Annotated in this window: 58 protein-coding genes and 1 pseudogene (1 of these 59 cut by a window edge); 44 read left to right on the top strand and 15 right to left on the bottom strand. The window is 73.7% G+C overall.

The genetic code is table 11. The annotated features are described in order from the left end of the window. Positions 1-22: 22 nt before the first annotated feature. Positions 23-598: a TetR family transcriptional regulator gene (locus ACIBQ6_RS11960; protein WP_358286821.1), complete on the bottom strand. Its 576-nt coding sequence runs from the start codon at positions 596-598 to the stop codon at positions 23-25. Positions 599-663: 65 nt separating this feature from the next. Between ACIBQ6_RS11960 and ACIBQ6_RS11955 the strand changes: the two genes are divergently transcribed. Next, complete coding sequence (locus ACIBQ6_RS11955) at positions 664-1,617, top strand: SDR family NAD(P)-dependent oxidoreductase (RefSeq protein WP_397211506.1); 954 nt, start codon at positions 664-666, stop codon at positions 1,615-1,617. 155 nt (positions 1,618-1,772) lie between these two features. Continuing rightward, complete coding sequence (locus tag ACIBQ6_RS11950; RefSeq protein ID WP_358286817.1) at positions 1,773-2,171, top strand: hypothetical protein; 399 nt, start codon at positions 1,773-1,775, stop codon at positions 2,169-2,171. Here the strand turns inward: ACIBQ6_RS11950 and ACIBQ6_RS11945 are convergent. Beyond that, positions 2,168-2,539 (bottom strand): nuclear transport factor 2 family protein, encoded by a 372-nt coding sequence (locus tag ACIBQ6_RS11945; RefSeq protein ID WP_358286815.1) that lies wholly within the window; start codon positions 2,537-2,539, stop codon positions 2,168-2,170. The two genes, ACIBQ6_RS11950 and ACIBQ6_RS11945, sit on opposite strands and share 4 nt — an antisense overlap. A 70-nt stretch (positions 2,540-2,609) precedes the next feature. Here ACIBQ6_RS11945 and ACIBQ6_RS11940 point away from each other — a divergent pair, with 70 nt between their 5' ends. The 18 genes from ACIBQ6_RS11940 (at position 2,610) to ACIBQ6_RS11855 (ending at position 19,060) form a co-directional block, all read left to right on the top strand. Beyond that, on the top strand, positions 2,610-3,989 hold the full coding sequence (locus ACIBQ6_RS11940; protein WP_397211504.1) for a LysR substrate-binding domain-containing protein: 1,380 nt from the start codon (positions 2,610-2,612) through the stop codon (positions 3,987-3,989). A gap of 47 nt (positions 3,990-4,036) precedes the next feature. Then, a complete protein-coding gene (locus ACIBQ6_RS11935; protein WP_397211502.1) occupies positions 4,037-4,675 on the top strand; it encodes a TetR/AcrR family transcriptional regulator in 639 nt (212 codons plus the stop codon). Positions 4,676-4,687: 12 nt separating this feature from the next. After that, positions 4,688-4,972: a DUF6204 family protein gene (locus tag ACIBQ6_RS11930; protein ID WP_358286809.1), complete on the top strand. Its 285-nt coding sequence runs from the start codon at positions 4,688-4,690 to the stop codon at positions 4,970-4,972. Between the two features lie 27 nt (positions 4,973-4,999). Beyond that, the gene (locus ACIBQ6_RS11925) at positions 5,000-5,560 is read left to right on the top strand and encodes an XRE family transcriptional regulator (RefSeq protein ID WP_358286808.1); all 561 of its coding nucleotides are present in this window, start codon (positions 5,000-5,002) and stop codon (positions 5,558-5,560) included. A 20-nt stretch (positions 5,561-5,580) separates the two neighbouring features. Further along, positions 5,581-6,111, top strand: coding sequence for a GNAT family N-acetyltransferase (locus tag ACIBQ6_RS11920; protein WP_397211499.1), 531 nt, complete (start codon positions 5,581-5,583; stop codon positions 6,109-6,111). Positions 6,112-6,189: 78 nt separating this feature from the next. Then, positions 6,190-7,488 carry an alpha-amylase family protein gene (locus ACIBQ6_RS11915; protein WP_397211497.1) on the top strand — a complete coding sequence of 433 codons (1,299 nt, stop codon included), beginning with the start codon at positions 6,190-6,192 and terminating at the stop codon, positions 7,486-7,488. 175 nt (positions 7,489-7,663) lie between these two features. Further along, entirely contained in the window at positions 7,664-8,338 is a 675-nt protein-coding gene (locus tag ACIBQ6_RS11910; RefSeq protein ID WP_397211495.1) for a DNA/RNA non-specific endonuclease, read from the top strand. A gap of 61 nt (positions 8,339-8,399) precedes the next feature. Further along, positions 8,400-8,993 carry a biotin transporter BioY gene (locus ACIBQ6_RS11905; RefSeq protein ID WP_358286802.1) on the top strand — a complete coding sequence of 198 codons (594 nt, stop codon included), beginning with the start codon at positions 8,400-8,402 and terminating at the stop codon, positions 8,991-8,993. Further along, a complete protein-coding gene (locus ACIBQ6_RS11900) occupies positions 8,993-10,333 on the top strand; it encodes a class I adenylate-forming enzyme family protein (protein WP_397211493.1) in 1,341 nt (446 codons plus the stop codon). The genes ACIBQ6_RS11905 and ACIBQ6_RS11900 overlap by 1 nt, the downstream gene beginning before the upstream one ends. A 1-nt stretch (position 10,334) precedes the next feature. Further along, a complete protein-coding gene (locus ACIBQ6_RS11895; RefSeq protein ID WP_397211491.1) occupies positions 10,335-11,459 on the top strand; it encodes a thiolase family protein in 1,125 nt (374 codons plus the stop codon). After that, a complete protein-coding gene (locus ACIBQ6_RS11890; RefSeq protein ID WP_397211489.1) occupies positions 11,456-12,130 on the top strand; it encodes an energy-coupling factor ABC transporter ATP-binding protein in 675 nt (224 codons plus the stop codon). Before ACIBQ6_RS11895 ends, ACIBQ6_RS11890 begins: the two co-directional genes overlap by 4 nt. Then, on the top strand, positions 12,127-12,732 hold the full coding sequence (locus ACIBQ6_RS11885; protein ID WP_397211487.1) for an energy-coupling factor transporter transmembrane component T family protein: 606 nt from the start codon (positions 12,127-12,129) through the stop codon (positions 12,730-12,732). The genes ACIBQ6_RS11890 and ACIBQ6_RS11885 overlap by 4 nt, the downstream gene beginning before the upstream one ends. A 133-nt stretch (positions 12,733-12,865) precedes the next feature. Further along, the gene (locus ACIBQ6_RS11880) at positions 12,866-15,124 is read left to right on the top strand and encodes an exo-alpha-sialidase (RefSeq protein ID WP_397211485.1); all 2,259 of its coding nucleotides are present in this window, start codon (positions 12,866-12,868) and stop codon (positions 15,122-15,124) included. Positions 15,125-15,210: 86 nt separating this feature from the next. Continuing rightward, entirely contained in the window at positions 15,211-17,250 is a 2,040-nt protein-coding gene (locus ACIBQ6_RS11875; RefSeq protein WP_397211483.1) for a prolyl oligopeptidase family serine peptidase, read from the top strand. Between the two features lie 32 nt (positions 17,251-17,282). After that, positions 17,283-17,621, top strand: coding sequence for a metalloregulator ArsR/SmtB family transcription factor (locus ACIBQ6_RS11870; protein ID WP_352356418.1), 339 nt, complete (start codon positions 17,283-17,285; stop codon positions 17,619-17,621). Further along, complete coding sequence (locus tag ACIBQ6_RS11865) at positions 17,608-18,225, top strand: SRPBCC family protein (protein ID WP_387675066.1); 618 nt, start codon at positions 17,608-17,610, stop codon at positions 18,223-18,225. The genes ACIBQ6_RS11870 and ACIBQ6_RS11865 overlap by 14 nt, the downstream gene beginning before the upstream one ends. Further along, complete coding sequence (locus ACIBQ6_RS11860; protein ID WP_358004655.1) at positions 18,222-18,620, top strand: VOC family protein; 399 nt, start codon at positions 18,222-18,224, stop codon at positions 18,618-18,620. The genes ACIBQ6_RS11865 and ACIBQ6_RS11860 overlap by 4 nt, the downstream gene beginning before the upstream one ends. A 65-nt stretch (positions 18,621-18,685) precedes the next feature. After that, complete coding sequence (locus ACIBQ6_RS11855) at positions 18,686-19,060, top strand: NAD(P)-dependent oxidoreductase (RefSeq protein WP_397211481.1); 375 nt, start codon at positions 18,686-18,688, stop codon at positions 19,058-19,060. Between the two features lie 65 nt (positions 19,061-19,125). On the opposite strand, the gene ACIBQ6_RS11850 is transcribed toward ACIBQ6_RS11855, so the two are convergent. After that, positions 19,126-22,008, bottom strand: coding sequence for a hypothetical protein (locus ACIBQ6_RS11850; protein WP_397211479.1), 2,883 nt, complete (start codon positions 22,006-22,008; stop codon positions 19,126-19,128). Between the two features lie 140 nt (positions 22,009-22,148). Between ACIBQ6_RS11850 and ACIBQ6_RS11845 the strand changes: the two genes are divergently transcribed. Both ACIBQ6_RS11845 and ACIBQ6_RS11840 read left to right on the top strand, forming a co-directional pair. After that, complete coding sequence (locus tag ACIBQ6_RS11845; RefSeq protein WP_397211477.1) at positions 22,149-24,890, top strand: toll/interleukin-1 receptor domain-containing protein; 2,742 nt, start codon at positions 22,149-22,151, stop codon at positions 24,888-24,890. Between the two features lie 84 nt (positions 24,891-24,974). Continuing rightward, entirely contained in the window at positions 24,975-25,688 is a 714-nt protein-coding gene (locus ACIBQ6_RS11840) for a hypothetical protein (protein WP_358286783.1), read from the top strand. A gap of 44 nt (positions 25,689-25,732) precedes the next feature. Here ACIBQ6_RS11840 and ACIBQ6_RS11835 read toward each other — a convergent pair whose 3' ends face one another. Next, positions 25,733-26,329 (bottom strand): TetR/AcrR family transcriptional regulator, encoded by a 597-nt coding sequence (locus tag ACIBQ6_RS11835; RefSeq protein WP_397211475.1) that lies wholly within the window; start codon positions 26,327-26,329, stop codon positions 25,733-25,735. A 44-nt stretch (positions 26,330-26,373) separates the two neighbouring features. On the opposite strand from ACIBQ6_RS11835, the gene ACIBQ6_RS11830 reads away from it, so the two are divergent. Further along, on the top strand, positions 26,374-27,321 hold the full coding sequence (locus tag ACIBQ6_RS11830) for a GNAT family protein (RefSeq protein WP_358286780.1): 948 nt from the start codon (positions 26,374-26,376) through the stop codon (positions 27,319-27,321). An 8-nt stretch (positions 27,322-27,329) separates the two neighbouring features. Here the strand turns inward: ACIBQ6_RS11830 and ACIBQ6_RS11825 are convergent, their stop codons facing one another. After that, entirely contained in the window at positions 27,330-27,827 is a 498-nt protein-coding gene (locus tag ACIBQ6_RS11825) for an FBP domain-containing protein (RefSeq protein WP_397211474.1), read from the bottom strand. 69 nt (positions 27,828-27,896) lie between these two features. Here ACIBQ6_RS11825 and ACIBQ6_RS11820 point away from each other — a divergent pair, with 69 nt between their 5' ends. Next, positions 27,897-28,466, top strand: coding sequence for a TetR/AcrR family transcriptional regulator (locus ACIBQ6_RS11820; RefSeq protein WP_397211473.1), 570 nt, complete (start codon positions 27,897-27,899; stop codon positions 28,464-28,466). Between the two features lie 21 nt (positions 28,467-28,487). Here the strand turns inward: ACIBQ6_RS11820 and ACIBQ6_RS11815 are convergent, their stop codons facing one another. Next, complete coding sequence (locus ACIBQ6_RS11815; RefSeq protein ID WP_358286777.1) at positions 28,488-28,994, bottom strand: ricin-type beta-trefoil lectin domain protein; 507 nt, start codon at positions 28,992-28,994, stop codon at positions 28,488-28,490. Positions 28,995-29,100: 106 nt separating this feature from the next. On the opposite strand from ACIBQ6_RS11815, the gene ACIBQ6_RS11810 reads away from it, so the two are divergent. Beyond that, on the top strand, positions 29,101-30,573 hold the full coding sequence (locus ACIBQ6_RS11810; protein WP_397211471.1) for a pyridoxal phosphate-dependent decarboxylase family protein: 1,473 nt from the start codon (positions 29,101-29,103) through the stop codon (positions 30,571-30,573). A 22-nt stretch (positions 30,574-30,595) separates the two neighbouring features. Here the strand turns inward: ACIBQ6_RS11810 and ACIBQ6_RS11805 are convergent, their stop codons facing one another. Both ACIBQ6_RS11805 and ACIBQ6_RS11800 read right to left on the bottom strand, forming a co-directional pair. Beyond that, positions 30,596-31,780 (bottom strand): SWIM zinc finger family protein, encoded by a 1,185-nt coding sequence (locus ACIBQ6_RS11805; protein WP_397211469.1) that lies wholly within the window; start codon positions 31,778-31,780, stop codon positions 30,596-30,598. Then, a complete protein-coding gene (locus ACIBQ6_RS11800) occupies positions 31,777-34,500 on the bottom strand; it encodes a DEAD/DEAH box helicase (protein WP_397211467.1) in 2,724 nt (907 codons plus the stop codon). The genes ACIBQ6_RS11805 and ACIBQ6_RS11800 overlap by 4 nt, the downstream gene beginning before the upstream one ends. Positions 34,501-34,601: 101 nt before the next feature. On the opposite strand from ACIBQ6_RS11800, the gene ACIBQ6_RS11795 reads away from it, so the two are divergent. Genes ACIBQ6_RS11795 through ACIBQ6_RS11780 form a run of 4 tightly spaced genes read left to right on the top strand, consistent with a single transcriptional unit; the run spans position 34,602 to position 37,850 of the window. After that, positions 34,602-35,219 (top strand): DedA family protein, encoded by a 618-nt coding sequence (locus ACIBQ6_RS11795; RefSeq protein ID WP_358286773.1) that lies wholly within the window; start codon positions 34,602-34,604, stop codon positions 35,217-35,219. After that, positions 35,203-36,303 carry a histidine kinase gene (locus ACIBQ6_RS11790; RefSeq protein WP_364335726.1) on the top strand — a complete coding sequence of 367 codons (1,101 nt, stop codon included), beginning with the start codon at positions 35,203-35,205 and terminating at the stop codon, positions 36,301-36,303. The genes ACIBQ6_RS11795 and ACIBQ6_RS11790 overlap by 17 nt, the downstream gene beginning before the upstream one ends. Continuing rightward, the gene (locus ACIBQ6_RS11785) at positions 36,294-36,938 is read left to right on the top strand and encodes a response regulator transcription factor (RefSeq protein ID WP_358286771.1); all 645 of its coding nucleotides are present in this window, start codon (positions 36,294-36,296) and stop codon (positions 36,936-36,938) included. Before ACIBQ6_RS11790 ends, ACIBQ6_RS11785 begins: the two co-directional genes overlap by 10 nt. 12 nt (positions 36,939-36,950) lie before the next feature. Then, positions 36,951-37,850 (top strand): GNAT family N-acetyltransferase, encoded by a 900-nt coding sequence (locus tag ACIBQ6_RS11780; protein WP_397211465.1) that lies wholly within the window; start codon positions 36,951-36,953, stop codon positions 37,848-37,850. Here the strand turns inward: ACIBQ6_RS11780 and ACIBQ6_RS11775 are convergent. Then, complete coding sequence (locus ACIBQ6_RS11775; RefSeq protein ID WP_397211463.1) at positions 37,829-38,770, bottom strand: alpha/beta hydrolase family protein; 942 nt, start codon at positions 38,768-38,770, stop codon at positions 37,829-37,831. The two genes, ACIBQ6_RS11780 and ACIBQ6_RS11775, sit on opposite strands and share 22 nt — an antisense overlap. A 162-nt stretch (positions 38,771-38,932) precedes the next feature. Between ACIBQ6_RS11775 and ACIBQ6_RS11770 the strand changes: the two genes are divergently transcribed. Together ACIBQ6_RS11770 and ACIBQ6_RS11765 are read left to right on the top strand one after the other, a co-directional pair. Further along, on the top strand, positions 38,933-39,505 hold the full coding sequence (locus ACIBQ6_RS11770) for a TetR/AcrR family transcriptional regulator (RefSeq protein WP_397211461.1): 573 nt from the start codon (positions 38,933-38,935) through the stop codon (positions 39,503-39,505). Between the two features lie 62 nt (positions 39,506-39,567). Next, on the top strand, positions 39,568-40,176 hold the full coding sequence (locus ACIBQ6_RS11765) for a dihydrofolate reductase family protein (protein WP_358286766.1): 609 nt from the start codon (positions 39,568-39,570) through the stop codon (positions 40,174-40,176). 86 nt (positions 40,177-40,262) lie between these two features. Here the strand turns inward: ACIBQ6_RS11765 and ACIBQ6_RS11760 are convergent, their stop codons facing one another. After that, entirely contained in the window at positions 40,263-40,919 is a 657-nt protein-coding gene (locus tag ACIBQ6_RS11760; RefSeq protein WP_397211459.1) for a TetR/AcrR family transcriptional regulator, read from the bottom strand. Between the two features lie 147 nt (positions 40,920-41,066). On the opposite strand from ACIBQ6_RS11760, the gene ACIBQ6_RS11755 reads away from it, so the two are divergent. The 6 genes and pseudogenes from ACIBQ6_RS11755 to ACIBQ6_RS11730 all read left to right on the top strand — a co-directional run bounded on the left by ACIBQ6_RS11755 (position 41,067) and on the right by ACIBQ6_RS11730 (position 44,067). After that, positions 41,067-41,411 carry a hypothetical protein gene (locus ACIBQ6_RS11755; RefSeq protein ID WP_397211457.1) on the top strand — a complete coding sequence of 115 codons (345 nt, stop codon included), beginning with the start codon at positions 41,067-41,069 and terminating at the stop codon, positions 41,409-41,411. 54 nt (positions 41,412-41,465) lie between these two features. Next, positions 41,466-42,077, top strand: a complete 612-nt coding sequence (locus ACIBQ6_RS11750; RefSeq protein ID WP_397211455.1) for an SRPBCC family protein — start codon at positions 41,466-41,468, stop codon at positions 42,075-42,077. A gap of 36 nt (positions 42,078-42,113) precedes the next feature. After that, positions 42,114-42,371 (top strand): annotated as a pseudogene (locus ACIBQ6_RS11745) (sigma factor); the annotation flags it as partial. 83 nt (positions 42,372-42,454) lie between these two features. Beyond that, on the top strand, positions 42,455-43,081 hold the full coding sequence (locus tag ACIBQ6_RS11740) for a sigma factor-like helix-turn-helix DNA-binding protein (protein ID WP_397211453.1): 627 nt from the start codon (positions 42,455-42,457) through the stop codon (positions 43,079-43,081). 57 nt (positions 43,082-43,138) lie between these two features. Continuing rightward, positions 43,139-43,558, top strand: coding sequence for an HIT family protein (locus tag ACIBQ6_RS11735; protein WP_397211451.1), 420 nt, complete (start codon positions 43,139-43,141; stop codon positions 43,556-43,558). Between the two features lie 71 nt (positions 43,559-43,629). After that, positions 43,630-44,067, top strand: a complete 438-nt coding sequence (locus ACIBQ6_RS11730; protein WP_397211449.1) for a GNAT family N-acetyltransferase — start codon at positions 43,630-43,632, stop codon at positions 44,065-44,067. Positions 44,068-44,098: 31 nt separating this feature from the next. Here ACIBQ6_RS11730 and ACIBQ6_RS11725 read toward each other — a convergent pair whose 3' ends face one another. Further along, on the bottom strand, positions 44,099-44,923 hold the full coding sequence (locus ACIBQ6_RS11725; RefSeq protein WP_397211447.1) for an alpha/beta hydrolase family protein: 825 nt from the start codon (positions 44,921-44,923) through the stop codon (positions 44,099-44,101). 81 nt (positions 44,924-45,004) lie between these two features. On the opposite strand from ACIBQ6_RS11725, the gene ACIBQ6_RS11720 reads away from it, so the two are divergent. From ACIBQ6_RS11720 to ACIBQ6_RS11710, 3 genes are all read left to right on the top strand, one after another. Next, a complete protein-coding gene (locus tag ACIBQ6_RS11720; RefSeq protein ID WP_397211445.1) occupies positions 45,005-45,628 on the top strand; it encodes a TetR/AcrR family transcriptional regulator in 624 nt (207 codons plus the stop codon). Positions 45,629-46,206: 578 nt separating this feature from the next. Next, positions 46,207-46,743, top strand: a complete 537-nt coding sequence (locus tag ACIBQ6_RS11715; RefSeq protein WP_358286756.1) for a dihydrofolate reductase family protein — start codon at positions 46,207-46,209, stop codon at positions 46,741-46,743. Between the two features lies 1 nt (position 46,744). Beyond that, positions 46,745-47,146, top strand: a complete 402-nt coding sequence (locus ACIBQ6_RS11710; RefSeq protein WP_397211443.1) for a hypothetical protein — start codon at positions 46,745-46,747, stop codon at positions 47,144-47,146. Positions 47,147-47,171: 25 nt separating this feature from the next. Here ACIBQ6_RS11710 and ACIBQ6_RS11705 read toward each other — a convergent pair whose 3' ends face one another. Further along, positions 47,172-47,639 (bottom strand): GNAT family N-acetyltransferase, encoded by a 468-nt coding sequence (locus ACIBQ6_RS11705; RefSeq protein WP_397211441.1) that lies wholly within the window; start codon positions 47,637-47,639, stop codon positions 47,172-47,174. Positions 47,640-47,836: 197 nt separating this feature from the next. Between ACIBQ6_RS11705 and ACIBQ6_RS11700 the strand changes: the two genes are divergently transcribed. After that, positions 47,837-48,121, top strand: coding sequence for a hypothetical protein (locus ACIBQ6_RS11700; RefSeq protein ID WP_358286753.1), 285 nt, complete (start codon positions 47,837-47,839; stop codon positions 48,119-48,121). 162 nt (positions 48,122-48,283) lie between these two features. Further along, complete coding sequence (locus ACIBQ6_RS11695; protein WP_397211439.1) at positions 48,284-48,715, top strand: SRPBCC family protein; 432 nt, start codon at positions 48,284-48,286, stop codon at positions 48,713-48,715. On the opposite strand, the gene ACIBQ6_RS11690 is transcribed toward ACIBQ6_RS11695, so the two are convergent. Both ACIBQ6_RS11690 and ACIBQ6_RS11685 read right to left on the bottom strand, forming a co-directional pair. After that, complete coding sequence (locus tag ACIBQ6_RS11690) at positions 48,712-49,383, bottom strand: response regulator (RefSeq protein WP_397211437.1); 672 nt, start codon at positions 49,381-49,383, stop codon at positions 48,712-48,714. The two genes, ACIBQ6_RS11695 and ACIBQ6_RS11690, sit on opposite strands and share 4 nt — an antisense overlap. After that, positions 49,364-50,584, bottom strand: a complete 1,221-nt coding sequence (locus ACIBQ6_RS11685) for a sensor histidine kinase (RefSeq protein ID WP_397211435.1) — start codon at positions 50,582-50,584, stop codon at positions 49,364-49,366. The genes ACIBQ6_RS11690 and ACIBQ6_RS11685 overlap by 20 nt, the downstream gene beginning before the upstream one ends. Before the next feature lie 150 nt (positions 50,585-50,734). Between ACIBQ6_RS11685 and ACIBQ6_RS11680 the strand changes: the two genes are divergently transcribed. After that, positions 50,735-51,754, top strand: a complete 1,020-nt coding sequence (locus ACIBQ6_RS11680) for a hypothetical protein (RefSeq protein WP_397211433.1) — start codon at positions 50,735-50,737, stop codon at positions 51,752-51,754. A gap of 26 nt (positions 51,755-51,780) precedes the next feature. On the opposite strand, the gene ACIBQ6_RS11675 is transcribed toward ACIBQ6_RS11680, so the two are convergent. Next, positions 51,781-52,479, bottom strand: coding sequence for a gamma-glutamyl-gamma-aminobutyrate hydrolase family protein (locus tag ACIBQ6_RS11675; protein WP_397211431.1), 699 nt, complete (start codon positions 52,477-52,479; stop codon positions 51,781-51,783). Positions 52,480-52,550: 71 nt separating this feature from the next. Here ACIBQ6_RS11675 and ACIBQ6_RS11670 point away from each other — a divergent pair, with 71 nt between their 5' ends. After that, positions 52,551-53,446 carry the 5' portion of a LysR family transcriptional regulator gene (locus ACIBQ6_RS11670; RefSeq protein ID WP_397211429.1) on the top strand. It continues 1 nt past the right edge of the window, so 896 of the gene's 897 nt are visible here — the first part of the coding sequence; it begins with the start codon at positions 52,551-52,553; its stop codon straddles the right edge of the window (only 2 of its three bases are visible, at positions 53,445-53,446).

Below are 53,446 nucleotides of genomic sequence, written 5' to 3'. Positions count from 1 at the left end.
CCGCGTCAACGCCCCGACGCCGTCAGGCGCGCTCGGGCCAGCCGGACTCCAGCAGGTCGAAGACGGCGTCGAGGGCGGCACGCGGGTCGGGCTCGGCGCCGGCCAGTTCGGGGATCTCCAGCACGTACCGGGCCAGCGCGCGCACGGTCATGTCGGCGGGGTCGCGCCCGGTCTCGGCCGCGATCGCCTCGGCCAGCGAGCCCTCGGCGGCGATCCAGAGCCGGCGCGAGTACTCCCGCAGGGCGGGCGTGCCCACGATCAGGTCGCGTTTGCGCCGCTGCTCGGGCGGCAGGTCGCCGGCGAACGGCCCCCGCTCGGCCAGGCAGTTCCGCAGGGCCGCCAGCACGCTCTGCCCGGGGGGCCGCTCACGGACGGCGGCGGCCAGCCAGACGTGCCGCTCGTCGCCGTCGTCGAAGATCAGCGCGTCTTTGCCGTCGGGCACGTGCGCGAACAGGGTGGCGATGGAGACGTCGGCCTCGTCGGCGACCCGGGCGACGGTGACGCCGTCGTAGCCGTGCTCGGCGAACAGCCGCACCGCGGCCTCGGCCAGGGCCTTGCGGGTCTGCGCCTTCTTGCGTTCGCGGCGTCCTGTCGTCATGCTCTCATCGTAGCAAAAACTAGAATGATTCTGAATTCATAGCGACTACAGAAATGAGCGCTCCCGTGTCCTCCTCCTCCGCGCCCTGGGACGTCCGGCGCCTGCCGTCCGCACAGGGCAGGCACTTCCTGGTCACCGGCGGCAACGCCGGCATCGGCTACTTCGTGGCCGAGCAGCTCGCCGGCACCGGCGCCACCGTGATCCTGGGCAGCCGCGCCCCCGCCAGAGCGGAGACCGCCGCGCTGTCCATCCGCGGCCGGGTCCCCGGCGCGCGCGTCCGGCACGTGCCGCTCGATCTGGCCGACCTCGCCTCGGTCGGGGCCGTCGTCGCGGCGCTTGGACTGCCGAGCCTGGACGCCGTCGTGTGCAACGCCGGCGTGCTGCTCGACGACCCGCCGCGGCGCGAGACGAAGGACGGCCACGAGCTGATGTTCGCCACCAACCATCTCGGCCACTTCGCGCTGGTCGCGCACCTGGCGCCGCTGCTGGCCGCCGCCCCCGCCGCCCGCGTCGTGACCACCGGCAGCCTCACTGCCAGGTCCGAGACCCTGGACCTGGACGACCTGCAGAGCCGCGGCGACGTCCGGCCCAAGCGGGTGTACGCGCGCTCGAAGCTGGCGCAGATGCTCTTCGGCTTCGAGCTGGACCGCCGCCTGCGCGCCGCGGGCGCCACCACGGCGAGCGTGGTCACCCATCCCGGCGGCGCGCTGGACTCCCTGACGCCCTCACGGCCGATCCGGCCGCGCACCGCCGGCGAGCGGCTGCGCGGCCTGCCCGCCGGGCTGCTGCTGCAGGGCAAGGAGGCCGCGGCGTGGCCGGCGGTGCGGGCCGTTCTGGATCCGTCCGTACGCGGGGGCGAGCTGTGGGGGCCCAGGGTGCTGGGGATGCGCGGCCTGCCGGCCCGCGAACCGGTGCGCGGGCACATGGCCGATCGCGAGCTCGCGGCCCGGCTGTGGGCCGCCAGCACCGCCCTGACCGGCCTGGACCCCTTCGCGCCCGGCCGCACGCCTTCTGGGTGACCAGCGTCCCCTCGTCGCTGACGCCGTGGTGCTACGCTTCGACGATCGTGCCCGGGTGAGGGCTCAACGACGGCTCAACACAGGCTCAACGCCCCGATCGCCATGCTCAGGGCAGTCCCACCCGTTCAAGGGGAAGGGCGTCCGGAGGAGATGCGATGACGGGCATCATGGACAAGGCCAGGCCGGCTCTGGCCGGCGAGCTGGAGAGCCTGTGCGGCCGGTGGTCCGAGCGCACGGGGATCACCGTGGAAATCTGGGCGCTGCCCGCCGGTCCCGTCGCGGCGGCGTGGCGGCGGGCCGTGCTGGCGGTCGCGGAAGAGGCGCTGGCCAACGTCGAGGCCCACAGCGGCGCGAGCACCGCCTCGCTCGCCGTGACCGCCGGGCCCCGGGGCCTGCGCCTGACGATCAGCGACAACGGCCGCGGCTTCGCCTCCACGGCGCCGGGCGGCGGCTTCGGCCGGATGCGCGAGGCGTTCGCCGAGCTGGGCGGGCGCCTGTCGGTGCGCGGCGTGCCCGGCGAGGGCACCACCGTCAGCGGCGCCGTCCCGGCCTAGGCGCGCTCGCCGGGCTGGACGAACTCGGGCTGGTCGAGGACGCGCAGCCAGCTCCCGTCGGGCTGGCGCCGCACGACCTGGGCGCGGGCGCCCGAGCCGTCCTTGGGCGGGGTCGAGGTGAGGGCGAGGTCGCCGCTGACCAGGGTCGGCAGCGGCTGCTCCGGCTCGAAGCGCGGGCGGCCGGCCAGCACCTTCTCCCACAGCTCCTGGATGGCGGCCCGTCCGACGGTGCGGCTGCCGGGCGGGTAGGCCAGCACGGCGTCCTCCTCGTAGAGCGCGGCGACGCCGGCCGCGTCGCCGGCGTTGGAACGCTCGACGAACAGGCGGGTGATGTCCTCGGGCTGCATGGCCTTCTCGTATGCGGTCATGGTGCCAGCCTGCCGACTTTCGCTCCAGAAGTCCAACAGATGATTGTGATGGCTACTACAATCTGAGGTTATGGAACTGAGGCAGCTGGAGTACTTCGTCGCGGTGGCCGAGGAGCGCAGTTTCACCCGCGCGGCCGAGCGGGTGCACATCAGCCAGTCGGGCGTCAGCGCCCAGATCCGGCAGCTCGAACGCGAGCTCGGCGCCGAGTTGTTCGACCGGTCGGCCCGGGTGGCCACGCTCACCGTCGCGGGCAAGGCGGCGCTCGAACACGCCCGCGCCGCGCTGGCCGCCGCCGGTGCGGTGGGCCAGGCGGTGGGCGAGGTGACCGATCTCATCCGCGGCACGCTGACGGTCGGCATGGTGCTCGGCTGCACGGTCACGCCCCTGTTCGACGCGCTGGCCGCCTTCCGCCGGGCGCATCCGGGCGTGGAGCTGTCCCTGCTGGAGGACAACTCCGACAAGCTGGTCGAGGGGGTCCGTGGCGGCGCGCTCGACCTGGCGCTCATCGGCGTCGCGAACGGCGTTCCCGAGGGTCTGGAGGCGCTGACGATCGTCAGCGAGCGGCTGGTCGCGGCCGTCCCGCCGGAGCATCCGCTGGCCGGGAGGGGGCGGATCGCCCTGCGCGACCTGGGCGAGCAGGCGATCGTGTGCATGCCGCGCGGCACGGGGCTGCGGGCGGTGTTCGACGAGGCGTGCGCGGCCCAGGGGCTGCGGCCGCCGATCGCGCTGCAGGCCGGGGCCGCCGACGCCATCGCCGGCCTGGCCGTCCGCGGCCTCGGGGTGGCGATTCTCAGCGAGTCGATGGCCGCGCTCCACCGCGACCGGCTCACCGCGCTGCTCATCGACGACGTGCGGACGCCCGCGCTGCTCGCCCTGGTCTGGCGGGAGGGCGGCGGCCCGGCGGTGCGGGCGCTCGTGCCGCACGCCCGCCGCGCGTTCGCCGGCGGCCCCGGCGGCGAGCCCGACGATTGTCAGCCTCCCCTTGACAGAGCGAGCCGTCAAGGGAAGGCTGACAGCATGATGACACGTAGCGAGACCAGTCGGGACCCCGTCGAGCACCTGGCGACGAGGTGTTCGTTCTGCGGCAAGCCGCACGAGGAGGCCAGGAAGGTCGTCGCCGGGCCCGGCGTCTACATCTGCGACGCCTGCGTCGACCTGAGCCAGCAGATCGTCCACGCCGAGCTCCGCAAGGCGCCGGCCGGCGACGGCGGGCGCGTCCACTGGGGCCCTGCCCCGGACGACAAGTACGTGACCGGCATGTCCGACGACGACGTGCTGGCCTCCCTGCCCCGCCAGGCGCTCACCCTTGAGCAGGCCGAACGCGACCTGCGCGCCTGGGTGGCCATCCTGCGCGCCCGCAACGTGACGTGGGCCAGGATCGGCGAGGCCCTGGGCATCACCCGCCAGGCGGCGTGGGACCGGTTCGCCGCCGACGTCGAATCCCGATGACCTCCGCAAAACTGCAATCCATTCCATTTTTGCAGTAGAGTCCTGTCATGACCGAAGGGCTTCGCGAGCGCAAGAAGCGCAAGACCCGCCGGCACCTCTCCGACGTGGCGATCGGGCTGTTCGTCGACCGCGGCTTCGACCAGGTCACGATCGCCGAGATCGCCGCGGCAGCGGAGGTGTCGGTGAACACGCTCTACAACTACTTCACCGCCAAGGAAGATCTCGTGCTGCCGCCCGAGGAGGCCTCGCCGCAGCGGCTCGCCGACATCGTGCGCGAGCGCGCGCCGGGCGTGTCGGCGGCGCGGGCGGTGCTGGGCCGCCTGCGCGAGGAGGTGCGCGAGCGCGAGCGCAGCCTGGGGCTGACGGCCGGGTTCGGCCAGGTGCTGGAGATGATGCTGGCCGCCCCCACGCTGCGGGCGCGCCTGGAGGAGTTGGGCCGGCAGATGACCGACGCGCTCGCCGACGCGCTCGCCGAGGAGACGGGGGCCGAGCCGGGCGATCCGCTGCCGCGGGCCGTCGCCTGGCAGATCGGCTGCCTGCACTCGCTGGTGTACGCCGAGGTCGGCAGGCGGGTGGCGGCCGGACAAGGGCCCGACACCATCGCCGAGGCCGTGCTGGAGCTGCTGGACGTGACCGAGGGCCTGCTCGGCGAGCCCTTGCTGACCTATGCCGTACGGGAGGGCTGAGCGTTGTTCCGGGTGACCATCCGCGGGAAGTTCGACGGGATCGACGAGGAGGGGCGGGCCGCGGTGCTGGCGGCCCACGACACGGCGTTCACCGAGGCGGGCACGTTCACCCACGACGGCACCGTGTCGGCGTTCACCTTCCGCTGCCAGGTGCCCGCCGGGCCGGACGACGGTGAGCACGAGGCCACCGGGCGGGCGGTCGCGGCGCTGGAGGCGTACGGGGTGCCGTACCGGGTGCTACAGGTGGCGGTGACCGACATGCGGGACATCAGGATCCGCCGGAAGGGTCGCCGCTGATCCCGTATATGGGATATCGTCCCGGATATGGGACAGGATCTGGACGAGCGGCTGGCCGGGCGGCTCGCCGAGCTGCGGGTCGAGCGCGACTGGTCGCTCGACGACTTGGCCGGGCGCGCCGGGATCAGCCGCTCGACGTTGTCCCGGCTGGAGCGCGGCGAGATCAGCCCCACCGCCGCCCTGCTCAACAAGCTCTGCGCGGTCTACGGGCGCACGATGTCGCGCCTGCTGGCCGAGGTGGAGCCGGAGCCCGCGCAGGTGGTGCGGGCGGCGTCCCAGGCGGTGTGGCGGGACGAGAGCTCGGGCTTCGAGCGACGTTCCGTCTCGCCGCCGCATCCAGGGTTGCGCGGCGAGGTCGTCGAGGGTCGGCTGCGGCCGGGCGCGGACATCGCCTACGACGAGCCGCCGGTCCCCGGGCTCGAACAGCACGTCTGGGTGCTGGAGGGCGTCGTGGAGATCACCGCCGACGGCCGCGTCCATCGGCTGGAGGCGGGCGACTGCCTGCGGTTCCGCCTGTGGGGGCGGTCGCGCTTCCGCTGCCCGGGGCCCTCGCCGGTCCGTTACGCCCTGGTCGTCGTCCTGCCGTGAGCACCCGAAGGAGCCCTGTCGTGCACACCGTCACCCGCATGTCCGCGCAGGAGTTCGCCGGCAGCGTCGAGGAGCTGGCCGTGCTGCTGGCCGACGCCGTCGAGAGCGGCGCCTCGGTCGGCTTCCTCAAGCCGTTCGGCCCGGAGGAGGCCGCGGCCTGGTGGCGGGAACAGGCGGCGGCGGTGGCCGAGGGCGGCATGGCGGTGTGGGCCTGCCGCGACGCCGACGGCTTCCTGGCCGGCACGGTCAGCCTGGTCCTTGCCCGCAAGCCCAACTCGCGGCACCGGGCCGAGCTGGTCAAGCTCCTGGTGCACCGCCGGGCGCGCGGGCGCGGCCTGTCCCGCCTCCTGCTGGCCGCCGCCGAGGACGGCGCCGTCGCGGCCGGGGCCGGCCTGCTGGTGCTCGACACCGAGACCGGCAGCGCCGCCGAGCACGTCTACCGCACCGGCGGCTGGACCCGCTACGGCGTCGTGCCCGGCTACGCCGGCGCCCCCGACGGCACCCTGCTCGACTGCAGCTTCTTCTACAAGCGCCTCCCGACCGGCGCGTGAGCCGGTCGGGGCCCCGGCGGGCGGCTCCCGGCGGGGCCCCGCCTAGAATGAGCTTCGGATCTTCATCGGGGGGTTGACGTGCCGTCCTGGGCAGAGCAGGCGATCTTCTGGCACGTCTACCCGCTGGGCTTCTTGGGCGCCGAGCGGGCCGCCGTGCCGCGGGTCACCCACCGGCTCGCGGGCCTGACGCCGTGGCTCGACCACGCCGCCGCGCTGGGCGCCGACGGGTTGCAGCTCGGCCCGATCTTCGCCGCCGAGACCCACGGCTACGACACCCTCGACCACTTCCGCGTCGATCCGCGCCTGGGCGACGACGGCGACTTCGACGCTCTGGTGTCGGCCGCGCACGAGCGCGGGCTGCGGGTGCTCCTCGACGGCGTCTTCAACCACGTGGGCCAGGGTTTCCCGCGCTTCCAGCAGGCCCTGCGCGAGGGGCCGGGCTCGGCGGCCGCGCGCTGGTTCCGGCTGCGCTGGCCGGCCGACGGCGGCGCTCCCGCGCACGACGACTTCGAGGGGCACCAGTCGCTGGTCGCGCTCGACCACGCGGAGCCGGCCGTCGCCGAGCACGTCGCGGCGGTGATGGCCCACTGGCTCGACCGCGGCGCCGACGGCTGGCGGCTGGACGCCGCCTACGCCGTGCCGCCGGAGTTCTGGGCGCGGGTGCTGCCTCAGGTGCGCCGCGGGCGGCCCGAGGCGTACGTGGTGGGGGAGGTCATCCACGGCGACTACGCCGCGTTCGTGGCCGAGACCGGCGTGGACGCGGTCACCCAGTACGAGCTGTGGAAGGCGATCTGGAGCTCGCTCAACGACCGCAACGCCTTCGAGCTGGCCTGGGCGCTCAAGCGCCACACCGCGTTCGCGGAGTCCTTCGCGCCGATGACGTTCGTCGGCAACCACGACGTCACCCGCCTGGCCAGCCGCCTGGCCGACGAGCGCCACCTGCCGCACGCCCTGGCCGTGCTGATGACGGTCGCCGGCACGCCCTCGCTGTACGCCGGCGACGAGTACGCCCTGCGCGGCGTCAAGGAGGAGCGCGAGGGCGGCGACGACGCCGTGCGCCCGGCCTTCCCCGCCTCCCCGCTGGAGATGCCGCCGGCCGGCCTGCCGGTCCTGGACCTGCACAAGCGGCTCGTCGCGGTGCGCCGCCGCCACCGGTGGCTGTCCCGCGCCCACACCACCGACCTGGTCCTGTCCAACCAGCTCTACGCCTACGAGAGCCGCTCCGGCGGCCACGCGCTGGCCGTGGCGCTGAGCACCGCCGACGAGCCGTCGCAGGTCACGCTGCCCTTCTCCGGGAGCCTGGCCGCCGGCGACGGCGTCCTGGACGGCTCGCTGCTGACCCTGCCCCCGCACGGCTGGGCCGTCGTCGAACCCTGAACAGGGCGACCTACCTGTAATCACTACGAACAGTAGCGTTCCAGCAACGTTCCGCTACAACATCGTCGGGGCATCACTATCGCGACAAAGCCGACGCGCTCGCCGACAGGGCGAAGCAACCCGCCGACGCGGGCCCGTCGTGCGTCCCCCGCGAGAGGACTGCCTTCTCATGCCCATGACCCGGCTCCCCCCTGTCCTGTGCGCCGCCGCGCTGGCGGCCGCCACCCTGACGGCCCCCGCCCAGGCGGCCGGCCCCAGCACCAGCACCAGCCCCAGCACCGGCCCCAGCACCGGCACGGACGCCGCCGCCTGCATCCGGCACCTGGCCAAGAACCACACCTACAAGGACGGCTCCCGCACCTACACCACCGACGGCGCCGGACGGCCCGCCCAGGCCCTGGCCCCCCGACTGGCCAGGAAGGCGGCCGCGCGCAGCGGGTGCGAGGCCACCGTCGGCAACTGGGGCGGCAGCGGCGACTGGCAGGGCGGCCATCTCATCGCCTCCTCCTTCTCCGGCGCCAGCCTGCGCTACAACCTGGTCCCCATGCGCGGCAGGCAGATCAACCAGGGCCTGATGCTCCGCGTCGAGAACGGCGCCCGCGCCTGCCTGGAGGCCAAGGGCGGCGCGGTGGCCGACTACCGCGTCGAGGTGCACTACCCCGACGGCACGACGGTGATCCCCGACCGCATCCACGTCTCCATGGCGGCGACGATCTCCGGGGTGTCCCGGCGGGTCACGGTCACCTTCCCGAACGCCACCCTGTCGGCCCGTGAGCTGGACTCCTGGCACACGAAGATCACCAACGCGTTCCGGACGGCGCACTGCATGAGCGCCTCTGACAAGGCGTAGCCGCCGGTGTTGTGGGAACCCTGCATGCGGGATCGACCCGTTCTGGTGTGGGATCGTCCTCATGACGAACGCAGGAAGACGGCGGCGGTTCCCCACCGGTGACCTGGCCAGGATCGCGGTGTTCGCCGCGCTGATCGCGGTGCTGGGCGCGCCGGGGGCGGTCAACGTTTTCGGCAACGCGGTGCCGATCACTCTCCAGACGCTCGGCGTCATGCTGGCCGGGGCCATTCTCGGCAGCCGGCGGGGGGCGCTGGCGGTGGTCGTGCTGCTGGTGCTGGTCGCGGCCGGGCTGCCGCTGCTGGCGGGTGGGCGCGGCGGGCTCGGCGTGTTCACCGCCGCCTCCGCCGGGTTCCTGCTCGGCTGGGTCCCGGGGGCCGCGGTCACCGGGCTGCTGGTGGAGCGGGCGGGCCGGACGCCGAGCGTCCTGCGGCTGCTGGTGGCGTGCGCGGTGGGCGGGATCGGAGTGGTCTACCTGGTCGGCGTGCCGGTGCAGGCGCTGGTCACCGGGCTGCCGCTCACCAAGGCGCTGGCCCTCAGCGCGGTGTTCCTGCCGGGCGACGCGCTCAAGGCGGTGGTGGCCGCGCTGGTGGCCAGAGGCACGCAGCGTGCCTATCCCGACGCCGTGCCGGCCGTCCACCGCGAACGGGTGCGCTGATGCCGGTCGCCGAGCACGTCCTGCGGCACGCCGCCGACGGCCCGTCCCGGGTCGCGCTGCGCGGCCCGGGCGGCTCGCTGACCTACGGCGAGCTGGCCGGACGCGTCCAGGGCGGCGCGCGGCATCTTCGCGGGCGCGGCGAGCTGGCCGCCATCGCCCTTCATGACCCGGTCGAGCTGCTGGTCGCGGTGCTGGCGGCCGATCTGGCGGGGGTGACGCCGCTGGTGGGCGACCCGGCGTGGAGCGTGGAGCGGTGGGCGCGGGTGGCCGGGGCAGCGGGCGCCGATCTGCGGGTCGAGGAGCCGCTGCCGTGCGCGCCGGGCGCGCCCCTCGTGCCCGAGCCCCGTCCCGGCGACCGGGCGTGGGCGTGCTTCACCTCCGGCAGCACGGGCCGGCCACGCGCGGTGGCGCGCACCCGCGCGTCCTGGACGCGTTCCTTCCCGCACCTGACCGAGCTGACCGGCATCGGCCCGGCCGACGTCGTCCTGGTGCCCGGCCCGCTGGTCTCCTCCCTGTACGCCTTCGCCGCCGTGCACACGCTGGCCGTCGGCGCGACCGCCGTCGTGCCGGGCGGGCGGCCCACGGCGGCGTCGCTGCGCGCGGCGACCGCGATCCATCTGGTGCCCCACCGGCTGTCCGAGGTGCTGGAGCAGGCGCCCCGCCTGCGTACGGCCGTCGTCGGCGGCGCGGCGCTGAGCGGGCAGGCCCGGGACCTGGCCGAGCGGGCGGGGGTGCGGGTGATGTCCTACTACGGCGCGACCGAGCTGTCGTTCGTGGCCTTCGACCCCGACGGGAGCGGGCTGCGGGCCTTTCCTGAGGTCGAGATCGAGGTCAGGGCCGAGCCGGGGCGCACGCTGGGCGAGGTGTGGGCGCGCTCGCCGTGGCTGGCCGAAGGCTATCTTGGCGGCGCGAGGGGTCCGCTGCGCCGCGACGGCGCGGGCTGGCTGACGGTCGGCGACCTGGCCGAGCCGTACCGGGCCGGGCAGGTGCTGCGGGTGCGCGGGCGCGGCGACGGCGCGATCCAGACCGGCGGCGCGACCGTCGTGCCCGAGGACGTCGAGGCGGTGCTGCGGAACGTGCCGGGGGTGGGGGACATCGTGGTGATCGGGTCGCCGCACCCGTCGCTCGGCTCGGTGGTGACCGCGGTGGTCGAGGGCGCCTCGCCGCCGCCGCGCGCGCTGCTGGAGGCCGTCGCGCGCAGCGGGCTGGACGTGGCGCAGCGGCCCCGCCGCTGGTACGCCGTGCCCGTCCTGCCGCGCACCGGGTCGGGCAAGCCGGCGCGCGGCCTGGTGGCCGACCGGCTGGCCGGCGGCGACCCCGAGCTGCGGAGGCTGGTCTGAGGTGGGCGGACGACCCGTCGTCGTGGCGGCCCGCCGTACGCCGATCGGCACGGCCGGGCACGCCTTCAAGGACGTGACCGTCGACCGGCTGGCCGCCCCCGTGATCGAGGCGGTGGCCGCCGAGGCCGGCCGGCCGGTGGACGACGTGGTGCTCGGCAACTGCATGGGCCCCGGCGGGAACGTGGCCCGGGTCTCGGCGCTGGCCGCCGGGCTCGGCCACGGCGTGCCCGGCCTGACCGTCGACCGGCAGTGCGGCAGCGGGCTGGCCGCGATCCTGGTGGCCGGCCAGGCGGTGGCCGCCGGGGAGATGGACCTGGTGATCGCCGGGGGAGCCGAGAGCGCCTCGACCGCGCCGCTGCGCACGCCCCGGGGCGCGGACCGTCCCTACGACCGGGCGCCCTTCGCCCCCCAGGGCCATCCCGACCCCGACATGGGCCCGGCCGCCGAAGCCCTGGCCGGCGCGTACGGCATCAGCCGCGCCCGCCAGGACGACTACGCCCGCCTCAGCCACGCCAAGGCGCTGGCCGCCCGCGCGGCGGGCGCCTTCGACCAGGAGATCGTGCCGGTCGGGGGCCGGTCGGAGGACCAGCGTCCCAGGGCGCTGCGGGCGGCGTCGCTGGCCCGGTTGCCCGCGGCGTTCGTACCGGGCGGTACAGTGACCGCCGGTAATTCCTCCCCGGTCAGCGACGGCGCGGCCGCCGTGGCGCTGGCGCCCGAGCGGGCCGGCCTGCCGGGGTTGCGGCTGTTGGCCGGGTCCGTCGTCGGGTGTGATCCGGCGCTGCCCGGATGGGGGCCGGTGCCCGCGGTCCGCCGGGTGCTGGCACGTGCGGGGGTGGACATGGGACGGGTGGCCGCGGTGGAGATCGTGGAGGCGTTCGCGGCGCAGGTGCTGGCCGTCACCGACGCGCTCGGCCTCGACCCGCTGGAGGCCGACCGCGATCGGGTGTGCGCCGGCGGCGGCGCGCTGGCGCTCGGCCATCCGTGGGGCGCGACCGGCGCGGTGGTGGTGACCAGGCTCTTCTCCAGGCTGGTACGGGCCGGGGCGCCCGCGGGCACGCTGGGGCTGGCGGCCGCGGCGGTGGGCGGCGGGCTGGGCGTGGCCGCGCTGTTCGAGGTGGTCGCGTGATCGAGTTCGCCGACGTGCACGTCCGGCTGGGCACCCGCGACGTGCTGCGCGGCGTCACCGCGAGCCTGACCGAGCGCCGGGTGGGCGTGGTCGGCGCGAACGGCTCGGGCAAGAGCACGCTGGCCCGGCTGATCAACGGCCTGGCGGTGCCCACGTCGGGCGAGGTCACCGTGCTCGGCCTGGACACCCGCCGGCAGGCGGCGCGGATCAGGCGGCGGGTGGGGTTCCTGTTCACCGACCCCGACGCGCAGATCGTCATGCCGACCGTGGCCGAGGACGTCGCCTTCTCCCTGCGCCGCAAGGGCCTGCCGCGCGAGGAGGTCGAGCGCCGGGTGCACGACGTGCTGGCCCGGCACGGCCTGGACGGGCACGCCGACCATCCCGCCCACCACCTGTCCGGCGGCCAGAAGCAGTTGCTGGCGCTGTGCGCGGTCATGGTGCTCGAACCCGACATCCTGGTCATGGACGAGCCCACGACGCTGCTCGACCTGCGCCATTCGCGGCGGGTGGCCGCGTTGTTGCGGGAGATGCCGCAGCAGGTGGTGGCGGTGACGCACGACTTGCCGCTGCTGGCCGGGTTCGACCGGGTGCTGGTGCTGGACGAGGGCCGGGTGGTCGCCGACGGCACGCCGGCCGAGGCGATCGGCCACTACACCGAGCTGATGGCGTGAACGGGCTCACCGGGGCGTACGTCCCGGGCGGCTCGTGGCTGCACCGGCTGCCGCCCGGGGTCAAGCTGGCGGGGCTGGCGGTGTCGTGCACGGCGTTGGTGCTGGTGCGTCCGCCGGTGGCGCTGGCGGGGGCGGCGGTCGTGGCGGCGGCGCTGTACGCGTCGGCGCGGGTCGGGGGGCGGGCGGCGTGGGCGCAGGTGCGGCCGGTGCGCTGGTTCGCGGTCATGCTGTTCGTGCTGCAACTGGTGTTCGCGGACCTGGACGCGGCGGTGTCCTCGACGTTGCGGGTGGTGCTGGCCGTGGCGCTGGCGGGGCTGGTGACGCTCACCACGCGGACGGCCGACATGCTGGCGGCGCTGGAGCGCGTCCTGTCGCCGGTCAGGTTCGTGGGGCTGGACCCGTTCCGGCTGTCGTTGCTGCTCTCGCTCACCGTGCGCAGCGTGCCGGTGGTGGCCTCGCTGGCGGTGCGGATCCGGGAGGCGCAGCGGGCGCGGGGGGTCGAGCGCAGCATGCGGGCGTTCGCGGTGCCGCTGGTGGTGGGCGCTCTGCGGCACGCGGACGCGCTGGGTGAGGCGCTGTCGGCACGCGGGCTCGACGACTGACCCGCACTTCATCACAAAGCGGACATAAGGCAGTTACAACTTACACCTCCACTTTTGGTCAAATATAGCCTTCTTGCGTAAATAAACGACAAAACGGACGTCGATCGTTCGTTGCGCAAGGAGTCCTTCCCCCGTGCTGCCCACCAGAGCGCTGCTCGCCGCCTGCCTGCTGGCCCCCCTTCCCGTCGTCCTGCAGGGGACGGCGCACGCGGCCGCGTACTGCTCGATTCCCGACACGCCCGCCCTCACCGCCCAGGAGTCGGGGCCGCGTGAGGGTTACCTGGCCGGATCGGGCAGCGACGCCTTCGTGGACTGGGTCTACCCCAGCCCGCGCCCGGCGGCCAAGGAGCCGACGGCGGCCCAGCGCCGCGACTACGCCGGCTTCCCCAACCTCACCGCGATCGACGTGGTCCGGCCCGACGGCACGCCCGGCCAGAAGCTGATCGCCACCTGGTCCACCAACGTGGACGCGGTCATGGCCCAGACCAGCGGCATGGCCGTCTCCGACGACGGCGGCCTGACCTTCGGCCCGGCGCGCAGCACGCCGCTGCGCGAGGCGCCGGTGCAGTTGCACGACGGCCGCCTGTTCGGCACCGCCTACTACCTGTCGAAGGTCGACGCCCACACCAACGAACTGGACGTGCACACCTCCACCGACCTCGGCCAGACCTGGGACACCGCCAAGGCCACCTTCACCAGCCCGGACGAGCTGGTCGGCGGCGGCGTGGCGCACGGCGTGCCGATCCAGCTGGCCGACGGGACCGTCCTGGTGACCGTCTACGCCCGCTACACCGCCACCGGCGGGAAGAACCAGGCCGAGCTGTACGCCAGCGCCGACGGCGGCCGGACCTTCGCCCGCCGCGGCGTCGTCGCCCGCCCGGCCGGCGAAGCGACGTACAACGAGACGGCCGTCCAGCAGACCGCCGACGGCAGCCTGCTGGCGGTCATGCGCAAGGACGGCGGCACCTACTCCACGCTGGCCTGGAGCCGTTCGACCGACGAGGGCCGCACCTGGTCGGCGGTGCGCGACCTGCAGCTGTCCGGCCAGAGCTGCACGGTGCGCGGCGTGGCCCCGCGCCTGCTGCTCATGCCCAACGGCGTGCTGGTGCTCAGCGCCGGCCGTCCGGACGACTGGCTGGCGATCTCCCCCGACGGCCGCGGCGACTCCTGGACGCAGCAGCGCGTGACCTACCACAACCGCGACGGCGTCTACGACACGCACGGCTCGTCCGGCTACACGGCGCTGGCCGCCGTCGGCGCCAACCGGCTGGTCCAGCTCTTCGACAACTGCAAGCTGCCCGGCGTCAAGGCCGACGGCACGCTGAACGAGACCGCCTGCCCGGCGAGCGGAAAATTCGAGAACGGCGGCTGGTACGCCGTCAAGCGCCGCCACCTGGACGTCCTGGCCCCCGGCGCGGGCCGGATCGACCTGGCCGCCAAGCAGCGCGCCGGCGAGCTGACCGTCGAGACGAACATGACCTGGGCCGACGCCCGGCGGCCGCGGGTGCGCCCCGACGGCGCCTTCGACGGCAGCACCGCGTACTGGTCCAGCGCCGTCTCCCAGGGCCCCGGCGAGTACGTCCTGCACCTGGACCGCGAGCAGACCTTCAACCGGATCGGCCTCAGCCTGCGCCCGGGACACCCGGCCTCGGCCAGTGTCTACGTCTCCAAGGACGGCGCCGACTGGGGCCGCCCGGTGGCCACGGTCACCGGGCGCACCGACTACGCGCTGCGCCACCAGCCGGTGAACGCCACCGGCCGGCACGTCAAGATCGTCGTCGAGGCCACGCCGGACTGCGACGCCGAGATCGGCCCGAGCTGCGCGATGCTCAACGAGGTCGAGCTCTACTCCACGACCGACACCTTCGACAACGACCCGATCTGGCTGCGCCCGCGCGGCTACCAGAGCCTGTCGGCGGCGTGGGTGTCGCCGTACGAGGTGGGCGCCGACCGGGCGCTGACCCTGTCCGACAAGTCCACCACCCTCATGGCCAAGGCCGCCCGCACCACGACCGCGAGCGCGCGCAAGACCCTGGAGTTCCGCTACAAGCCGGTCAGCGTGACCAACTCCTTCCTGTTCACGGTGACCAGCGGGACGACGTCGGCCTACCACCTGAGCATCAGCAGGGCCGGCGCGGTCAGCCGCTACGACGCCGCCGCCAAGAGGTGGACGACCCTGGCCCCCGCCGGGACGGTCGGCGAGGGCTGGACCAGGATCCGCCTGGAGGCCACCACCTCCTCCGCCACCCTGTACGCCGGTGACCGGCAGATCGCCACGCTGCCCCGCACGGCCGCCGTCACCTCGATGGACGGCTACGCCTTCAGCAGCGCGGGCACCGCTCCGACCGGCGACGAGGCACTGTTCGACGACGTGTGGTTCGAGGACCGCTGACCTCGCGCGGCGGCGCGGGAGCGTGCCCGCGCCGCCACCGTGGCCTGCCTTGCGCCGCCTCGACGGGCCGTGCCTATGATCGCGCCATGCCTCCCCTGACGCTTCCCCGCCAGCACGCCCGCACGGCTCGCTTCACCTACGGCGTCCCGCGGAACTTCACGATCTCCCCGGACGGCGCGCGGGTGATCTTCCTGCGGTCGTCCTCGGGCGAGGATCCGGTGCACCGGCTGTGGTCGTTCACCGTGGCCACGGGGGAGGAGCGCCTGCTGGCCGAGCCGGGCGCGCCCGTGCCCGGCGCACGGCTGTCGGAGGCCGAGCGCGCCCGCCGGGAGCGCACCCGTGAGCACGCCTCCGGCATCGTCGCCTACGCCACCGACGCGGCCGTCGCCAAGGCCGTCTACGCGGCCGACGGCGCGCTGCACACCGTCGACCTGCTGACCGGCGAGGTGACCGCGCTCGGCCTGACCGGCTCCGACCCGCGGCTGGACCCCACCGGCGAGCACGTCGCGTTCGTCTCCGGCGGCGCGCTGCACGTGGGGGAGCGGCCGCTGCTGGTCCCCGACGGCACCGACGTGACGTGGGGGCTGCCCGAGCACGTGGCGGGCGAGTCGATGGGCCGTCACCGCGGCTACTGGTGGGCGCCCGACGGCACCCGCCTGCTGGCCGCCCGGGTGGACAACGCCGCGGTGCAGAAGTGGTGCCTGGCCGAGCCGGCCGAGCCCGGCCGGCCGCCGCGGACCATGGCCTACCCGCCGGCCGGCACGGCCAACGCCGACGTGTCGTTGTGGCTGGTCACGCTGGAGGGCCGGCGCATCCGGGTGGTGTGGGACCGCGCGGCCTTCGAGTACGTGGCGGCGGTGTCATGGACCGGCCAGGGCCTGCTGGTGCTGGTGCAGAGCCGCGACCAGCGCACCACCCGCGTCCTGGAGGTCGATCCGGCCACCGGGGCGACCACGCCGGTGCGCGAGGACACCGACGACGCCTGGCTGGAGCTGGTGCCCGGCGTGCCGTCGCGCACGGCCGCGGGCGAGCTGGTCTGGACGGTCGACCGCGACGACACCCGCCGCCTGATGGTCGGCCAGGACGTGGTGACCCCGCCCGGCCTGCAGGTGCTGGCGGTGCTGGCCGTCGACGGCGACACCGTGCTCCTCCACTGCTGCGAGGAGCCCACCGAACGGCACCTGTGCACCTGGTCCAGGGCCGAGGGCCTGGTCAGGGTGACCGCCGAGCCCGGCGTGCACACCGGCACGCGCGCGGGCGGGGCGACGGTCGTGGTGCGCCGCTCCCTGGAGGAGCACGGAGTGCGGGTGAGCGTGGGCGGCCGGACGATCGCCTCCCACGGCGCGGTCCCGGTGCTGCGGCCGCGGGTGGAGCTGGTGTCGCTGGGCAAGCGCGACCTGCGCACGGCGGTCCTGTTCCCGTCCGGGCACGTGCCGGGGTCGGGGCGGTTGCCGGTGTTGTTGTCGCCGTACGCCGGGCCGATGGCGGCGCGGGTGCTGCGCGGCCTGGACGGCTTCGCGATCGAGCAGTGGTTCGCCGACCAGGGCTTCGCCGTGCTGGTGACCGACGGCCGGGGCACGCCGGGCCGGGGGCCGGCCTGGGAGCGCGCGGTCCGGTTCGACAAGCTGAGCGCCGCGCTGGAGGACCAGGCCGACGCGCTGCAGGCCGCCGCCGCCCGCCATCCCGACCTGGACCTGGGCCGGGTGGCGATCCGCGGCTGGTCCTACGGCGGTTACCTGTCGGCGGCGGCGGTGCTGCGTCATCCCGACGTCTTCCACGTGGCCGTCGCGGGCGCTCCGGTGACCGATCCCCGCCTGTACGACACCCATTGGCAGGAACGCTACCTGGGCCATCCCGACGAGCATCCCGAGGCCTACGACCGCTGCTCGCTGCTGGCCGACGCGCCCGGCCTGAGCCGTCCGCTGATGCTGGTGCACGGCCTGGCCGACGACAACGTCTTCGCCGCCCACACGCTGCGCCTGTCGGCGGCGCTGCTGGCCGCCGGTCGTCCGCACACGGTGCTGCCGCTGAGCGGCGTGACGCACATGGCCCCCCAGGAGGACGTGGCCGAGAACCTGCTGCTGCTGGAGCTGGACTTCATCCGCCACCACCTATCCCAGGTTTGACTTATATAAGTCGCACCTGAAACACTGAGGTCGTGCACGCGTTCGACGTCCTCGGGGATCCGGTCCGCCGCCGGATCCTGGAGCTGCTGGCCGGCGGCGAGCAGAGCTCCGGCGAGGTCACCGCAGTCATCCAGCGAGAGTTCGGCGTCTCACAGCCGGCGGTCTCCCAGCACCTGAAGGTGCTGCGCGACAACGGGTTCGCCAGCGTGCGGGCCGAGGGCACGCGACGGCTCTACGCCGTGGAGCCCGCGCCGCTGCGGGAGGTCGACCTCTGGCTCGACCGTTTCCGCGGCTTCTGGGAGCAGCGCCTCGACGCGCTGGCCACCGAGCTGGCGCGGGGCAGAAGAAAGAAGCACGATGGACAGCCTTGATGAGATATCCCGGATCAGGCGCGAGCTCACGGACGGCGAGCGCAAGTCCGTGACCCTGACCCGCCACTACGACGCGGAGGTGGCGGACGTCTGGGACGCCTGCACCGACGGTGAGCGCATAGCCCGCTGGTTCATGCCGGTCTCCGGCGACCTGCGGCTGGGGGGCACGTACCAGCTGGAGGGCAACGCGGGCGGGCAGATCCTCGCCTGCGAGCCGCCCTCCTACCTCAGGGTGAGCTGGTTGTTCGGGCCCGACCCCGGTTTCTCCGAGGTCGAGGTGCGCCTGTCGGCCGAGGGCGGGGGCACCCGCTTCGAACTGCGCCACACCGCCGAGGTGCCGCCGGAGATGTGGGGCCGGTTCGGGCCCGGGGCGGTCGGCGTGGGCTGGGACCTCGGGCTCCTGGGCCTCCGGCTGCATCTGTCCGGGCTGCCGATGCCCGACAAGGCCGGCTTCGAGCTGACCGCCGACGGCCGCCGCTACATCACGGCCAGCAGCCGGGCGTGGGGCGCGGCCTTCGAGGAGGCCGGGGCGCCGCCCGAGGCCGCCGCCGCCGCGGTCGCCGCCACCACCGCTTTCTACCTACCGACGGAGGACCAGTCATGAGCCAGAAGACCACCACGTTCCTGATGTTCCAGAACCGCGACGCCGAGGAGGCGATGAACTTCTACGTCTCGCTGTTCGAGGACTCCAAGGTGGTGGCCGTCTCCCACTACGGCCCGGAGGGGCCGGGGCCCGAGGGAACCGTCATGCACGCCACGTTCACCCTGGCCGGCCAGGAGTACATGTGCATCGACAGCAGTGAGCGGCACGCGTTCGGCTTCACCCCCTCGATGTCGATCTGGGTCGCGTGCGACACCGAGGAGGAGATCGACCGGCTCTACGCGGCGCTGGCGGAGGGCGGCCAGCCGCTGATGCCGATCGGCTCGTACGGCTTCAGCACCAGGTTCGGCTGGGTCAACGACCGGTTCGGCGTCTCCTGGCAGCTCAACCTGGCCTGAGGGCCGCCCCGGACGACGAGTAGGGTGAGTAAGTGTTTACCCACCCTCTCGTGAAGGGGCCCGACATGAGGCTCGTCATCTTCGGCGCGACCGGCCGCACGGGGCTGGAGCTCGTCCGGCAGGCGCTCGACCTGGGGCACGAGGTCACCGCCGTCGTCCGCGACGCCGCCCGGTTGCCGGCCGGGCTGCGCGACCGCGTCGAGACCGTGACCGCCGACCTGGCCGAGTCCGAGCGCCTGCTGCGCGCCTCGGGCCTGGACTGGACGATCGTGCGCCCCTCCCGCCTGCTCGACGGCGGGCCCACCGGCCGCTACCGCACCGCCCTGGACCTCAACCTGCGCGGCGGCCGCTCCACCACCCGCGCCGACCTGGCCGACTGCATGCTGAAGCTGGCCGCCGACCCGGCCTCGGCGGGGCACGTCGTCTCGGTGGCCACCTGAGGGCCAAGGCCATGTGAGGTCCTGACGGCCACCACGCGACGCGCGTGGTGGCCGTCAGGGTCGGGTCAGTACACCTCGATCTTGTTGGCGTTGACGTCGTCGAGCACCCCGATGATGTCGCTGTAGCGAGCCGAGGTGCCGGAGTCGATCGGCAGCGCCATCGTCTCCTGGGCGTAGATCATCGCGGCGCGCACGGTGCCCAGGCCCAGCCGCCTGGTCGTCGCCGAGTCGATCGCCGTCCCGGCGTTGACGCGCCTGGTCGCCAGGTTGAAGTACGTGCCCAGGGCGTGCTCGCGGAGCACGGTCTTGGGCCCGTTGGCGTCGTGGAAGGCGGAGTCGATCTCGGCCGCCGACAGGGCGCCGCTCTGGTCGCTGTCGTAGCGCTGGTCGGTGGCCTGGATGCGGGCCAGGGACTCGGCCGTCCACTGTCCTGAATGGTTCGTCCAGTAGCCCTTGGACAGCGGATCCCTGGTGGGCGGAACGGCCGTGACCGTGGTCGTGGCCGAGTCCGAGACCGGGTCGAAGGTGCACGCCCCGCCGGTGTTCCTGTAGGTCACGGACACCTCGCTCGCGTACGCCGTGCCCGCCGTCGCCAGCAGTGTCGGCCGCGCGGTGAAGACGATGTTCCGTTCGCCGGACCTGGCGGGCAGGGCGCCCACGTTCCAGACCAGCGTCCTGGTGCCGTCGGCGTTGAGCGTCACCGAGTCCGGCTTCGGCCCGGCGCCCAGGTCGAGCGCCTTGCTGTAGTAGACGCCGGCGGGCAGCGTGCCGGTGACGACGGCGTCGGAGGCGCCGCCACCGCCGGTGTTCGCGTAGGCGATGGTGTACGTGATCGCCTCACCGGCGTTGACCGTGGCGGTCGCCGTCTCGTTCACCGTCAGCACCGGGGCGCGCACCGTGGTCGTGGCGCGCGCGGTGTTGTCGCTGGTGTACGGGTCGGGCACGCCGTTCGTGTCCTTCCCGGTCACCGTGACGGTGTTGGTGAGCACCGTGCCGTCGGTCGTGTCGCACGGCACCTGGTAGGTGAACTTCGGCGTGACGGTGTGCACGTCGCCCTTGTTCAGGTCGGGCACCGGGCGTTGCCGGGTGGTGCCGTCGGGCATCGTGTCGGTGAGCGAGACGGCCGTGGCCTTGCCCGGTCCGAGGTCGGTGACGTCCACGGTGTAGGTCACGGTGTCCCCGCCGTCGGCTTCGGCCTGGTCGGCGGACTTGGTGACCTTCAGGTCGGCCTGCTGCGACAGGGCCAGGACCATCTCCTCCGTCATCTCGTCGGGCGTGCTCCGCGGCACCCCGTCGTTGAAGCCGTCGGCGTTGAGCCTGGGGTTGTACTGCAGGTGGGCCCAGTCGTCGTAGCCGTGCAGCGTCTGGGTGTCATCGGTGATGTGGCATCCCTTGCCCGGGACGCCGATGGACTCGATGTAGTTGATGTCGGCGGGGATGTCGCCCTCTGTGTTGCCCTTTTCCCCGTTCCAGTCGATCGGGCCGCTGTTGGCGGGCTCGACGTGGGGTTTGCCCTTGATCCCGTACACGGTGTAGCGGTCGGGGTGCGGCGTTCCGCGCACGCCGAGGTTCTCGTTGAGGTGCTGCTCCACGAGCCGGGTGGGCTCGGTGGTGCCGAGCGCGGTGCCGGCGGCTGTGCTGCTGAAGTCCATGGGCCGGGTGAAGTTGATGTCGGGGAACTGGAGCGCGTAGTTCATCACGCTCAGGTAGTTGGGTTTGCAGTTGACGTCCTCGTCGCCGCCGTGGCCGAGGCTGAGCGTGTGCCCGAGCTCGTGCATGAAGGTCGAGGCCTGGGCGACCCTCAGTCCGCCGACGTCGTTGATCGCCTGGGCGCTCCACGTGCCGAGCGTCACGACGAAGTCGTTGCCGCCCTGGGGGCCGACGGCGTACCACTCGGAGTTGCCCGAGGAGTCGGGATCTTCGAGGTAGCTCTCGGCGAAGATCATGTAGCGGTACACGTCGCGTTTGGCCTTCAGGATGTTCGCGCAGTTCCCGTCGTTGCGGTCGGCGCGGGTGCCGAAGTGTCCTGTGCAGGGGCCGGCCGGTTCGCCGTTCTTCAGCTCGTTGAAGTCCACGAGCACCGGATCGGACCTCTCGAACCGGATGTTGGACGTCTTCGGCAGTTCCTCGTCCTTCAGCACGTGGAGGTTGACGCCCAGGTATTTGGTCGCCGCCGGATGGGCCGGGTCGGGGTGATAGGGGTCGACCGGTGCTGCGGCGAAGGCGTCCACGACGTCGCCGAGCCCGAACCAGTCGGGCTCGTTGTCCTTCATGTAGTCCGCCTCGACGAACAGGTCCTTGCGGTAGGGCAGCGCGTTGTACGGCGGGTCGCCCAGGGCCAGGTCGACCTGGTTGTCGTTGTTGACGTCGTAGCCCACGCCCGGCGTCTCCCAGGCGTTCATGATGCCGTCGCCGTCGCTGTCGGCGGCGCCGCCCGTGGTCCTGGCCAGCGTGATGCAGGCGGGTGTGGTGATGGTGAAGAAGCCGCGGGCCGAGTCAGGGCCGGTGGTCTCGCTCTCCCCCGACAGGGTCAGGGCGCCGGCGCCCTGCTCGGCGGTCAGGCCGCCGCCGGTGAAGACGCACGTGTTCAGGTCGAACTTGAGATCCAGGTAATCGCCGTTCTTGGCCCAGTGAATGACGTTGTTCTGGCTCAGGTCGTCCTGGTCCCACAGTTCCAGGTGGATGTCGACGGGATTCCGGCTGGTGTCGACCGTGGCCTTGTGGACCCAGTTGGTCCGGAAGTCGGGGCCGTGGGCACAGCAGTAATCGTCCTCGCCGTCGTACAGGTCCTCGTTCCCGATCTTGAATTTGGGGTAGTAGTCGTTGCCGCAGGACTCGCCCGCGCCCTCGTCGCACGACAGCTCGACCACCCGGTACAGGCTGACGGTGACCTCCGCGGTCGCCGCCTGGGCCGGGCTCGGACCGAGATACGCCAACCAGGCCAGCACCAGTAACGATGCGGCTAACGCACGAATGCTCCTCATTCCGCGTCCCCTCCAGACTGTGTATCCCGCTCAGTATGCGAAGGCGCGAAACAAGGCGCGTGAGTAACCGGGTACTCAAGCCGCGCGTCTCTATCATCGTGAACGTGCCTGGCATCCGCGGGACTTCGACGCCGATTCCGTACGACTCCTTCATCTCCTACAGCCGGGCCGCCGACGGGCTGCTCGGCCCCGCTCTGCGTGATGGGCTGCACCAGTTCGCCCGTCCCTGGTACAAACTGCGGGCGTTGCGGGTCTTCTGCGACACGCGCAGCCTGTCGGCGTCCCCGGGACTGTGGACGACGATCGAGGCCGCGCTCGATGCCTCGCGCTGTTTCGTCCTGCTGGCCTCCCCGGAGTCGGCGCGTTCGGTGTGGGTGCGGCGGGAGATCGAGCACTGGCGCTCGCTCGATCCGGGACGGCCCGTCTTCCTCATGCTCACCGGCGGCGACCTCGTCTGGGATCACGCGGCCGGGCACTTCGACCAGACCCTGACCACGGCGCTGCCCGAGTCGCTGCTCACGTCGTTCACCGAGGTCCCTCTGTGGGCGGACCTGCGCTCGATCCGCAGCCAGAGCGACCTCTCGCTCAGCAACCCGGCCTTCCTCGACGCCGTCGCGACGCTCGCCGCCACCCTGCACGGCCGGGCCAAGGACGAGCTCGTCGGCGACGACGTCCGGCAGCACCGGCTGGCCCGGCGCTTCCGGCGGCTCTCGTGGACCGGGCTGTCCGTCCTCACCACGGCGGCGGTCGTCGCGGCCGCCGTGGCCGTCCACGCGGCCGACGTCGCCGAGGCCCAACGCGTCAGAGCCGACGCCGAGCGCGACCAGGCCCTGTCGTACCTGGCCAGTGATCGCGGCATCCAGATCGGCGAGAGTGATCCGGTCGTCTCCGGCCTGCTGGCGGCCACCGCCTGGCACTTCGCCCAGACCCCCGAGGCCCGCTACGGCATGGTGGCCGCCCTGGCCTCCCCGGTGCGCGCCATCCTGGACAGCGGCTCCTACCACGGCGGCGCGGTGGCCTTCAGCCCGGACGGCCGGACCCTGGCCACCGGCGGCACGGACGGCACCACCCGCCTGTGGGATCCGGAGACCGGCCGGCCCGCCGGGGATCCGATCAAGGACGGCGGCCTCGCCCTGGCCTTCAGCCCGGACGGCCGGACCCTCGCCGTCGCCGGCTTCGACGGGACGATCAGGTTGTGGGACCTCTCCACCAGGACAGCGGTCCCGCTCACGGGTCATCGGTCCGTCGTGTGGGCCCTGGCCTTCAGTCCGGACGGCCGGACCCTGGCCAGCGCGGGCCAGGATCACACCGCCCGGCTGTGGGACCCCGCCACCGGGAAACCCGTCGGACGACCTCTCAAAGGCCACACCGGCGAGGTCAGCGGGGTGGCGTTCAGCCCGGACGGCGCAATCCTGGCCACCGCCGGCCGTGACGGGATCGCCCGCCTGTGGAATGCCGCCACGGGACGCCCCGTCGGAAAGCCCCTCAAGGGCCACACCGACGACATCCGAGCCGTCACGTTCAGCCCGGACGGCCGGACGCTGGCCACCGGCGGCTACGACGGAGAAATCCGGCTGTGGAACCCCGCCACCGGGGAACCCGTCGGACGACCTCTCACAGGTCACACCGGCGCCGTCACCGGACTCGCGTTCAGCGAGGACGGCCGGACCCTGGCCTCCGGCAGCTGGGACAGGACCGCCCGGCTGTGGAACCTGGCGACCCGGCGCCCGGCCGGCGACGCGTTCACCGGCCACAGCGGCTTCGTCTACGGCGTGGCGCTCAGCCCGGACGGCGCAACCCTGGCCACCGTCAGCGGGGACGGGACCGCCCGGCTCTGGCGCGCCGCCGCCCGGCGGCCGGTCACCGACCCGCTCATCGGTCACCAGGACGAGGTCTCGCAGCTGGCGTACAGCAACAACGGCGACATCCTGGTCAGCAGCGGAGCTGACGGAACCATCCGCGTCTGGGACCGGGTGACCGGCAGGCGACTCGGTCCGCCGATCCGCGGGAGGTACCCGTACACATGGCCGGTGGCGATCAGCCCGGACGACAGGACGCTGGCCGTCGGTGACGACGACGGCGGTCTCCACCTGTGGGACCTGGCCACCCGGCAGCAAATCGGCACCCCCGTCAAGGCCGCGGCCGGCACCATCTCCGTGCTGACGTTCAGTCCGGACGGCAGGACCCTGGCCGTCGCCTCCGGCAAGGGAATCCTCCAGTTATGGGACCCCGCCGCCCGCCGTCCGGTCACCGCTCCGATCAAGGCCCACAGCGACGTCCTCCACCGGATCGTCTTCAGCCGGGACGGCAGGATCATGGCCACCGTGGGAGGCGGCACGGCCAGGCTATGGGACGCCGCCACCCGGCGGCCGATCGGCGCCCCGATCGGGGACTCCAGCGTCACCTGGCTGGCGTTGAGCCCGGACAGCAAGCTCCTGGCCACCGTGGGAGAGCAGGGAACGGTCAGGATCTGGGACACGGCAGGCCGCCGCCCCAAGGGCGCCTTCAAGGACCGCACGGGCACCATCTCCACCGTCGAGTTCAGCCCGGACGGCAGAACGCTGGCCACCGACGCCGCCGCGGGCGTCCAGCTCTGGGACGCGGCCACGACGAAGCCGATCGGGAACCCGTTCAAGAGCGGCGAAAGCGCTGTCTCGTCGCTGGCCTTCAGCCCGGACGGCCGGACCCTGGCCGGCTCCTACGACAAGGGAACGATCCTGCAATGGAAGGTGGACGTCCCGGCGGATCCGTTCCCCTCGCTCTGCGCGGCGGCCGGTCGCTCGCTCACCGAGCAGGAGTGGGGCCGCTACCTGCCGTCCGGCACCCCCTTCGAGAAGGTCTGCTGAAACCACGGCCGACCCTCTACAGCCGGAGGGGGATCACACGTAAAGTCTGATCGTCGCAGTCGGCCGAGGAATGGAACCCCCCGGATGAAGGCACGTGTCGTCGCGATCATGCAGGTGCGGTGGGTGCGGCTGCTCGCGTCGGCGCTCGTCGGCGCCGTCGTGGGCCTGGCGATCTTCGAGATGACCGAGGCGGGCGGCCGGTGGATCTTCGTCGTCACCGGTGCGGTCGCCGGCATGGCCGCCGTGATCATGGTCCAGTTCTATGCCAGGACGGCCAGGCTGACCGAGGTGAAGGTCACCGTGCCGCAGCTCAGCGAGCTCACCTTCCTGGTGAACAACGAGAGCCGCCAGGTGGCCTGGCACCTGTTCGTCGAGACCGTCACCCGGGTCTCCGTTCAGTCGCTCGACGACGAGGAGGGCCTGGTCAGGGAGGCCATGAACTCTCTGTACGGCCTGTTCGCCACCACCCGCGACGCCCTCAAGACCAGCCGCCCCTCGGCCCCCGTGCCAGGCGGGCAGACCGTGGAGTACTTCGCGATCTCGATGCTCAACAAGGAACTGCGCCCGTTCCTGTCCAAGTGGCACCCGCTGCTGACCGCCTGGGAGCGGGCGCATCCCGGCGAACCGGAGTCGGCCTGGCCCGGCGACCAGGAGTGCCGCGCCCATCTGCGCCTGCTCCAGTCCGCCATCTCCGCGTACGCGGAGGGCTTCGGCCACCTCGCCGGCATCCGTGACCCGCAGACGCTGATCGCGGGCATGACGCCCGCCGGGTCGCAGGTCCCTCCGACCGCCGGCTGATCTGAACCCCACGGGCTTCGTGCCCAAAAGCTCAAGGCCATGGCCTAAGGGCGGGCCGCGATCGAGGAGAGGAAGTCGTCGAGCAACGCGACCTGGACGTCCTCGGGGAAGCGGCCCGGGTCGAACAGCGCCTGGACGACGAGCCCATGGGTGAACGCCACCGCGCCGGCCGCCAGCCGTTCGGGGTCGGCCTCCTGGGGCAGTTCGCCGAGGTCGCGGGCGGTCTCCAGGTGGGCGCGCAGCGCCGAGCGCAGGCGGGTGTAGCGGGCGGCCTGGCCGGCGCCGAGGTCGTCGTCGGCCAGGGCCAGGTCCCATGAGCTGACCCAGATGCGGTTGCGGGCGACGTCGGCCGGGCCCAGCGGCAGGATGTCGAGCAGCGCGGCCCTGAGCGCCGCCAGGCCGGGGGCCGGGGGCTCGCGGCGGGGACGGGCGGCCGTGCGCCGCTCCAGCAGGTCGAGCGCGTGCCCGACCAGGGCCCGCTTGGTGGGGAAGTAGTGCATGAGCAGGCCGGTCGACACGCCCATGGCGGCGGCGACGGCGCGCAGCGTCAGCCCGCCGAACCCCTTGTCGGCCAGCACCTGCCAGACCGCCTGCGAGACGTCCTCACGGCGGGCTTCACGGTCTCCTGCTGCGGGCGGCATGCTGCTACCTTACATACCGAACGCTCGTTACGTACTTTGGGACGGTGTCCGTGTTCGCACTTCCGCTCGGCGACGAGGCCGAGCTCCGCCCGCTGGAGCCCTGGCGGGCCCAGGAGTTCCTCGATCACATCGACCGGGCCCGCCCGTCGGTGGACCCGTGGATCCCGTGGGCCGAGCGCAGCACCGACCTGGCCTCGGCGACGGCCGTCCTGCAGCGCTACGCCGACGACCAGGCCGCCGACGGCGCCCGCATCTACGGGATCTGGCTGGCCGGCACGCTGGTCGGCGGCGTGATGTTCACCCGGTTCGAGGCGGTCTCGGGGGTGTGCGAGATCGGCTGCTGGCTGGAGCCGGCCGGCGAGGGCCGGGGGCTGGTGACCCGGGCGTGCCGGCTGCTGATCGACTGGGCGTTCGCCGAGCGCGGCATGGCGCGCGTGGAGTGGTGGGTCTCACCGGGCAACACGCGCAGCATCGAGGTCGCGCGCCGGCTCGGCATGACCCGCGACGGCGTGCTGCGCAGGCGTTTCCCGCACCGGGGCGAACGGCACGACAGCGAGGTCTGGTCGCTGCTGGCCGGCGAGGCGCCCGCCTCCGGCGTCAAGGCCGAGCTCGACCGGCTGATGGCGGCCTTCCTGGACGCCTTCACCAACACCGGCGGGCGCCGCCCGGACGTCGGCGCCGTCCGGGAGCTGTTCGTCCCGCAGGCGGTGATCGTCAACAACACCGGGCCCGAGCCCGTGGTGCACGATCTGGACGGTTTCGTCGAGCCCCGGCAGCGCATGCTCACCGACGGGACGCTGACGGAGTTCCGCGAGTGGGAGGTGGCCGAGCGCACCGAGATCTTCGGGTCGGTCGCCCAGCGGTTCAGCGACTACCGCAAGTCCGGCGTCCGGGACGGCGTGCGGTTCGCCGGCGCGGGCCGCAAGACGACCCAGTTCGTCCGGACGCCCGCCGGGTGGCGGATGAGCTCGATGGCCTGGGACGACGAGTAGCGGGCGGGTCAGGCGGTCACCTTGTCCAGGAAGGCGCGCACGTTGGCGTACGCGCGGGCGGCCTTCTCGGCCGGCGTCAGCGACTCCTCCACGACGCCGGCGCCCGCGGCCTCCCTCTTGCCGCGCAGGTAGAGAGGGCAGGCCAGGTCGGCGCACAGGTACTGCCCGACGGTGTTGCCCTGACGGCCGGGCTCGCCGGTGCGGCGGGCGGTCATCAGGGCGACGCCGCCGCTGGTGTGCGTGGTCAGGCAGAAGGAGCACATGCTGCGCGCGGTGTAGGAGCGCGAGGCGCCGGAGGTGACCCGCAGGGCGACGCCGACCAGGGAGCCGTCGGCCTCGGCCACCAGGTAGGCGCGCTCGGGGGCGCCGGGATCTCGCCAGCCGAGGAAGTCGAGGTCGTCCCAGGGCAGGTCGGCCAGATCCCGGGGCAGGCCGGCGCGTTTGGCCTCGCCTTTGGAGCAGTTGATGAACGACGTGCGGATGTCGTGTTCGGTCAGGGGTCTCATGAGTGTGGAGGCTAGCTTTTCTTAACGGTAGTATGCAAATACTTAAAGCCTGTAAGAAAGGGTGCTGCCGTGGCCCGCGCGGGAGTGACCGTCGACCGCCTGACCAGGGCGGCCGCGGACCTGGCCGACGAGGTCGGCTTCCAGAACGTGACCGTCTCCGCGCTCGCCCGCGGCTTCGGCGTCAAGCCCGCGGCCCTGTACGCGCACGTCAAGGACATCCGGGAGCTGCGGGTCAGGGTGGCCGAGCTGGCTCTGGGCGAGATGGCCGACCGGGTCGCCGCCGCGCTGGCCGGCCGGTCGGGCAAGGAGGCGCTGGTGCCCTTCGCCGCGGCCTACCGCACCTACGCCAAGGAGCATCCGGGCCGGTACGCCGCCACCCAGCTGGAGCTGGACTCCGAGTCGCTGGACGTCAGCGCGGGCCGCCGGCATGCGGAGCTGACGCGGGCCGTCCTGCGCGGCTACGACCTGGCCGAGCCCGACCAGACCGACGCGCTGCGCATGCTGAGCAGCACGCTGCACGGTTACGTGACCCTGGAGATGGCCGGCGGGTTCCGCCGCCATCCCCGCGAGGTGGACGCCTCCTGGTCCAGGGCCCTCGACGCCCTGGACGCGGTGCTCAGGAACTGGCCGCCGGCCTGAGCCCGTGGTCAGGCCGCGTGGTCAGACCGCGGCCCACAGCTGGGCCTTGTTGGTCAGCCCCGGCGAGCAGGGGAAGATCTTGACGAAGGTGTCCAGGGTGTCCAGGCAGCTGCCCGGCGCCAGGGACGAGCGGATCTGGTTGAACCCCGACCCCTTGACGAACGGCACCCCGCCCAGCGTGAACCAGCGGACGGCGGGGTCGGCGTCGCCGCAGGCCCGTTCCACCACCTGCGCGCCGAAACCGGCCGAGTCGGCCGCCACGCAGAGCCGGGTCAGCGGGTTGCGCAGCAGGAACGAGTCGCTCGCCAGCGGGACGATCTCCCACCGCTGCTCGTTGACGTCGTGGCAGGTGAAACGCTGCAGCCGGGCGCCGGGGACGAAGATGTCGTCCTCGGTCCGGATGTCGAGGCATTTGCCCTGCTCGGCCTCCTTGACGTGGACCGGGGTGGCGGCTTGTGCGGCGGCGGGGACGAGGCCGAGGGCCAGCGCCACGCCCAGGGCGGACACGATCCGGAGCGGGTGTCGCATGCGGGTCTCCTTGTGGTCGGCGGGGTGCCTGTCCTCAAGGGCGTTCCATGGCGTTCCATCGCGGTGTCCGCTGGCCGCGGCGGCGCCGGTGCCGCACAGTGGCCGGATGAGCGATGCGACGAAGGGCTGGGCCCTGTCCGGTGGCGTGGGCGGGGCGGCCGCGCTGGAGCCGCTGCTGCGTGAGGTGCTGGCCGCCCTGGCCGAGGGCGCGCGGCGGCGCGGCGGCCCGCTGCCCGCCCGCACGCCCCAGGAGCTGGCCGCCGAGGTGGCGCGAGTGTTCGCGCCGGAGGGCGAGCGGCTGGGGGCGCTGACCGAGCTGCTGGCCTATGGGAGCGCTGATCCGGCCGATCCGTTCTGCGCGGCGCACCTGCACTGTCCGCCGCTGGCGGTGGCGGTGGCGGCCGATCTGGCGGTCTCGGCGCTCAACCCGTCGCTGGACTCCTGGGACCAGGCGCCGGCCGCGACCGCGCTGGAGACGGCGCTGCTGGCCGAGCTGGCCCGGATGGTGGGGTTCGGGGCGGCCGCGGCCGGCGTGCTGACCTTGGGCGGCACCGAGTCCAACCTGATGGGCCTGATGCTGGCCAGGGATCTGGCGGTGGGCCGGTCGGCGGGCGTCCGGGCCGAGCTGTCGGGCCTGCCGGGCGGGGGTCCGCGGCTGCGGATCTTCGCCTCCGAGGCCGCGCACTTCTCCACCCGGCGGGCCGCGGCGCTGCTCGGGCTGGGTGAGGACGCGGTCGTCGCCGTCCCGGTCGACCGGGAGCTGCGGATGGAGGCCGGAGCGCTGGCCGGGGCGCTGCGGGCGAGCGCCGGGCGCGGTGAGCTGCCGGTGGCGGTGGTGGCCACGGCGGGCACCACGGACACCGGGGCGATCGATCCGTTGCGTGCGTGCGCGTCGCTGGCCGCCGAGCACGGCGCCTGGCTGCACGTCGATGCCGCCTACGGCGGTGGCGCGCTGCTGTCGGACCGGCTGGCTCCGCTCCTGGACGGTCTCGCGCTGGCCGACTCGGTGTCGCTGGACTGGCACAAGCTCGGCTGGCAGCCGGCCGCGGCCGGGGTGTTCCTGGTGCGCCGGGCCGAGACGTACGCCTCGCTGGCCCGGCGGGCGGTCTACCTCAACCCGGCCGACGACGAGGAGGCCGGTTACCCGAGCCTGCTGGGGCTGTCGCTGCGCACCACGCGCCGGGCCGACGCGTTCAAGATCCTGGTGACGCTGCGCACGCTGGGCCGGTCGGGGCTGGGCCGCCTGGTGGACGCCTGCCACGACCTGGCCCGGTACGGCGCGGCGGCGGTGCGCGCCCATCGGCGGCTGGAGCTGCACGCCGACCCGGTGCTGACCGCGTTCCTGTTCCGGTACGTGCCGGCCGATCCGGCGCGCTCGGACGAGGTGAACGCGGGGCTGCGGCGCAGGCTGCTGCGGGAGGGCCGGGCGGTGGTGGGCCGGACCGAGCTGCCGGGGACGGGCCCGGGCCGGGTCCGGCTCAAGCTCACGCTGCTCAACCCGCACGCCAGGCCGGGCGACCTGGACCGGCTGCTGGCCGTGGTCGCCGCGGCGGGCCAGGCCGAGGAGTCCGGCCTCTGACCTCGCCTCCCGCCTGCCGGGGTCAGGTGAGCAGGGTGGACGGGTCGCGTTCCGGCGGGCCGGCGGGCCACCAGTGGCCGTCGTGCTCGGTGAAGGGGTACCAGCGGCCGTCGCGGCCGTAGCGGACCTGGCGGGGGCCGAGGGTCCAGCGGTTGCGCCAGGTCTCCAGCTGGGGCGGCGGGTCGCCGTCCCAGCCGGACTCCAGCAGCGCCTGGGCCCTGGCCAGGTCCTGGCGGGGCGGGGTCCAAGGGGTTTCGAGCACGTCGAGCCCGGGGGCGCCGCCGTACCGCCAGGCCCGGACGGCGGCGTCCAGGCCGAGGTCGAGGTCGTGCTCGGCGGCCAGGCGGACGCGGTCCTGGTACTCGGTCAGCGGTTCCAGGTGGCCGTGCAGCAGGATCTGGCGGGCGCGGGCGGCGGCGGAGGCGGCCAGCACGGCCAGGGCGGCCACGTCCACGCCGGGTGCGGGGTCCAGGGCGAGGGGGGTGAAGGCGGTCTCCGGCGGGGGCGGTTCGGGCAGCGGCGGCTCGCCGAGCGCGAACGCCTGCGCGGCGGGCACCCCGCCGCCGGCGTCCTGCTCGGTGGTTCCGCCGCCGGTCGCGCCGCCGGTCGCGCCGCCGGTCGCGCCGCCGGGCGCGCGGGCGGGGGCCGGGAGGGGCAGGTCGCGGTTCTGCAGGGCCTCGATCAGCTCCTGTTCGCCGCGTCCGCGCAGCAGCAGCAGGACGAACGGGTCGCCGTCCAGCAGCCAGGACGCCTGGTAGCACAGGGCGGCGGCGTGCTTGCAGGGGTGTCCCCAGTCGGGGCAGGAGCATTCGGGCTCCAGGTCGCCGACGGTGGGCAGCAGCGGCACGGCGGCGTCCTCGGCGGCCTCGACCAGGTCGTGCGGGACGTCGCGGTCGAGCAGGGCGGCGATGTGCCCGGCCTTGGCGGCGACCTGGTCGAGGAAGCGTTCCCAGGCGGCGTCGGTGAGCTGTTCGACGCGGACGACGGTGTCGTACTCGTGCTCGGTGACGGCGGCCAGCCGGCCGGGGCTGACGGTGATCGGGCCGACCTGGCCGGTCTTGGCGTAGGCGCGGCCCTTGCGCAGCAGGGTCTGGTCGAGCGAGGTGTCCTCCAGGGCCTTGATCCACGCCTGGCCCCACCAGGTGGTGGCGAAGCGGGCGCCGGCGCGTTGCGGGGGGAAGGCGGCGAATCCGCGTACGGCGGTCATCTGAGCTCCACGAGTGCGGCGAGTTCGGCGTCGGTCAGCTCGGTGAAGGCGGCTTCGCCGGAGGCCAGGACGGCGTCGGCGAGCGAGCGCTTGGCGCCGAGCATGGCGGCGATGCGGTCCTCGATCGTGCCTTCGGCGATGAGCCGGTGCACCTGGACGGGCCTGGTCTGGCCGATGCGGTAGGCGCGGTCGGTGGCCTGGTCCTCCACGGCTGGGTTCCACCAGCGGTCGTAGTGGATGACGTGGTCGGCGCGGGTGAGGTTCAGGCCGGTGCCGGCGGCCTTGAGGGAGAGCAGGAAGACGGGGACGTGGCCGTCCTGGAAGCGGGCGACCATCTCCTCGCGGCGGGCGACCGGGGTGCCGCCGTGCAGCAGCTGGGTGGCGACGCCGCGGCCGGACAGGTGGCGTTCCAGGAGCCTGGCCATGGCGACGTACTGGGTGAACACCAGCACGGCGCCGTCCTCGGCGACGATCGTGTCGACGAGCTCGTCGAGCAGTTCCAGCTTGCCCGAGCGGCCGGTCAGGCGGGGGGACGATTCGTGCAGGTAGTGGGCGGGGTGGTTGCAGACCTGTTTGAGCCCGGTCAGCAGTTTGACGATCAGGCCGCGCCGGGCCATGCCCTTGGCGTTCTCGATCTGGGTCATGCTCTCGCGGACGACGGCCTCGTACAGGGCGGCCTGCTCGGTGGTGAGGGGGACGGGCCGGTCGGTCTCGGTCTTGGGCGGCAGTTCGGGGGCGATGCCGGGGTCGCTCTTGCGGCGGCGCAGCAGGAACGGCCCGACGAGCCGGGCCAGCCGGGCGGCGGTGTCGGCGTCGCCGGACTCGACCGGTTTGGCCCAGCGGGCCCTGAAGCGGGCCAGGGGGCCGAGCAGTCCGGGGGTGGTCCAGTCGAGGATGGCCCACAGTTCGGACAGGTTGTTCTCCACGGGGGTGCCGGTGAGGGCGACGCGGGCGCCGGCGGGGATCTCGCGCAGCGCCTTGGCGGTGCCGGAGGCGGGGTTCTTGACGTGCTGGGCCTCGTCGGCGACCAGCAGCCCCCAGGGGTGGGCGCCCAGGGTGGCGGCGTCCAGGCGCATGGTGCCGTACGTGGTGAGCACGAATCCGTCGTCGGCCAGGGTGCGGGCGTTGCCGTGGTAGCGGCGGACCGGGACGCCGGGCGCGAACTTGGTGATCTCGCGTTCCCAGTTGCCCAGCAGCGAGGCGGGGCAGACCACGAGGGTGGGGCCGGTGCCGGCGCGGTACAGGTGGAGCGCGATCAGGGTGATGGTCTTGCCCAGGCCCATGTCGTCGGCCAGGCAGCCGCCGAGGCCGAGCGAGGTCATCCTGGCCAGCCAGCGCAGCCCTTGGAGCTGGTAGTCGCGCAGGGTCGCGGCCAGGCCGGGCGGCGCCGGCACGGGTTCGGGGTCGGTGAGCCGGTCGCGCAGGTCGGCGAGCCAGGCGGTGGGTTCGACGGTGATCTGTTCGGGTTCGTCCCCGCCGTCGATCTCGACCGTGCCGGTCAGGGCCGCGCCGAGCGCCTGCAGGCCGGTCAGGGGCTTGAGGTCGCGCTGGCGGGCCTTGCGGGCCAGCGCGGGGTCGATGAGCACCCATTGGTCGCGCAGCCGTACGACGGGCCGGTGGGACTCGGCCAGCAGGTCCATCTCGGCGGCGGTCAGCGGGGCGCCGCCGAGCGCGAGCCGCCAGTTGAAGCTGGTCAGGTGGTGGCCGCCGAGGAAGGAGGGCAGGTCGGAGGGCGCGCTGTCGCGTTCGCCGACGACGGCCTGGGCGCTCAGGCCGCGGACCAGGGAGCGCGGCCAGTGGACCTCGACGCCGGCGGCGGCCAGCCGGTCGGCCGCGCCGGTCAGCAGGTCCGCCACGTCGCTGTCGGTGAGGGCGAGCTCGTCGGGCACGGCGTGCTCCAGCAGCCGTTCCAGGCGGGGCCAGGAGCGGGCGGCGCGGCGCAGGGCGAGGGTGACCTCGATCCTGGCGCGGAGGCCGAACCCGGGGTCGCGGCCCTGCCACAGGTCGGCGGCGTCCACGACGAGCGAGGGGTCGGCCAGGCCGTGCACCTGGACGACGGCCCGGAACTCGGCCTGGGCCAGGTCGTCGGCCTCCAGCCGGAGCGAGAGCCGCACGCCGGAGTCGAGCCCGGCCGAGACCTCCTCGGCCCAGGGCCGCAGGTGGGGCACCTTGACGGGCTTGACGGCGGCGAAGGCGGTGGTGCCGGTGGCGCGTACGGCTCCGGGCGAGCGCGGCATGGCGTCGGCCACGGCGTCGAGGAAGGCGCGCACCAGAGGCTCGGCGTCGGGCAGCAGCAGGTCGCCCACGGGGATGGCGCGGGCGGCGGCGGGCATGGCCGCGGCCAGCTCGCGCACGCGCCGGGCGTCGGCGGCGTCGAGGGGGCCGGCGCGCCAGGAGTCGTGGCCGTCGGGTGAGACGGCGGGCAGGATGCGGCCGCGGGTGACGAGCTGGAGGGCGACCAGCGCGACGGCGCCCCAGAAGCGGGTGGCCGGGTGGGCGGCGGCGTCGGCGCGGGCCCTGGCCAGCACGGCGACGGCGTCGGCGACCGGGATCTCGGTGACGGCGCGCTCGCGCGCGCGAGGTTGTCCGTAGTCGTCCTGTTCGATCACCGTGGCCGTGCCGTCGCCCTGGTCGTCGAGGAAGACCAGGTGGCCGGACCTGGGGGGATCGCCGGGACGGAAGATCGCTGGGTGTCGCGCCAGATCCGGAAGAGCACTCATAGGCCGTACAGTGTACGGTACATCGGGGTGTGGTTTACCACAGAGCACATCGGCCGTCCGCCTCATTACCGCCATAACGGATCATTCGTAGCCTGGGGGACATGACGGATTGGTTGATTGCGTTGATGGAGAACCTCGGCGCCTTCGGGGCCGGGCTGGCGATCATGCTGGAGAACCTGTTCCCGCCGCTGCCCAGCGAGGTGATCCTGCCCCTGTCCGGCTTCACCGCCAGCCAGGGCGAACTGGACCTGCTCGACGTGCTGGTGTGCACGACGCTCGGCTCGGTGGTCGGGGCGCTGGCCCTGTACGGGGTGGGCGCGCTGCTCGGCCGCGAGCGCACGCTGGCCATCGCCGCCAAGCTGCCGCTGGTCAAGGTGACCGACATCGAGAAGACCGAGGCGTGGTTCCTGCGGCACGGCCGCAAGACCGTGTTCTTCGGCCGGATGATCCCCATCTTCCGCAGCCTGATCTCCGTGCCGGCGGGGGTGGAGCGCATGCCGCTGGTGACGTTCACCCTGCTCACGACGGCCGGCAGCGCCATCTGGAACACCATCTTCGTGCTTGCGGGATACTTTCTCGGCGAGAACTGGTCGCTGGTCGAGGCGTACGTGGGGATCGGCACCTACGTGGTGATCGGCCTGGTGGCGCTGGCGATCGCGGTCTTCGTCGCGGTACGGCTGACGGAACGGCGTAAGGGAAGGCATGCGAACCGCCGCTGAGGGGCTGAGGGTGCTGGGCGCGGTGGTCCTGGGCGGGCTGACCGCCCTGGCCGGCGCGCTGTTCCTGCTGCTCACGCTGCCCTTCCTGGGCCGGCCGCGGGTGCGGGCGCTGGCGGCGGGGCTGGCCGGGTTCGAGGCGCGCCGCCTGCGCCTGGACACCGCCGCGCTGGACGCGTTGTCCGGCTGGGACACCCGGCCGGCGCGCTACCTGGCCGCCAGGATCCCGGCCGGGGTGCTGGGCGGGCTGGTGGTGGCGCTGCTGGTCCTCGGCGCGCGCACCGCGATCCTGCTGCTGGGGGCCTGGGCCCGCGGCGAGCCCTACGACGGGATGACGCCGACGCCGCCGCTGGTGCTGTACTTCCTGGTGGGCGGCTGCGTGTTGCTGTTCATCGCCGTGTCGGGGCTGGTGGGGGTACACGCGCTGGAGCGGCGGCTGGCCGGGCGGCTGCTGGGGCCCGACCGTACCGAGGCGCTGGAGCGCCGGATCGCCGAGCTGGCCGAGAGCCGGGCCGGGATCGTGGCCGCGGTCGACTCCGAGCGCCGCCGCATCGAGCGTGACCTGCACGACGGGCTGCAGCAGCGCCTGGTGGCGCTGTCGATGCTCATCGGGCGGTCCCGGCGGGGGCGTCCCGAGCTGCTGGAGCAGGCGCACGAGCAGGCCCAGCAGGCGCTGGCCGAGCTGCGCGAGGTGGCCTGGCGGGTCTACCCGAGCGGGCTGGACTCCCTTGGGCTGGGCGAGGCGCTGGCCGGGGTGGCCGAACGCGCGGGCGTGCCGGTCAAGGTGGTGTGCGACCTGCCGAGCCGGCCACCGATGGCGGTGGAGACGGCGGCGTACTTCGTGGTGAGCGAGGCGGTGACCAACGCCGCCAAGCACGCGGCCGCCACGATGGTGACGGTCGAGGTCAGACAGGAGGACGACAGGGTGCTCGTACGGGTGAGCGACGACGGCACGGGCGGCGCGCGCCCCTCGGGAGGCGGCCTGTCGGGGCTGGCCCGGCGGGTGGCGGCGCTGGACGGCGCCTTCGAGGTGGTCAGCCCGCCCGGCGGCCCGACGACGGTGGCGGCGGGGCTGCCGTGCGGGTGATCCTGGCCGAGGACTCCACGCTGCTGCGCGAGGGTCTGGTACGCCTGCTGGGCGAGGAGGGCCACGAGGTGCCGGCCGCCGTGAGCGACGGCGAGGCCCTGGTGGCGGCGGTGGCCGAGCACGCCCCCGACGTCGTGGTGGTGGACGTGCGCATGCCGCCGACCCACACCGACGAGGGGCTGCGGGCGGCGCTGGAGATCCGGCGGCGCTGGCCGCAGGTCAAGGTGCTGGTGTTGTCGCAGTACGTGGAGAAGCGGTACGCCACCGAGCTGATGAGCGCCGACGTCGAGGGCGTGGGCTACCTGCTGAAGGACCGCGTGGCGCAGGTCGGCGACTTCCTGGACGCGCTGGAGCGGGTGGCGGCGGGCGGGGCGGCCTTCGACCCGGAGGTGGTGCGGCAGTTGCTGGCCCGTACCACGCAGGTCGATCCGCTGGCCCGGCTGACCGCGCGCGAGCGGGAGGTGCTGGAGCGCATGGCCCAGGGCATGACCAACGCCTCGATCGCCGGGCAGCTGCACGTGTCACAGAGCGCGGTGGAGAAGCACGTCAACTCGCTGTTCGACAAGCTGGGTCTGTCGCACGCCAGCGGGTACAGCCGCCGGGTGCTGGCCGTCCTGCACTTCCTGAAGTCCTGAAAGGGGGCCTTGGTGCGTCCGCGCGTCTTTCGTCACGACGACCTGCCGCGGCTGCGGGAGGTCCTGTCGGGGTGGATCGCCGAGGCCGGGCGGTGCGGCTACGACCACGCCGGTGAGCTGCCGCACCGGGTCTATGACAACCTGCGCGACCGCCGTCCGGCCGCCGAGCTGGTCCGGCTGTGGGAGGACGCCGGCGGTCTGGCCGGGATCGCGATCCTGCTGCGGTTCGGCTGCGCCTTCGACGTCTTCGCCGCTCCCCGGCTGCGCGGCGGGCCGGCGGAGCTGGACATGCTGGAGTGGGCGGCCGGCGCCACCGCGCGCCTGATGGACCCGGGCGAGCGGTACGTGCTGACCGACGTCCTCGACTGCGACGCCGCCCGGATCGGCCTGCTGGGACGGGCCGGATTCGCGCGGTTCCGGGTGTGGGACCACGTCAACGAGCGCGACCTGAGCGGCCCGCTGCCCGAGCCGGGCGCGCCGGCCGGGTTCGAGGTGCGGCACGCCGTGCCGCAGGACGCGCCGGGCCTGGCCGAGGCGCGTAACGCGGCGTTCGGCGACGACTGGACCGGGCCGCTCTACCGTTCTGCGGTGATGGAGCGGCCCGGCTACGACCCGGCCGACGAGATCGTGGTCCAGGCGCCGGACGGCCGGATCGCGGCCTTCGCGATCGGCTGGCTCGACGGTCGCAACGCGACCGGTCACTTCGAGCCGGTCGGCACCCATCCGGCGTTCCAGCGCCGGGGTCTGGCGCGGGCGGCGATGCTGCACGCGATGCGCCGCATGCGGGCGGCGGGCATGACGGCGGTGACGGTGAACCACGACGCCGACAACGTGGCCGCCCGCGAGCTGTACCGTTCGCTGGGTTTCGTCCGCCGGCACGAGACCTACGGCTACCGCCGTCCGGCCGGCTGATCGGCCCGCTTGCCGTCGATCCGGCCCAGGGGGTGGGGGGCCGCTTCCAGGGCGGCGCGGGCGGCGGGCCAGGCGGGGTCGCCGGGGTTCAGGGCGGTGCGCAGGTAGGCGGTGGTGAGCCGCTGCAGCAGGGCCAGGCGTTCGGGGCTCTCGTCGGTGGTCTCGGCGACGTGGTGTCCGGCGACGCCGCCGAGGGTGTGCTCGGCGCCGAACAGCGTCAGCAGGCTCTTGTCGCCGGGGCTGTGGCGGTAGCCGTCGGTGAACCAGTCCGGTCCTCGCGTCGACAGGGGTGAGTCGTCCTTGTCGCCGGCGACCAGCAGGGCCGGGGCCTTCATGAACTCGAAGGCGGGGTTCATGAAGGGGAAGTGCTCGGCGGCGAACGGTGACAGGTCCCGGCCGCCGGTGCCGGGCAGGGCGAGCAGCACGCCGGCCGTGACGCGCGGGTCGGACAGGTCCTGCCCTGGGTGGCCGGCGGCGTCCAGGATGCGGGCGCCGAGGAGCATGCTGGCGCTGTGGGCTCCCCAGGAGTGGCCGGCGACGGCGATGCGGCCGCGGTCCAGGCGTCCGGCCAGGCCGGGCAGGGCTTTCTCCAGGACGTCGAGGCCGTCGATGACGCGCTTGAGGTCTTCGACCCTGATGCGCCAGATGTGGGGGGTGCGGGGGTCGTCGGCGGGGAGGGCGAGCGTGCGCGAGTCGAGATGGGTGGGTTGCAGGACGGCGAAGCCGTGGGCGGCCCAGAAGTCGGCGAGGGGGGCGTAGCCGTCCATGGACCAGCCGTGGCCGTGGGACAGGACGACGACGGGCAGGTGGTCGCCGGTGGCGGGGGCCGAGACGCGGACCTGGAGGTCCTGGCCCCGTCCGGGGGCGGGCAGGACGACCGGCCGGACCGACACGACGGGGGCGGTGGGCGATGCGGGCATGGTGGTGCCTTCCGGGTGGAGTTGCCGCAGGTGGGCGCGGGAGAGGGCAGGGCTTGGCCGTCGGGCCTTCGCTCTGGCATGATGGTGCAAGCGGGACGGTGTCCCGTTTTTGACGATACGGGACCGTGTCCCGTTTAGCAATCCGACCCTGGGAGGAACGGCGTGGAGGAGTCGCGTCCGAAACGGGCCGATGCGCGACGCAACGAGGAGAACCTGCTGCGCGCGGCCGCCGCGGTGTTCGTCGCCTCGGGCGTGGAGGCGCCGATCCGCGACATCGCGGCCGAGGCCGGCGTCGGCACCGCCACGATCTACCGCCACTTCCCCACGCGGGCCGACCTCGTCATCGCCGTCTACCGCCACCAGGTGGAGTCCTGCGCGCAGGCCGGTCCGGCCCTGCTGGCCGCCGGCCCGAGCCCGTACGCGGCGTTGCGGGAGTGGATCGGGCTGTTCGTCGACTTCCTGGTCACCAAGCACGGGCTGGCCGCGGTGCTGCAACCGGACAACACCGGCTTCCAGGCGCTGCACGCCTACTTCCTGGACCGCCTGGTGCCGGTGTGCGCCCAGCTGCTGGAGGCCGCGGCGGCCGCCGGCGAGATCCGCGGCGATCTGGACGCCTTCGAGCTCATGCGCGGCGTGGGCAACCTGTGCATCGGGGCCGAGGCCGATCCCCGCTACGACGCCCGCCGCCTGGTCGGGCTCCTGGTCGCCGGGCTCAGCCGGGAAGGAAGACCTTAAGAGATCCGTAAGCCGGTCCGGCGAGACTTCAGGCACATCCCGAGACGTACGGAGAAACCATCATGAGGAAGATCAGCGCGAACCTGTTCATCTCGCTCGACGGCGTCGTCCAGGACCCGGCGGACTGGCACTTCCCGTACTTCAACGACGAGATGGGCGCGGCGGTGACGGCGCAGATGGCCGACACGCTGCTGCTGGGGCGCGAGACGTACGACAGCTTCGCCGGGGCGTGGCCCGAGCGCGAGGCGGCCGGCGGCGAGGACGCCGACTTCGCCAGGACGATCGGCGACGCGCGCAAGATCGTGGTCTCCCGCCAGCCGCTGGAGTTCACCTGGCGCAACTCCGAGCTGCTGCAGGGCGACCTGGTCAAGGGCGTGACGGCGCTGAAGGCCGAGCCGGGCGGCCCGATCGCGATGAGCGGCTCGGTCTCGGTGGTGCGGCAGCTCCTGGCCGCCGGGCTGCTGGACGAGCTGCACCTGCTGGTGCACCCGATCGCGGTGCGCAAGGGCGAGCGGCTGTTCGACGAGGGCGACAGCTCGATCCCGCTGGAGCTGGTCAGCTCGCAGACGTTCACCACCGGCGTGCTGTACCTGGTCTACCGGCCGGCCGGGGCGGCCGGTGCGGGCTCCTACGACGACGCCAAGACCCACCTGCCCCAGGACGTCCGGTAACGCGCTCTGCCTGTTGCGACGGGCCCGGCCTCGCCTTCCGCGGCGGGCCGGGCCTTTCGTGCGCACGGGATCAGCGGGTCAGCGGGTCAGGGGGACAGCAGGTCGTCCAGCTCGGCGGTGAAGAGCAGGGCTGGGTCGAAGCCCATGCCGGCGAAGTGGCCGGCCAGCTCCAGGGACAGCACGCCGTGGATCCGGGTCCAGAAGCTGAGCGCCCGGTGCAGGACGGCGGGCGGGGCGGGGTGGTCGCCGGCCCAGTCGCGGTGGGCGGCCAGGTGGTGGTCGAGCGGGGTTTCGGGGCGCCGGGGCGGGGCGGCCGAGGCGGCGTCGAGCAGGAGGGTCATGATCTCGGCGGAGATGGCGGTGATGTCGTCGGGGGCGTGGTAGCCGGGCACGGGGGTGCCGTAGATGAGCAGGTAGCGCTGGGGGTCGCGCAGGGCCCAGCCGCGTACGGCGTGAGCCAGCCCGGCCAGCCCGCCCCCTTCGGCGGCCTTTTCGGCGGTTGAGCGGAGGGTGTCGGCGAGGCTGCGGTAGGCGTCGCGGATGAGTTCGGTGATCAGCTCGTCGCGGTTGGCGTAGTAGCGGTAGAGCGCGGGGCCGCTCATGCCCATCTGCTTGGCGATCGCGTTGAGGGACAGCGCGGAGGCCCCCGTCGTGGCGATCTGCTGCCAGGCGTGTTCCTTGATCTCGGCACGGATCTGGGCGCGGTAGCGCTCGCGCGGGGTCGCCGTGCCGGTGTCCGCCATGCCGTGCCGCCTTCCGTCGCTACACCCCAGAGATTTAGTTAGAGGCTATCACGAACGTTGTTGACACTTCTTTTCCTGTGCGGTTATAACTTCTAACGAACGCATGAGCGTCTAGCCATTCGTGTCCGTCCAGGTGAAGGGAACGTCATGATCACGTACCAGCCGTCCACCCGTCCCGGTCGTCGTACGCCGGTGGCGGTGAGCGTCGCCGCCTGGGCGGTCCCCGTCATGATCGTCGGCCAGTTCGCGCTGCTGGCGATCGTTCCGGTCGCGGTCGTGCTGGTCGGCGCGCTGCGCCATGCCCGGGACCGGCTGGTCCGGTGGGCGGCCGTGCTGGTGGCCCTCGCCTACGCGGCGCCGTTGGCCGTGTGGGTGGCCCGGCCCGGCGGTGCGCCGAGCCTGTCGAAGGACATGCACCCCGCCTTCGCCGTGCTGATCGTCGCCGCCTGCGCCGCGCTCGTCGCGGCCATCGTGCGGGCCGGACGGCGCTGACGGCGTCCCCGGCCTGGCCGCCCCTTTCTACGATCCCTCAACGAGAGGAACACCATGTTCAGCAACGTCCGCGTCGCCTCGATCCTGATCCCGTTCGCCGTGGCCGGCGTCCTGGTGGGCAACGTCCCGGCCGCCCACGCCGCCGCCCACGCCGCCGCCGGCGCGGCCCAGTGCCGGGGGGAGGGGGTCGACGCCTCCGCCCGCATCCGTTATCGGGCCGACATCGTCATCAAGGCTCCGCTGAGCAGGATCTTCGGACTGCAGACGCGGGTGGAGCAGTGGCCCGACTGGCAGCAGCCCGTCCTGTCCAGCAAGCGCCTGGACCACGGCCCGCTGCGTCCCGGTTCGTCGTGGCGGTGGACCACGCCCGCTCCGGCCACCGCCACCACCCCGGCCACCACCATGCACATCACCTCCACCCTCCGGCGCGTCAAGCGAGACGCCTGCCTGCTGTGGAGCGGCCCGGCGGTCGGCACGGGCGTGCGCATCGACCGGGGCGTGCACCTGTGGACGTTCACCGAGGTCAAGGGCGGTGTGCGCGTGCACACCGAGGAGACCTGGACCGGCGGCCAGGTCGAGGCCGACGTGGCCACTGCCACCGAGCTCCTCGGCGCGGGGCTGGAGGCATGGCTGCGCGACCTGAAGGCCGCCGCGGAGTCCCGCTGACCGTCCGCGCGATGTGACGGGCGCCACTGTCCCCGGATGTCACGCGGCGGCGGCGACCGGCGTCTGGTGCGTGTGGCAAGGTCGAGAACCGACAGGCGGGAGCACGAGATGGACACCAGCGTCGAACCGGCCGACCAGGCGGACAGTGCGACCCGGACGTTCGTCGAGCATCGCAACCTGCTGTTCACCGTCGCCTACGAGATGCTGGGCTCGGCCGCCGACGCCGAGGACATCCTGCAGGAGACCTGGCTGCGGTGGGCGTCGGTCGAGCTGGGGTCCGTGCGTGACCGGCGCGCCTTCCTGGTCCGCATGGTCACCAGGAAGGCGCTGACGCGGCTGCGCACGATGCGCCGGCGCAAGGAGTCCTACGTCGGGCCGTGGCTGCCCGAGCCGCTGCTGACCTCGCCGGACGTGCCGAGGACGTCGAGCTGGCCGAGAGCGTCTCGATGGCGATGCTGCTGGTGCTGGAGACCCTCCATCCCACCGAGCGCGCGGTGTTCGTGCTGCGCGAGGTGTTCGGCCTGGAGTACGACGAGATCGGCGAGGCCGTCGGCAAGACCCCGGCGACGGTGCGGCAGATCGCCCACCGCGCCCGGGGGCATGTGGCCGCACGGCGTCCCCGGGCGAGCGTGTCGGCCGAGCAGGCGGGTCAGGCGCTGGCGGCCTTCCAGAGCGCGATCGAGACCGGCGACCTGCAGCGTCTGCTCGACCTGCTGGCTCCTGACGTCGTCCTGCTCACCGACGGCGGCGGCGTGGTGCCGGCGGCGCTCGCGCCGGTCGAGGGCGCGGCCACGGTGGCCGGGCTACTGTCCAGGATCGCCGGCACGGCCCGTCTGCGCCCGGCCCACGTCAACGGCCATCCGGCGCTGCTCGTCGACCTCGACGGCGAGATCGACAGCGTCGTGGCGATCCGCCTGGACGGCGGCCTCATCAGCGGCCTGTACGCCGTGCGCAATCCCGGCAAGTTGTCGCGGATCGGACACGAGACCGTTGTGAGCCGCTGACGGGCCGCGGGGAAATCCGGGTGCGGCAGCCGCCCGTCGTCGCCGATCATGACCGGTATGGGAACGTGCGTCTTCTGCGAGATCGTCGCCGGACGGACCGTGGCCAGCGTGGTCTACGGCGACGAGGACGTCCTGGCGATCCTCGACCATCACCCGGCCACGCCCGGACACGTCCTGGTGATGCCGCGCGCGCACGTCGCCGGCCTGGCCGAGGCCGGCGACGCGGTCGGGGGGCCGATCTGGCGGGCGGCCCGGCGGGTGGCGGCCGCGCTGCGGGCCTCGGGGCTGCGTTGCGAGGGGGTGCGGCTGTCGCTGGCCGACGGCGAGGCCGCCGGTCAGGACGTCTTCCACCTCCATCTGCACGTGGTGCCGCGCTTCGCGGGCGACGGCGTGGTGGTCAGCGCCGAGTGGCGCAGCCGCTCGCGCGCCCGGCTCGACCAGGACGCGGCGCTGATCCGTGCCGCTCTGCCGCGCTGACCCGCCCGCCGCCCCGCTGACCCGCTGACCTGGGGCCGGCCGCGTGCACGGCATGTTGTTATGCTCCCCGCATGTTCCGCGAGGCCCGCCTTGACGACTTCGAGCACATCGTCCGCCTCTACCGGCAGTTGCAGCCGGAGGACCCGGAGGTCGTGGACGGGTCGGACACGGCGGTCTTCCGGCAGATCCTCGCGTCCCCCGCGCTGCGTCTGTTCGTGCTCGAACTGGACGGGGCCGTCGTCGCGACGACCTACCTCAACGTGATCCCCAACCTCACGCGGTCGGCCTCGCCGTACGCCGTGATCGAGAACGTCGTCGTCGAGGCGTCCCGGCGGGGCGCCGGGCTGGGCAAGCAGATCATGGCCGCCACCCTCCAGGCCGCGTGGGAGGCCGGCTGTTACAAGGCGATGCTGATGACGAGCTCGCGCCGGCCTGCGACCCACGCCTTCTACCGCGCCTGCGGCTTCTCCGGCGACGCCAAGCACGCGTACGTGGCCCGTCCCTCCTGACGGCCCGGCCGCCCGAGGCAGGGCGCGGCCGTCACAGGGAGCGTTCGAGGAAGCCGAGGATCGTGCGGGCCAGGGTGACGCGGTGGTCCGACAGGGCGTGGTCGGTGGGGAAGAGGTGGTCTTCGAGGCGTTCGACGGGGTGTGCCCGGTAGGCGGCGACCAAAGGCTCGTGGTGCACTTCGTGCGGCGTGACGACGTCGTGGGCGGTGCCGGCGAGCAGCACGGGGCGGCCGGCCAGCCGGGGCGCGAGCCGGGCCAGGCGCCAGGCGTCGCCGTTCGCCTCCATCTCGTCGACCAGCGCCTGCCCGCTGGTGCCGCGCAGGGGGGCCAGCTCGCCGTCGAACGCCTTGACGTACCCGGCCCGCACCTCGGCGTCGGCGCGGCACAGCGCGGCGGCCACGCCCAGGTCGAACGCAGCGACGGAGGCGACGGCGGTCACGGACGGGTCCGCCGCGGCCGTCGTCAGCGCCGCGAACCCGCCCATGCTGTGGCCGACCAGCGCCAGGCGCCGCGGGTCGAGCCGGTGGGCGGCGGCCAGGCCGGGCAGCGCGGCGACGACGGCGGCGGCGTCCTCCAGCACGTGCCCCCAGGACCAGGTGCCGCCCACGCCCCATGATCCGCGGTAGTGGAACACCAGGGCGGCATAGCCGGCGCGGCGCAGCGTCTGGGCGAGGTCGAAGTTGCGCTCGTTGCCGGGGAATCCGTGCAGCAGCACGACGACGGGGTGCGGGCCGCGTCCGGCGGGCAGGTGCAGCACGCCGAGCAGGCGCTCGCCGCCGCTGTCGAACGTCACGTGCGGCGTGGTGGCCGGGAATTCGGGGTCGCGCGGCGGGTCAGCGGCAAGCGGGTCAAACATGGGTGAACTCCCCGAGATCGAACCGATCAGTACGACCCGAGACGTTAGCAGCCGATCGAACCGACCGGTACTATCCAAGCCATGCCCGTGGCCAAAGGCTCCACGATCGACCCCGCCCGCACCCGCGCCGCCATCCTGAGCGCCGCCACCGACCTGCTGTACGAGCGTGGGCTCGACGGCATCGGCGTCGCCGGGCTGTGCGCCGGGATCGGCATCTCCAAGGAGACCCTGTACCGGCACTTCGGCACCAAGGAGGGCCTGGTCGAGGCCGTGCTCCGGGAGCGCAGCGACCGGGTCGCCCGCTGGCTGGCCGGCCGCGTCCAGGCCGCGGGCGACGATCCGCGCGCCCAGCTGGCCGCGGTGTTCGAGGCCCTGCGGCAGTGGTACGGCGACCCGGGCTTCCGCGGCTGCGCCCTGCTGAACGCCGCCGCCCAGCACCACGCCGACCCCGTACGGGCCATCACCGCCCGCCACCTGGACCGCTACCTTGAGCTGCTGACCGGCATCGCCGAACGTGCCGGGGCCGGCGATCCAGGGCTGGTGGGGCGGCAGCTGCTGATGCTGGTCGAGGGCGCGACCGTCGTCGCGGCCCATCATGACAGCCCAGCCGCCGCCGACCACGCCCTCCAGGCCGCCCTGACCCTCCTGTCCGCCACCACCCCTGAACGCCCTCCGCCCCCCGCCCCTGGAAGCCCTTCCTCCTAAGGCCGGAACGTTCCCCGCGACCGACACCGAAGCCGTTCCGCACGACTGATCCAGAGCGTTCCGCGGCAACCGGCGACCGGAGACCCGTCCACCGGCGACCGGAGACCCGTCCACCGGCGACCGGAGACCCGTCCACCGGCGAGCCGTTCCCGCAGCCCCCCGCGGGAACCCCATCCGTGGTGGAGGCGGCTTACGGCATGAGGGGCCGCCCTCAGGCCCGCCCCTGGGGCATGCTCGCCACACCGGGCCAGGAGGCATCCTCCGTGACCTGTGGCCCGGATCCCCGCCCGTCGCGATGGCGGCACATGCCCGGAGCACCACCCCCGGCGCCCTCGGCCCGAGAGCCGCCGCCCGGCCGGGGGGTGCGCAGATCCGCTCCCTTCCGAAGGGGGCGGCCCGCGCCGGAGCCGTGCCGGCTCTACCGCTCCGTTCCTTCGTCACGCAGCCCTCGCCTTGCGGCCCGGCCATCACGTGCCCAGCAGGCCCGAACGCGCACTTCGGACAACGGAAGTCGTCTTGACAACTTCATTTGTCGGTGGGAAGGTTGAGGCACCTCAGGAACTCAAGGAGCGACAATCATGCGAAAGATCACCGCGGGCCTGTTCATCTCCCTCGACGGCGTCGTCGAGGCCCCCGACACCTGGCACTTCCCGTACTTCAACGACGAGATGGGCCAGTCGGTCGGCGCGCAGATGCAGGCCGCCGACGCCATGCTGCTGGGCCGGCACACCTACGAGGAGTTCGCCGGATACTGGCCGCACCAGGACCCCGAGAAGGAGCCGATGGCCGAGGCGATGAACTCCTCGACCAAGTACGTCGTCTCCACCACGCTGACCTCGCCGTCCTGGCAGAACACCGAGGTCGTGAGCCTGGCCGACCTGGCGGCGTTGCGCGAGGGCCCCGGCGGGAACATCTCGGTCGTCGGCAGCGGCACCCTGGTCGTCTCGCTGCTGCGCGAGGGCCTGCTCGACGAGCTCAACCTGCTGCTCCACCCGATCGTCGTCGGCTCGGGCAAGCGCCTGTTCGACGACGCGCGCGAGCAGATCCCGCTCACCCTGACCGCCTCCACCACCTTCAGCACCGGCGTGCTGAACCTGATCTACACGAGGGCATGACATGGCCGCCAAGACCGTCGCCGACAAGCTGCTCATCAAGCCGGCGACCACCGTGTGGGTCTCCGACCCCGCCCATCGGCCGCTCCTGGGGCCGCTGCCCGAGGGCGCCGGCGAGGCCGGAACCGTCAAGGAGGCGGACGTCGCGCTGATCTTCGCCCCCGACGCCGCCGCGGCCCGCCGGATCCTGGACGAGCACCGCGACGAGATCACCGCGCCGCCCGTGGTCTGGGTGGCCTACCCCAAGGGCAACAAGTCCGACATCAACCGCGACACGCTCTGGCCCATCGTCGGCGAGTACGGGCTGCGCCCCAACGGCCAGGTCGCGGTGGACGAGACGTGGTCGGCGCTGCGCTTCCGCGCACTGAAGGACGGCGAACCCCCCTTCACGGGCGGCCGCAGCTGACACCAGCCACCACCCGCCTGACCGGTCAGGCGGACAGGTCGTCGCCCAGCACCAGCAGCAGATGCTCGTCCTCGCCGTGCCGGACCGTGCCGGCCCGCCGGAACCCGTGGCGTTCCAGCAGCCGCACCGAGCCGGTGTTGCCCGCGAACGGGTCGGCGTACAGGGGCCTGGTCTTCTCCTCCGCCAGGAACAGCCCCAAAGCCGCGGTGCCGACGCCGCGCCCCCAGAAGGGGCGGCCCAGCCAGTAGCCGACGAACCGCCGCTGGCCCTCCCACCAGGACACCACGTTCCCGGCCACCTCAGCCTCGACCGTGACCGTGCGCACCAGGACGGTGGGATCGCCGAGCACCCGGGTGGTCCAGTGGGTCATGAAGGCCGCCCGCTCGCGAGGGGCGAACCTGGACCGCCGGACGGCCTCCTCGTCGTGCTCCTGCTCCAGGAACACCTCCAGATCGGCCTGCAGGACGGGCCGCAGCCGCACGTCATCGCTCATGCCCGCCGAGTGTGCCACCAGGCACCGACAGTTCCGGCGGACACGCCTCCCGCGCCGCCGTTTCCCTCACCCAACGTGATCGCAGCCCTGCCTTCGGGCTGCTGACCGGGGATTTTACCCGGCCATCGAGCTTCACGGAGAGTGACATGGGGTAGTCACGGTGCAGAGTCGCCCGCTCGGGCAGGGAGGAGGAGCGCATGACAGGCACAGCCGTCAGCGGGCCGGGGGCCGTCGTCGAGGTGCCGACGGTCACGCTCGCCGGCGGCGGAGTCGCGGCTCGGGCCGCGACGGGCACGGGCACGTCCCCGGTCAGGGCCGCGAGCCGCTGCGGTCACCACGGTCACCCCGACGGTCACCCCCATGACGCGGGGCCGGCCGTTGTCCGCAGCGCAACCGCGTACCGCCCGGCCGGCCACGCAAGGCCGTACCCCACCGCGTACGGCATGGCCGGCCACGGCGGGAGCTCCTCGCCGGGGTCGTGATCCCGATGCCGGTCCCGCCGCCGGGTCTGACTTCCCCAGTCCTCAGCCCGGCGGCGGGACCTTCTCATGCCCGCCCCTGCGCCCGCGCCGGGTTCGTCCGGCAGGATCATGAGCACGTATCTCATGTCCTGAAGAAGGAGCCGGCACACGAGGAGGCCAGGGATGAGACCGGTGTACGCGGGCGCGGCGGTGGAGGTGGCCGCGCGGCCGGAGGAGGTGTTCGCGCTGATCACCGACTGGCCGCGGCACCGCGAATGGATGTTCATGACGTCGGCGCGGCAGGTGGGCGAGCGCCGGGTGGAGGCCTACACCGGGATGCGGCCGGTGGGGTTCCTGGACACGATGACGATCGTGGCCTTCGAGCCGCCGTCGTACGTGCTGATGGAGCACACCGGGCGGCTGGTGCGCGGGCGGGGCGCGATCCGGGTGCGGCCGTGGCGGGGCGGCAGCCGGGTGATCTGGGCCGAGGAGCTGCTGCTGCCGCTGGGCGCGGCCGGCCGGGCGTTGTGGCCGGCGGGACGTCCGGTCGTGACGGCCCTGGCCCGGCATTCGCTGCGCAGGCTGGCGCGCCTGCTGGAGGCGCCGGCCCGTTAGGTGGCGTCGTGGACGACCAAAGCCAGTTGCACCCGGTTGTCCAGGCCCGCCTTGGTCAGCACGCGCGAGATGTAGCCCTTGACGGTGCCCACGCTCATGTGCAGCTCGCCGGCGATGACCGCGTTGGGCTTGCCCTGCCCGACGGCGAGCGCCACCTGGCGCTCCCGCTCGCTGAGGGCCGACAGCACGCGGCGGGCCTCGGCGCGCCGCCGGTCGTCCTCCTCGGGCATCAGGTGGGCGATCAGGCGGCGGGTGACGCTGGGCGACAGGCTGGGCTCCCCGGCCGCCACCCGTTTGACGGCCTCGACGATGCCCTCGGGCGGGGTGTCCTTGAGCAGGAACCCGCCGGCTCCGGCGCGCAACGCCCGGAAGACGTGCTCGTCGGCGTCGAAGGTGGTCAGGATGATGACCTGCGGGGCGCCGGTGCGGGCGCGCAGCCGCCGGGTGGCCTCGATGCCGTCGAGGCCGGCCATGCGGATGTCCATCAGCACCACGTCGGGGGAGTGCTCGGCGACCGCGGCCTGGACCTGCCCGCCGTCGGCCACGGCCCCGACCACGCGCAGGTCGGGTGCGCCTTTGAGCATCAGGGTCAGCCCGGTGCGGACGAGCGCGTCGTCGTCGACGATCAGCACCCGGATCGGGCCGGGCTCACTCCACGACTCCTCCACGGGGCCATGGTAGCCGTGCGGCCAGCCGGAACCCGCCGTCGCCGGCCGGTCCGCCGTCCAGCCGGCCGCCTGCCAGGGTGACGCGTTCCTCCAGGCCGGCCAGCCCCGCTCCGGCGCCGGTGTCGGCCAGTTCCGCCCGCGGCCCGGCAGGCGGCGGCGGGTTGCGCACCTCGACGGTCAGCTCCCGGCCGGCCGTGCCGCGCACCTCGACGGTGACGGTCCGGCCCGGGGCGTGCTTGCGGGCGTTGGTCAGACCCTCCTGGACGACGCGGTAGGCGGTGCGCCGGGTCGGCTCGGGCAGGTCGGCGAAGCGTATGCCGTGTTCGCGCAGGTCGATGCGCATCCCGGCCCGCCGTGACTCCGTCACCAGCGGCTCCAGCCCGGCCGGCGGCTGCTCGGCGGAGGGCCGCTCGGCGAAGGCGGGCTGGTCGCCGGGGTGCCGGCGCAGCACGCCGATGACGCCGCGCAGCTCCTGCAGCGCCTGGTGGGCGCTGGCGCGGATGACCTCGGCCGCCTCGGCGACCTCGGCGGGCGTGGCGGCGGCGTTGAAGCGCAACGCGCCGGCGTGCACGGCCAGCAGCGACAGCCGGTGGGCCAGCACGTCGTGCATCTCGCGGGCGATGTCCAGGCGTTCGGCGCGGCGCGCCTCCTCAGCGCGTTGCCGCTGGTCGGCCTCGGCGCGGCGGGCGCGTTCGGCCAGCGAGGCCAGCAGTTGCCGGCGGGTCCTGGCCAGGATGCCCCAGCCGGTGACCGCCCCGCCGAACAGCACCGCGACCAGCGCCCACACCGGGTACGGCGCCAGCCCCGGCGGCCGCAGGGCGAACCTGGCCAGCGAGGCGGCCACCCACGCCGCCCCGACGGCCACGGCCGCGGGCGGACGCCGGCGGAGCGCGACGACCAGCGTGGCGATCCCGGCGGCGACCGAGGCGGCGGCGGCCGGGATCGCCAGCGCGACGGCGGCCAGCCCGGCGGCCACCGGACGGCGGCGGCACCACCACAGCGCCGCGCACGCCGCCGCGCCGCCGATCACGTCGGCCCACAGGTGCCAGCGGGGCGTGCCGGGCGCGAGCTCTCCCCACACCACCGAGACGGCGCCGGCCAGGGCGAGCACGACCCCTCCGGCAACCGCGACCCGCTCCCGCCGCGACCGCCCGCCCTGATTCTCGTCGCCCGTCTGCGGGCTGTTCGCCCCGAACACCATGGCCGATCGTAGCCCGCACCCGCCGTGCCGGGCGGCAACCGTGGTCACCGGCCGTGGCAACCAAAGTCGTGCCCGGTGCGCGACCGCGGTGGCCACGGACCGGCCGCAAGGCAGCAGCGCCGCCCCCGTACGGGACGGGAACGTGGGGGCATGGTCTCCCTTCAGGCACGCGGCCGGTGGGCCGCGCTCGTCCTGGCCGGGCTCACCCCGGTCGTCGCCGAGCTCACGCTGGGCAATCCGCCGCTGCGCCAGGCGTGGCTGCTGCTGGTGTGGACGCCGATCTACGGCGCGGGCACCGTCCTGATCCGCGAGCTGGTACGCCGTGCCGGTCGCGGGTGGGGGTCGGTGCTGCTGCTGGGGGCGGCGTACGGGATCGTGGAGGAGGGGCTGGCGCTGCAGGCGCTGACCAGCCCCACCCTGTACGGCGCGGCGGGGTGGGCGCCGCGCGTCCTGGGCCTCAACAGCGCCTACACCGAGCTGAACATCCCCTACCACGCGGTGTTCAGCGTGGCGCTGCCGATCCTGCTGGCCGACCTGCTGTTCCCGGCGCTGCGCCACCACCCCTACCTGGGACGGGCCGGGCTGGTGGTGACGGGCGTGGTGTTCGTGCTGGGCGTGCTGCTGCTGCGCTGGACGGCGGCCTTCATGGACCCCGGCTACCTGGCGCCGTGGCCGGTGCAGGCGGGGCTGCTGCTGGCGGTGGCGGCGCTGGCCGTCCTGGCGTTGCGGGTCGTCCCCCCGCCGCCGGCCGGGTCGGCGCCGCCGGCCGGGGGGTCGGCGGGCGCGCCCGCTCCTGCGCTGGTGGCGGTGGGGGCCGGGGTCGTCGCGTTCGGGTATCTGGCGCTGCTGTTCCCCTTCGGCGGGGCCCGGCATCCGGCCTTCACCCAGGGCGGCTGGGTGGCGGCGCCGATGGCGGCCGCGGCGCTGCTGGCCGTGGTGGCCGCGCTGCTGGTACGGCGGTGGGCGGCGCACGGCGGCTGGGGCGACCGGCACAGCCTGGCGCTGGCGGGCGGCGCGCTGATCGGGCACACCGCCTTCGGCGTGCTCGCCAACGGCCAAACAGCCGCCGACCGGGTCTCGCTCACCGTGCTCGGCCTGGTGACGGCCGCTCTCCTGGCGCTGCTGGCCCGCCGTACGGGCCGACTCACACCGCCGGCCGGTACGCGCTGACCCGCAGCGCCCGTACGGACTGACGTTCAGCGGGCCGCGGCGGCGGGCTGGGCGTGGCGCTGCACGGCGGCGGCGAACGCGGCGATCAGCGGGTGCGGACGCCGCCCGTCGCCGGCCAGCTCCGGCTGGAACAGCGTGCCGACGAAGAACGGGTGGCCGGGCAGTTCGGCCACCCGCACCATGCCGTCCTCGGCGTGGCCGGAGAAGACGAGCCCGTGTGCGGCCAGCGTCCCGCGGTAGGCGTCGTTGAGGCCGTAGGAACAGCTGTAGGCCTCGACGATGGACGTGGTGCCCATGATCTGCTCGATCCGCGAGCCGGGGGTCAGGCGCACCAGCCCCTCGTGCCCGGCCAGCGAGCACGACAGCGGCTCCAGCAGGAACGCCCCGGCGCCGGGGGTGTTCTCGGCGTGCTCGACGTCCAGCCCGCACACGTTGCGGCCGTACTCCAGCAGCATGTGCTGGAAGCCGCCGCAGGTGCCCAGGAACGGGATGCGCCGCTCGCGGGCGGTGCGGGCCGCGTTGACGGCGCCGGCCTCGCTGGCGTACGGGCTGCCGGGCATGATCCAGATGCCGTCGAAGCCGTCGAGGTCGTCGGCCTCGGTGGTGGGGATCCAGTAGGGGTCCAGGGCGATGCCGTCGCGTTCGCGCAGCGCCTCGATCAGGCGGGGGACGCGGGCGTGGGACCGGACGCCGGGTGAACGGTCTGCGACCAGGGCGATTCTCATGCCTCCCATCGTGACCTCCCCCCATCCTTAAGCGCCAACGATGATGTCTGCACCTGCTATAAGCATTGCTGATGGACCCGAATCTGTTGCGCACATTCGTGACGGTGGCCCGCCTGCGCTCCTTCTCGGCCGCCGCCCACGAGCTCGGCTACACCCAGTCGGCGATCTCCCAGCAGGTGGCGGCGTTGGAGGCCGATCTGGGGCTGCCGCTGCTCGGCCGCCGCCCGGTGGAGCCGACCCCGGCCGGTGAGCGGCTGCTGGAGCACGCGGGGCCGCTGCTGCTGCGCCTGCGGGCGGCGCGCGCCGACGTGCTGCGCGCGGCGGCCCAACCGGCCCACCGGCTGCGGCTGGCCGCGACCCCGCTGGCGGTCAACGCGGTGCTGGCCGGACGGCTGGCCGAGGCGCGCGCCGCCCAGCCGCGGCTGCGGGTGGAGGTGCGCACCTGTGACCGGGAGCGGCTGGCCGAGCTGCTGGCCGAGGGTGAGGCCGAGCTGGGGCTGGCCGACGGCATCGCCGCGCCCAGCGACCCGCTGCGCCTGCCGGAGTCGGGCCCGATGACCACGGTGGGCGTCAGCGAGGAGGACCTGGTGGTGGCGTTGCCGCCGGGGCATCCGCTGGCGGGACGCCGGGCGTTGCGGCTGGCCGACCTCGTCGACGCCCGCTGGCTGCAGACGCCGCTGTGCCCGTTGCCGCGCCTGCGTGACCTGGCCGGTGACGGGTTCGCCGCCGCGCTGGTCTACCAGGGCGACGACGTGCACACCGTGCTCAACCTGGTGGCCGCCGGGCACGGGCTGACCCTGCTGCCTGCCTCGGCCGGGCGGGGGGTGCCGCTGGTGTCGCCGCGCCTGGTGCACCGCGTGGAGCTGGTGCACGGCGCGCTGCCGCCCGGCCCGGCCGCCACCCTGGCAAAGGCCCTGACCGGCCCGGCCGGCCTGACACCCCAGGCCGGTCCCCGTCCGCCGGGCTG

The sequence above is a fragment of the Nonomuraea sp. NPDC049655 genome, assembly GCF_044465465.1.
Classification (GTDB): domain Bacteria; phylum Actinomycetota; class Actinomycetes; order Streptosporangiales; family Streptosporangiaceae; genus Nonomuraea.
The sequence above is the reverse complement of the archived record's forward strand: the minus strand, read 5'-3'. Positions and strand labels throughout refer to the sequence as shown.

Excerpts from the sequence above, each read along its gene's own strand:
- ACIBQ6_RS11960 (WP_358286821.1), bottom strand. The coding sequence starts at position 598 with ATGACGACAGGACGCCGCGAACGCAAGAAGGCGCAGACCCGCAAGGCC.
- ACIBQ6_RS11950 (WP_358286817.1), top strand. The coding sequence starts at position 1,773 with ATGACGGGCATCATGGACAAGGCCAGGCCGGCTCTGGCCGGCGAGCTG.
- ACIBQ6_RS11945 (WP_358286815.1), bottom strand. The coding sequence starts at position 2,539 with ATGACCGCATACGAGAAGGCCATGCAGCCCGAGGACATCACCCGCCTG.
- ACIBQ6_RS11940 (WP_397211504.1), top strand. The coding sequence starts at position 2,610 with ATGGAACTGAGGCAGCTGGAGTACTTCGTCGCGGTGGCCGAGGAGCGC.
- ACIBQ6_RS11935 (WP_397211502.1), top strand. The coding sequence starts at position 4,037 with ATGACCGAAGGGCTTCGCGAGCGCAAGAAGCGCAAGACCCGCCGGCAC.
- ACIBQ6_RS11925 (WP_358286808.1), top strand. The coding sequence starts at position 5,000 with ATGGGACAGGATCTGGACGAGCGGCTGGCCGGGCGGCTCGCCGAGCTG.
- ACIBQ6_RS11910 (WP_397211495.1), top strand. The coding sequence starts at position 7,664 with ATGACCCGGCTCCCCCCTGTCCTGTGCGCCGCCGCGCTGGCGGCCGCC.
- ACIBQ6_RS11905 (WP_358286802.1), top strand. The coding sequence starts at position 8,400 with ATGACGAACGCAGGAAGACGGCGGCGGTTCCCCACCGGTGACCTGGCC.
- ACIBQ6_RS11900 (WP_397211493.1), top strand. The coding sequence starts at position 8,993 with ATGCCGGTCGCCGAGCACGTCCTGCGGCACGCCGCCGACGGCCCGTCC.
- ACIBQ6_RS11875 (WP_397211483.1), top strand. The coding sequence starts at position 15,211 with ATGCCTCCCCTGACGCTTCCCCGCCAGCACGCCCGCACGGCTCGCTTC.
- ACIBQ6_RS11865 (WP_387675066.1), top strand. The coding sequence starts at position 17,608 with ATGGACAGCCTTGATGAGATATCCCGGATCAGGCGCGAGCTCACGGAC.
- ACIBQ6_RS11860 (WP_358004655.1), top strand. The coding sequence starts at position 18,222 with ATGAGCCAGAAGACCACCACGTTCCTGATGTTCCAGAACCGCGACGCC.
- ACIBQ6_RS11855 (WP_397211481.1), top strand. The coding sequence starts at position 18,686 with ATGAGGCTCGTCATCTTCGGCGCGACCGGCCGCACGGGGCTGGAGCTC.
- ACIBQ6_RS11840 (WP_358286783.1), top strand. The coding sequence starts at position 24,975 with ATGAAGGCACGTGTCGTCGCGATCATGCAGGTGCGGTGGGTGCGGCTG.
- ACIBQ6_RS11835 (WP_397211475.1), bottom strand. The coding sequence starts at position 26,329 with ATGCCGCCCGCAGCAGGAGACCGTGAAGCCCGCCGTGAGGACGTCTCG.
- ACIBQ6_RS11825 (WP_397211474.1), bottom strand. The coding sequence starts at position 27,827 with ATGAGACCCCTGACCGAACACGACATCCGCACGTCGTTCATCAACTGC.
- ACIBQ6_RS11815 (WP_358286777.1), bottom strand. The coding sequence starts at position 28,994 with ATGCGACACCCGCTCCGGATCGTGTCCGCCCTGGGCGTGGCGCTGGCC.
- ACIBQ6_RS11810 (WP_397211471.1), top strand. The coding sequence starts at position 29,101 with ATGAGCGATGCGACGAAGGGCTGGGCCCTGTCCGGTGGCGTGGGCGGG.
- ACIBQ6_RS11805 (WP_397211469.1), bottom strand. The coding sequence starts at position 31,780 with ATGACCGCCGTACGCGGATTCGCCGCCTTCCCCCCGCAACGCGCCGGC.
- ACIBQ6_RS11800 (WP_397211467.1), bottom strand. The coding sequence starts at position 34,500 with ATGAGTGCTCTTCCGGATCTGGCGCGACACCCAGCGATCTTCCGTCCC.
- ACIBQ6_RS11795 (WP_358286773.1), top strand. The coding sequence starts at position 34,602 with ATGACGGATTGGTTGATTGCGTTGATGGAGAACCTCGGCGCCTTCGGG.
- ACIBQ6_RS11790 (WP_364335726.1), top strand. The coding sequence starts at position 35,203 with ATGCGAACCGCCGCTGAGGGGCTGAGGGTGCTGGGCGCGGTGGTCCTG.
- ACIBQ6_RS11775 (WP_397211463.1), bottom strand. The coding sequence starts at position 38,770 with ATGCCCGCATCGCCCACCGCCCCCGTCGTGTCGGTCCGGCCGGTCGTC.
- ACIBQ6_RS11765 (WP_358286766.1), top strand. The coding sequence starts at position 39,568 with ATGAGGAAGATCAGCGCGAACCTGTTCATCTCGCTCGACGGCGTCGTC.
- ACIBQ6_RS11760 (WP_397211459.1), bottom strand. The coding sequence starts at position 40,919 with ATGGCGGACACCGGCACGGCGACCCCGCGCGAGCGCTACCGCGCCCAG.
- ACIBQ6_RS11755 (WP_397211457.1), top strand. The coding sequence starts at position 41,067 with ATGATCACGTACCAGCCGTCCACCCGTCCCGGTCGTCGTACGCCGGTG.
- ACIBQ6_RS11750 (WP_397211455.1), top strand. The coding sequence starts at position 41,466 with ATGTTCAGCAACGTCCGCGTCGCCTCGATCCTGATCCCGTTCGCCGTG.
- ACIBQ6_RS11735 (WP_397211451.1), top strand. The coding sequence starts at position 43,139 with ATGGGAACGTGCGTCTTCTGCGAGATCGTCGCCGGACGGACCGTGGCC.
- ACIBQ6_RS11730 (WP_397211449.1), top strand. The coding sequence starts at position 43,630 with ATGTTCCGCGAGGCCCGCCTTGACGACTTCGAGCACATCGTCCGCCTC.
- ACIBQ6_RS11725 (WP_397211447.1), bottom strand. The coding sequence starts at position 44,923 with ATGTTTGACCCGCTTGCCGCTGACCCGCCGCGCGACCCCGAATTCCCG.
- ACIBQ6_RS11720 (WP_397211445.1), top strand. The coding sequence starts at position 45,005 with ATGCCCGTGGCCAAAGGCTCCACGATCGACCCCGCCCGCACCCGCGCC.
- ACIBQ6_RS11715 (WP_358286756.1), top strand. The coding sequence starts at position 46,207 with ATGCGAAAGATCACCGCGGGCCTGTTCATCTCCCTCGACGGCGTCGTC.
- ACIBQ6_RS11710 (WP_397211443.1), top strand. The coding sequence starts at position 46,745 with ATGGCCGCCAAGACCGTCGCCGACAAGCTGCTCATCAAGCCGGCGACC.
- ACIBQ6_RS11705 (WP_397211441.1), bottom strand. The coding sequence starts at position 47,639 with ATGAGCGATGACGTGCGGCTGCGGCCCGTCCTGCAGGCCGATCTGGAG.
- ACIBQ6_RS11700 (WP_358286753.1), top strand. The coding sequence starts at position 47,837 with ATGACAGGCACAGCCGTCAGCGGGCCGGGGGCCGTCGTCGAGGTGCCG.
- ACIBQ6_RS11695 (WP_397211439.1), top strand. The coding sequence starts at position 48,284 with ATGAGACCGGTGTACGCGGGCGCGGCGGTGGAGGTGGCCGCGCGGCCG.
- ACIBQ6_RS11685 (WP_397211435.1), bottom strand. The coding sequence starts at position 50,584 with ATGGTGTTCGGGGCGAACAGCCCGCAGACGGGCGACGAGAATCAGGGC.
- ACIBQ6_RS11680 (WP_397211433.1), top strand. The coding sequence starts at position 50,735 with ATGGTCTCCCTTCAGGCACGCGGCCGGTGGGCCGCGCTCGTCCTGGCC.
- ACIBQ6_RS11675 (WP_397211431.1), bottom strand. The coding sequence starts at position 52,479 with ATGAGAATCGCCCTGGTCGCAGACCGTTCACCCGGCGTCCGGTCCCAC.